General features: G+C 64.1%; 36 protein-coding genes and 1 tRNA gene (1 of these 37 running past the window's edge). 16 read left to right on the forward strand and 21 right to left on the reverse strand.

The genetic code is table 11. The features are described 5' to 3' along the window. Both scpA and LB565_RS23145 read left to right on the forward strand, forming a co-directional pair. On the forward strand, positions 1 to 208 hold the final stretch of the coding sequence (gene scpA, locus LB565_RS23140; protein WP_224588145.1) for a methylmalonyl-CoA mutase. Its footprint begins 1,913 nt before the window's first position; 208 of the gene's 2,121 nt are visible here — the last part of the coding sequence; its start codon lies off the left edge, out of view; the stop codon is at positions 206 to 208. A 64-nt stretch (positions 209 to 272) separates the two neighbouring features. Further along, positions 273 to 515: an AbrB/MazE/SpoVT family DNA-binding domain-containing protein gene (locus LB565_RS23145; RefSeq protein WP_224588147.1), complete on the forward strand. Its 243-nt coding sequence runs from the start codon at positions 273 to 275 to the stop codon at positions 513 to 515. Here LB565_RS23145 and greA read toward each other — a convergent pair. Further along, positions 512 to 994: a transcription elongation factor GreA gene (gene greA, locus LB565_RS23150; protein WP_224588149.1), complete on the reverse strand. Its 483-nt coding sequence runs from the start codon at positions 992 to 994 to the stop codon at positions 512 to 514. The two genes, LB565_RS23145 and greA, sit on opposite strands and share 4 nt — an antisense overlap. Positions 995 to 1,100: 106 nt before the next feature. Between greA and LB565_RS23155 the strand changes: the two genes are divergently transcribed. Further along, on the forward strand, positions 1,101 to 2,477 hold the full coding sequence (locus LB565_RS23155) for a TIGR03808 family TAT-translocated repetitive protein (protein WP_224588150.1): 1,377 nt from the start codon (positions 1,101 to 1,103) through the stop codon (positions 2,475 to 2,477). Here the strand turns inward: LB565_RS23155 and LB565_RS23160 are convergent. The 3 genes from LB565_RS23160 to LB565_RS23170 all read right to left on the reverse strand — a co-directional run bounded on the left by LB565_RS23160 (position 2,474) and on the right by LB565_RS23170 (position 5,613). Next, on the reverse strand, positions 2,474 to 3,289 hold the full coding sequence (locus LB565_RS23160) for a class I SAM-dependent methyltransferase (RefSeq protein ID WP_224588152.1): 816 nt from the start codon (positions 3,287 to 3,289) through the stop codon (positions 2,474 to 2,476). The genes LB565_RS23155 and LB565_RS23160 overlap by 4 nt on opposite strands. 100 nt (positions 3,290 to 3,389) lie before the next feature. Further along, complete coding sequence (locus LB565_RS23165) at positions 3,390 to 4,394, reverse strand: asparaginase (protein ID WP_224588154.1); 1,005 nt, start codon at positions 4,392 to 4,394, stop codon at positions 3,390 to 3,392. Positions 4,395 to 4,446: 52 nt separating this feature from the next. After that, positions 4,447 to 5,613 (reverse strand): acetyl-CoA acetyltransferase, encoded by a 1,167-nt coding sequence (locus LB565_RS23170; protein ID WP_224588155.1) that lies wholly within the window; start codon positions 5,611 to 5,613, stop codon positions 4,447 to 4,449. Positions 5,614 to 5,800: 187 nt separating this feature from the next. On the opposite strand from LB565_RS23170, the gene betI reads away from it, so the two are divergent. Genes betI through betB form a run of 5 tightly spaced genes read left to right on the forward strand, consistent with a single transcriptional unit; the run spans position 5,801 to position 12,076 of the window. Next, complete coding sequence (betI, locus tag LB565_RS23175; RefSeq protein WP_095766850.1) at positions 5,801 to 6,391, forward strand: transcriptional regulator BetI; 591 nt, start codon at positions 5,801 to 5,803, stop codon at positions 6,389 to 6,391. Then, a complete protein-coding gene (betC, locus tag LB565_RS23180; RefSeq protein WP_224588158.1) occupies positions 6,388 to 7,917 on the forward strand; it encodes a choline-sulfatase in 1,530 nt (509 codons plus the stop codon). The genes betI and betC overlap by 4 nt, the downstream gene beginning before the upstream one ends. Next, complete coding sequence (locus LB565_RS23185; RefSeq protein WP_224588160.1) at positions 7,914 to 8,918, forward strand: threonine/serine dehydratase; 1,005 nt, start codon at positions 7,914 to 7,916, stop codon at positions 8,916 to 8,918. Before betC ends, LB565_RS23185 begins: the two co-directional genes overlap by 4 nt. Continuing rightward, positions 8,911 to 10,563 (forward strand): choline dehydrogenase, encoded by a 1,653-nt coding sequence (gene betA, locus LB565_RS23190; protein ID WP_224588171.1) that lies wholly within the window; start codon positions 8,911 to 8,913, stop codon positions 10,561 to 10,563. Before LB565_RS23185 ends, betA begins: the two co-directional genes overlap by 8 nt. A 49-nt stretch (positions 10,564 to 10,612) precedes the next feature. After that, positions 10,613 to 12,076 carry a betaine-aldehyde dehydrogenase gene (gene betB / locus LB565_RS23195; protein WP_224588173.1) on the forward strand — a complete coding sequence of 488 codons (1,464 nt, stop codon included), beginning with the start codon at positions 10,613 to 10,615 and terminating at the stop codon, positions 12,074 to 12,076. Here the strand turns inward: betB and LB565_RS23200 are convergent. Next, entirely contained in the window at positions 12,070 to 14,310 is a 2,241-nt protein-coding gene (locus LB565_RS23200) for an AGE family epimerase/isomerase (RefSeq protein WP_224588175.1), read from the reverse strand. The two genes, betB and LB565_RS23200, sit on opposite strands and share 7 nt — an antisense overlap. 191 nt (positions 14,311 to 14,501) lie before the next feature. Here LB565_RS23200 and LB565_RS23205 point away from each other — a divergent pair. Next, positions 14,502 to 14,578 (forward strand) — tRNA-Pro (locus LB565_RS23205). Positions 14,579 to 14,638: 60 nt separating this feature from the next. On the opposite strand, the gene LB565_RS23210 is transcribed toward LB565_RS23205, so the two are convergent. Further along, the gene (locus tag LB565_RS23210) at positions 14,639 to 15,058 is read right to left on the reverse strand and encodes a type II toxin-antitoxin system RelE/ParE family toxin (protein ID WP_318012188.1); all 420 of its coding nucleotides are present in this window, start codon (positions 15,056 to 15,058) and stop codon (positions 14,639 to 14,641) included. Further along, complete coding sequence (locus LB565_RS23215; RefSeq protein WP_224588178.1) at positions 15,009 to 15,302, reverse strand: type II toxin-antitoxin system ParD family antitoxin; 294 nt, start codon at positions 15,300 to 15,302, stop codon at positions 15,009 to 15,011. Before LB565_RS23215 ends, LB565_RS23210 begins: the two co-directional genes overlap by 50 nt. A 212-nt stretch (positions 15,303 to 15,514) precedes the next feature. Between LB565_RS23215 and LB565_RS23220 the strand changes: the two genes are divergently transcribed. Next, a complete protein-coding gene (locus LB565_RS23220; RefSeq protein WP_224588180.1) occupies positions 15,515 to 15,850 on the forward strand; it encodes a hypothetical protein in 336 nt (111 codons plus the stop codon). Positions 15,851 to 15,878: 28 nt separating this feature from the next. Here LB565_RS23220 and LB565_RS23225 read toward each other — a convergent pair whose 3' ends face one another. The 4 genes from LB565_RS23225 to LB565_RS23240 form a co-directional block, all read right to left on the reverse strand. Next, entirely contained in the window at positions 15,879 to 17,495 is a 1,617-nt protein-coding gene (locus tag LB565_RS23225) for an ABC transporter ATP-binding protein (RefSeq protein WP_224588181.1), read from the reverse strand. A 1-nt stretch (position 17,496) separates the two neighbouring features. Then, on the reverse strand, positions 17,497 to 18,621 hold the full coding sequence (locus tag LB565_RS23230; RefSeq protein ID WP_224588183.1) for an ABC transporter permease: 1,125 nt from the start codon (positions 18,619 to 18,621) through the stop codon (positions 17,497 to 17,499). Further along, the gene (locus LB565_RS23235) at positions 18,614 to 19,537 is read right to left on the reverse strand and encodes an ABC transporter permease subunit (protein WP_224515579.1); all 924 of its coding nucleotides are present in this window, start codon (positions 19,535 to 19,537) and stop codon (positions 18,614 to 18,616) included. Before LB565_RS23235 ends, LB565_RS23230 begins: the two co-directional genes overlap by 8 nt. Before the next feature lie 177 nt (positions 19,538 to 19,714). Beyond that, positions 19,715 to 21,307: a peptide ABC transporter substrate-binding protein gene (locus LB565_RS23240; RefSeq protein ID WP_224588185.1), complete on the reverse strand. Its 1,593-nt coding sequence runs from the start codon at positions 21,305 to 21,307 to the stop codon at positions 19,715 to 19,717. 171 nt (positions 21,308 to 21,478) lie between these two features. On the opposite strand from LB565_RS23240, the gene LB565_RS29960 reads away from it, so the two are divergent. Next, entirely contained in the window at positions 21,479 to 22,048 is a 570-nt protein-coding gene (locus LB565_RS29960) for a TadE/TadG family type IV pilus assembly protein (protein ID WP_224588187.1), read from the forward strand. Then, entirely contained in the window at positions 22,045 to 23,799 is a 1,755-nt protein-coding gene (locus tag LB565_RS23250) for a TadG family pilus assembly protein (protein ID WP_224588189.1), read from the forward strand. Before LB565_RS29960 ends, LB565_RS23250 begins: the two co-directional genes overlap by 4 nt. An 8-nt stretch (positions 23,800 to 23,807) precedes the next feature. Here LB565_RS23250 and LB565_RS23255 read toward each other — a convergent pair whose 3' ends face one another. From LB565_RS23255 to LB565_RS23300, 10 genes are all read right to left on the reverse strand, one after another. Continuing rightward, positions 23,808 to 25,463: an alpha-glucosidase family protein gene (locus LB565_RS23255; RefSeq protein WP_224588192.1), complete on the reverse strand. Its 1,656-nt coding sequence runs from the start codon at positions 25,461 to 25,463 to the stop codon at positions 23,808 to 23,810. Next, complete coding sequence (gene glgX / locus LB565_RS23260; protein WP_224588194.1) at positions 25,463 to 27,460, reverse strand: glycogen debranching protein GlgX; 1,998 nt, start codon at positions 27,458 to 27,460, stop codon at positions 25,463 to 25,465. Before glgX ends, LB565_RS23255 begins: the two co-directional genes overlap by 1 nt. Before the next feature lie 172 nt (positions 27,461 to 27,632). Further along, positions 27,633 to 29,261 (reverse strand): alpha-D-glucose phosphate-specific phosphoglucomutase, encoded by a 1,629-nt coding sequence (locus LB565_RS23265; protein WP_224588196.1) that lies wholly within the window; start codon positions 29,259 to 29,261, stop codon positions 27,633 to 27,635. Between the two features lie 3 nt (positions 29,262 to 29,264). Continuing rightward, the gene (gene glgA / locus LB565_RS23270) at positions 29,265 to 30,710 is read right to left on the reverse strand and encodes a glycogen synthase GlgA (protein WP_224588198.1); all 1,446 of its coding nucleotides are present in this window, start codon (positions 30,708 to 30,710) and stop codon (positions 29,265 to 29,267) included. 170 nt (positions 30,711 to 30,880) lie between these two features. Continuing rightward, positions 30,881 to 32,149, reverse strand: a complete 1,269-nt coding sequence (gene glgC, locus LB565_RS23275; protein WP_224588200.1) for a glucose-1-phosphate adenylyltransferase — start codon at positions 32,147 to 32,149, stop codon at positions 30,881 to 30,883. 63 nt (positions 32,150 to 32,212) lie between these two features. Next, entirely contained in the window at positions 32,213 to 34,426 is a 2,214-nt protein-coding gene (glgB, locus tag LB565_RS23280; RefSeq protein WP_224588232.1) for a 1,4-alpha-glucan branching protein GlgB, read from the reverse strand. Between the two features lie 154 nt (positions 34,427 to 34,580). Beyond that, positions 34,581 to 37,043 carry a glycogen/starch/alpha-glucan phosphorylase gene (locus LB565_RS23285; RefSeq protein WP_224588202.1) on the reverse strand — a complete coding sequence of 821 codons (2,463 nt, stop codon included), beginning with the start codon at positions 37,041 to 37,043 and terminating at the stop codon, positions 34,581 to 34,583. Between the two features lie 134 nt (positions 37,044 to 37,177). Further along, positions 37,178 to 37,975, reverse strand: coding sequence for an ATP-binding cassette domain-containing protein (locus tag LB565_RS23290; protein WP_224588204.1), 798 nt, complete (start codon positions 37,973 to 37,975; stop codon positions 37,178 to 37,180). Continuing rightward, positions 37,972 to 39,048, reverse strand: a complete 1,077-nt coding sequence (locus LB565_RS23295; RefSeq protein WP_224588205.1) for an ABC transporter permease — start codon at positions 39,046 to 39,048, stop codon at positions 37,972 to 37,974. The genes LB565_RS23290 and LB565_RS23295 overlap by 4 nt, the downstream gene beginning before the upstream one ends. Positions 39,049 to 39,241: 193 nt before the next feature. Next, positions 39,242 to 40,270 (reverse strand): sugar ABC transporter substrate-binding protein, encoded by a 1,029-nt coding sequence (locus LB565_RS23300; RefSeq protein WP_224588217.1) that lies wholly within the window; start codon positions 40,268 to 40,270, stop codon positions 39,242 to 39,244. A gap of 210 nt (positions 40,271 to 40,480) precedes the next feature. On the opposite strand from LB565_RS23300, the gene LB565_RS23305 reads away from it, so the two are divergent. From LB565_RS23305 to LB565_RS23320, 4 genes are all read left to right on the forward strand, one after another. Then, a complete protein-coding gene (locus tag LB565_RS23305; RefSeq protein ID WP_224588219.1) occupies positions 40,481 to 41,704 on the forward strand; it encodes an ROK family protein in 1,224 nt (407 codons plus the stop codon). Position 41,705: 1 nt separating this feature from the next. Beyond that, positions 41,706 to 42,152 (forward strand): RbsD/FucU family protein, encoded by a 447-nt coding sequence (locus LB565_RS23310; protein ID WP_224588221.1) that lies wholly within the window; start codon positions 41,706 to 41,708, stop codon positions 42,150 to 42,152. Beyond that, entirely contained in the window at positions 42,149 to 43,072 is a 924-nt protein-coding gene (locus LB565_RS23315) for a carbohydrate kinase family protein (protein WP_224588224.1), read from the forward strand. The genes LB565_RS23310 and LB565_RS23315 overlap by 4 nt, the downstream gene beginning before the upstream one ends. A gap of 255 nt (positions 43,073 to 43,327) precedes the next feature. Further along, positions 43,328 to 44,497, forward strand: a complete 1,170-nt coding sequence (locus LB565_RS23320; RefSeq protein ID WP_224588226.1) for a DegT/DnrJ/EryC1/StrS family aminotransferase — start codon at positions 43,328 to 43,330, stop codon at positions 44,495 to 44,497. Positions 44,498 to 44,692 lie beyond the last annotated feature (195 nt).

The raw sequence follows: 44,692 nt of genomic DNA on the forward strand, positions 1-44,692 counted from the left end.
AGCCGCCGGGCACCTGACCCTGATACCCGAGCTCAAGGAAGCGCTGAAGAAACTCGGCCATGGCGACATGCTGATCGTCGCCGGCGGCGTCATCCCGCCGCAGGATTATGACGCGGTGCTGGCGGCAGGCGCGGCGGAGATCTTCCCGCCGGGAACCGTCATCCCGGAAGCGGCCAACCGGCTGATGGATCAGTTGCTGGCTGATTGAGCAAGGGCTTGCCGATTTGGCCAAAAGGTTGTTCTATGGAAGTAGATACAACCATGGCGCGACGATGTTCAAGACAACCATCCACAGGCTTGAGGACGGATCTGGGGCCTTGCTACTGCCACGCGAAATGCTTGACAGCTTGAACCTTCAGGTCGGCGATGAGCTCCAGATCGTCGAGACCGACGACGGCGTCATTCTAAGGCCAATCCGCCACGACAACTACAAACGGCAAATGAACGCTGCTCGCGATGTCATGGACAAATACGAAGCTGGGTTACAGCAGCTGGCAAGTAGGCTTGGCTGCTAATTCTCGGACTTGTCCGAGAGCTTGACGATTTCCCATTCCTTGCCGTTCACGCTGACGACCTCGCCGACCTTCTTGCCGAACAGCGCCACGGCCATCGGCGAGACATGGGAAATGCTGCCCTTCGATGGATCGGCCTCGTCCTCTCCGACGATGCGCCAATGCACCTTCTTGCCGTCGTCGCTTTCCAGGGTAACTCCCATGCCGAAGCGCACCACGTCGCTGCCCGGCTCCGGCACGGAAAGCTCCGCGCTTTCGCGCCGCGCGGTCCAGTAGCGCAAATCGCGCGACACGACAGCGAGGCGTTCGCGGTCGCCGCGCCTTTCAGCCTTGGCCATCAGGTCGCGCAACTCGGCGAGATTGTCCTCGATCATCGCCAGGCCGCGCTCCGTCACAAGGTTGCGGTGCGCGCTGACCGGCCGCTCGCCGACGCCGGCAATGGCGTTTTCGCTGTCTTCTTCGCGTGTGAAAGCTCTGCTCATCCGGTGAACTTAGGCTTGGCGAGGCAACTGCACAAGCGGTTTGGCGGCGGGCGGGCGTTGGCACGATTCCTGCGACAGACAGGGCGAAACGCCAGGACCTGTGCCGATGTTGAACAGACGAACGCTGCTTGCCCGGACCGCGGGCTTCGCCGTTGCCGGCGTCCTTGCCGGCAAGGCATCGGCGAAGTCGCTGCCGGGCATCGAGATGGCCGCGATGCGCGGCTCGATCAACGCCACGGAGATCGGCGTGCAGCCGGGCGCGGTCGACGACCAGAGCAAGGTTTTTGCCAGGATGCTGGCCGAGGCCAGCGACCGCGACCAGCCGGTATTCCTGCCGCCGGGCAGCTATCTCGTCTCAAACCTGAAGCTGCCGGCCCGCGTGCGCCTGTCGGGCGTGCCCGGCGCGACGCGCATCGTCTATGGCGGCAACGGCCATCTGATGATGGCCGAACAAGCCGAGCATATCGAGCTCAGCGGGCTGGTGCTCGACGGCGCCAACCGCTGGCTAGCCGACTACACGCAGGGGCTGCTCGACCTGCGCCGTGTTGCCCATCTCGTCATCGACAATTGCCAGGTGACCGGCAGCGGCAAGAACGGGCTGGCGCTCGAGCATGCCGTCGGTCGCGTCGGCCGCTCGGATATTTCGGGTGCTGCAGATGCCGGCATCTATTCGGTCGAGGCCGACGGGCTGGAGATTTCGGGCAACACCGTTTCGGACTGCGCCAATGGCGGCATACTGGTGCATCGCTGGCAGGCTGCGGAAGACGGCACCATCGTCAGCGGCAACCGCGTCCAGAGGATCGGCGCGCGCAGCGGCGGCACCGGCCAGAACGGCAACGGCATCAACGCCTTCCGTGCCGGCAATGTCATCATCTCCGGCAATGTCGTCTCCGACTGCGCCTTCACCGCGATCCGCGCCAACAGTTCGAGCAATCTGCAGATCACCGGCAACACCTGCTCGCGCTCGGGAGAGACCGGGATCTATTCGGAATTCTCCTTCGAAGGCGCGATCCTCAGCAACAATCTGGTCGACGGCGCCGCCAACGGCATCTCGATCGTCAACTTCAACGAAGGCGGGCGCATGGCGGTCTGCTCGAACAACATCGTGCGCAACCTCTCCACCACCGGTCCCTACACCGCCGATCCGCCAGGCTTCGGCGTCGGCATCAGCGCCGAGGCCGACACGACGGTTTCCGGCAATGTCGTCGAGAACGCGCCGCTTTACGGCATGCAGCTCGGCTGGGGCCCCTATCTGCGCAATGTCGTGGCGACAGGCAACATCATCCGCAAGGCGGGCACCGGCATCGTCGTTTCGGTCGTCGAAGGCTCCGGCAGCGCAGTCATCTCGGACAACGTCATCGACGGCGCGAAAAACGGCGCCATCATCGGCCAGCGCTGGGCCGACCCGGTGACCGGGGACCTCACCCAGTCGATCGATACCGGCTACGCGCATCTCACCGTGGAGCGCAACAAGGTCAGTTAGACCGAGGCCACGATGATGTGCGCCTGGATCTTGGCGGCAATTTCGCCGCGGCCGTGTCTGTCGGCGATCACGGATTCGGCGTAGTCGGTCGCGGATGCCAATCGTCCGGCCTCCCTGGCCTCGATCTCGTTGCGAAGCAGGGTGCCCTGGCAATAGGCGACGGCGGGAACGCGCGGCGAGGATGCGCGGCTCTGCTCGGCTCTGGTGTCGATCGTCACATCGGAAAATCCTGCGGCTTCGAGGTCGCGGCGGATCAGGTCCTTGTCGTGATAGCCATGCGGCGTGCGCGCCAGGAAACGCGGCGGATCGTGCGGAAAGATCGTTGCCAGAGCCTTCGTCACGTCGTCGGCGAATATATTCTCCTCGATGCGATCCCAGACGCTGAACAGGAAACGTCCGCCGGGCTTCAGCACCCGCTTCGCCTCGCGATAGGCAATGGCGCGGTCGGGAAAGAACATCGCGCCGAACTGACAACAGACGAGGTCGAAGGCCGCATCATCGAAAGGCAGCTTCAGGGCATCCGCCTGGCGCCATGTAATGCGGCTGTCGGGCCGCCCCTGGCGCGAAGCCGCGTAGTCGAGCATCGGTTGGTTGAGGTCGGTTACAATGTAGCTGGCACCGGGAGAGAGTTTTGGCGCCAGCGCGCGGGTGACGGCCCCGGTGCCCGCGGCGGTTTCCAAAACGGCCAAGGGTGAGAAGGACGCCGCCCGCTGCGCGGTCTCCGCTGCATAGGCCTCGAAAATCAGCGGCACCATATGGCGATCGTAATTTTCCGGGATCGACCCGGCAAACACCTTGTCCGCTTCCAGCATGGCCAGCACCCAGCGCCCGTTTGATCGTGGAGGAAACTAGCACATAATTTTCTCTCTTGGGTTCACGCGCGCGGCAGATGCGCGTCAACAAGCCGATGCGTCAGTTGAGCGCCGCTGTCGGCCGCAGCAAGCCGACCTTGGCGCCGACGCGGCTTTCGGCCGGAGGACGGGCAAGCTCGGTGAGCCTCGCCGCAACCGCATCATCGCCGTTCAGCAGCTTTGTCAGCACGGCAGCGATCATCACCTCCGCCCCCCTGCCTGCGCCATCATCGCATTTCAAGGCGATGCCGAAGCCAAGTTCTGGCAATGCCGCGCAATAAACGCCTTCGGCGCCGGTCTTGACGAAGATGCGACCGGGTGCTGCCTGCATCAGCGCGACATCCGCCTTGCCCGTGCCGGCGACCAGCACCGGCTCCGCCATGCAAGCGGCGAGCAGCCGCTTCGCCGCCTTGGCGCGCTCCGGCGCAAAGCCCCTGCCCGTCGCCATGCGGGCAAAGCCCAGCGCAAAACTCTTCAACGGCACGGCATAGGTCGGGATCGAGCAGCCATCGATGCCGCAATGATCGACGTCATGCGCCGCGCCCGTCACGGCTTGCATGGCGTCGCGCACCATCTCCTGCAGCGCATGACCGGCCTTGACATAGCCAGCGTGCGCAATGCCGGCATGCACGCAGGTGCAGAGGAAGCCGGAATGCTTGCCGGAGCAGTTGTTATGCAAGGCATTCGGTATGTTGCCGGCGCGGGCGAGCGCGATGGTGGCACCGTGGCTCAACGGCCAATGCACGCCGCATTCCAGCGCTTTTCTGTCGAGGCCCGCCTTGGCGAGCATCGCCGTTGCCAGTTCGACATGGGCGGGCTCGCCCGAATGCGAGGCGCAGGCCAGCGCCAGTTCGCGGTCGCCGAAGCCATAGGCGTCGGCAGCACCCGATTCGACCAGCGGCAATGCCTGAATCGCCTTCACCGCGGAGCGCGGAAACACCGGACGGTCCGTGTCGCCGATCTCCCAGACGGGCTTGCCGTCGGCGTCGAACACCGAAACCGCGCCGCGGTGCCTGCTTTCGACCACCTCGCCGCGCGTGACTTCGACCAGAACCGGATTTGTCATGTCGCCTCCCGCACGCGCGCCCAGCGGCGCGCCACTTCAATGCGGGCCGCTTCTACCTGATCCGGTCGAGGATGGAAACGTAGTTGGCCACCGCTGCGCCACCCATGTTGAAGATGCCGCCGAGCTTCGCGCCCGGCACCTGGATGCCGCCGGCTTCGCCGGTCAGTTGCATGGCGGTCAGCACATGCATCGACACACCAGTGGCGCCGATCGGGTGACCCTTGGCCTTCAGGCCGCCGGAGGGATTGACCGGCAGGCGGCCGTCCTTGGCCGTCGTGCCATCCAGCGCCAGCCTGGCGCCCTCGCCTGGCTTGGCCAAGCCCATCGCCTCATATTCGATCAACTCGGCGATGGTGAAGCAGTCATGCGTCTCGACGAAGGAGAGGTCGTCGAGCGTGACGCCGGCCTTCTTCAACGCCTGCTCCCAGGCGCGCTCGCAGCCCTCGAAGGAGAGAATGTCGCGCTTCGACATCGGCAGGAAGTCCTGCACGTGCTCGTTGGCGCGGAAGGTCACGGCGCGGCGCATCTTGAGCGCCGTTGCGGTGTCGGTGAGCACAAGCGCGGCGGCGCCGTCCGAGACCAGCGAGCAGTCGGTGCGCTTCAGCGGACCGGCGACAAACGGGTTCTTCTCGCTTTCCTGGCGACAGAACTCATAGCCGAAATCCTTGCGCATCTGGGCGTAGGGATTGTCGACGCCGTTTTTGTGGTTTTTGGCCGCTATCGTGGCCAGCGCATCCGACTGGTCGCCATAGTGCTGGAAATAGGCCTGCGCGATCTTGCCGAAGACGCCGGCAAAGCCTGCCGGCGTGCCGCCCTCTTCCGGCAGATAGGATGCCTTGAGCAGGTTCTTGCCGATCTCGGGAGCAGGCGTCGTCGTCATCTGCTCGGCGCCGACCACCAGCACGATGCGGGCGGCGTTGGAATCGATGGCGCGGATGCCTTGACGGACGGCGGCCGAGCCGGTGGCGCAGGCGTTCTCGACGCGGGTGGCCGGCTTGAAGCGCAGCCGGTCGTCGGCCTGCAGCACGAGGCTCGCGGTAAAATCCTGCGGCGAGAAGCCGGCGTTGAAATGGCCAAGCACGATCTCGTCGACATCGTCCGGGCCGATGCCGGCGTGGTCGAGCGCCTCGACGGCAACCTTGGTGATCAGGCCCTCCAGCGTCTCGCCCTCGAGCTTGCCGAAGCGCGAATGCGCCCAGCCGACGATGCATGCGGTCATGGCAACCTCCATCTGCGCCGCAGCCTAGCACGATCCTTCGCGGCACGTGATTCAATACTGTTCAACAGTGAACCGTTTTCCAGCCCTCATCCATGGGCCAGCACGACACGATCGGTTGATCCCCGCGCCGATTTTTATTGATTGACGCGTCAATAAAAAATAATCTTGGCTCGAACCGGGCGCAAAAATGCCGAAAATCGGAATGGAGCCAGTGCGCCGCAAGGCGCTGATCGACGCGACGATCTCGGCGATCGGCGAGCGCGGATCGCTGGACGTGACGATGTCGGAGATCGCCGGACGCGCCGGCGTGTCGTCGGCGCTGGCGCATCACTATTTCGGCGCCAAGGACGAGTTGCTGTTCGCGACGATGCGGCACATCCTCGCCGAGCTCAACACCGACACAAGACGCGCGTTCGGCCTCGCCGCCACGCCGCGCCAGCGCGTCTCGGCGGTCGTCGCCGTCAGCTTTTCCGACGACCAGTTCCAGCCTCAGATCATCGCCGCCTGGCTCGCCTTCTATGTCGAGGCGCAGAAATCGACTGAGCTGCGGCGGCTGTTGCGCATCTATGCGCGGCGGCTCAATTCGAACCTGATGAGCGGACTGACCGGAATCCTGCCTCGGACCGAGGCCGACCGCGTGGCGGAAGCGACCGCGGCGCTGATCGACGGGCTCTACATCCGCCGCGCGCTGAAAGACGGCGTGCCCGACGCGCAGACCGCGATCGCGCTCGTGGAAGACTATCTCGAAACCAAGCTCAACGGACGGAGCCTGCCTTGACCACCCGGCGACCCAATTTCCTGATCGTCATGGTCGATCAGCTCAACGGCACGTTCTTTCCGGACGGCCCGGCGGACTTCCTCCACGCGCCGCACCTGAAGGCGCTTGCGGCGCGCTCGGCGCGTTTCGCCAACAACTACACCGCCTCGCCGCTATGCGCGCCGGGCCGCGCCTCGTTCATGAGCGGGCAATTGCCGTCGCGCACGCAGGTCTATGACAACGCAGCCGAGTTCACGTCTTCCATTCCGACCTTCGCCCACCATCTGCGCGCCGCCGGCTACTACACCTGCCTGTCCGGCAAGATGCATTTCGTCGGGCCTGACCAGTTGCACGGTTTCGAGGAGCGGCTGACCACCGACATCTATCCAGCCGATTTCGGCTGGACACCGGATTACCGCAAGCCCGGCGAGCGCATCGACTGGTGGTATCACAATCTGGGTTCGGTCACCGGCGCCGGCGTCGCCGAGATCACCAACCAGATGGAGTACGACGACGAGGTCGTGTTCCTTGCCACGCAAAAGCTTTACCAGCTATCGCGCGAGCAGGACGATGCGGGTCACCGTCCATGGTGCCTTACCGTTTCGCTGTCGCATCCGCACGACCCCTATGTGGCGCGCAAGCAGTATTGGGATCTCTACGAGAACTGCCAGGCGCTCGATCCTGAAACCCCGTTCATTCCGCATAACGAGCAGGATACGCATTCGCAACGGCTCTACCGTGCCAGCGACTATCAAGCCTTCGAGATCACGCCGGAACAGGTGCGCCGTTCGCGGCGCGGCTACTTCGCCAACATTTCCTATGTCGACGACAAGCTCGGCGAGATTCTGGACGTCCTAAAGCGTACCCGCATGATGGACGACACCACCGTCCTGTTCTGCTCGGATCACGGCGACATGCTGGGCGAGCGCGGCCTGTGGTTCAAGATGAGCTTTTTCGAGGGATCTGCCCGCGTGCCGCTGATGATCGCCGGCAAGGGCGTGCCCGCCGGGCTGATCGCGGCGCCGGTTTCCAATCTCGACGTGACGCCGACGCTCTGCGATCTCGCCGGCATCGACATTGCCGCGATCGAACCGTGGACGGACGGCCAGTCGCTGCTGCCGCTGCTCGACGGCAAGGCGCGCAGCGGGCCGGTGCTGATGGAGTATGCGGCCGAAGGCTCCTATGCGCCGCTGGTCGCGATGCGCGAGGGCAAATACAAATTCGTCCATTGCGAGCTCGACGCGCCGCAGCTGTTCGATCTCGATACCGATCCGCTCGAGCGTGACAACCTCGCCGACGATCCGGCGAACGCAGCCCTGGTGGCGGCGTTCATGGACAAGGTCAGGGCCCGCTGGGACATGGCCGCCTTCGACGCCGCCGTGCGCGAAAGCCAGGCGCGCCGCTGGGTCGTCTATCCGGCGCTGCGCAACGGCGCCTACTACCCTTGGGATTTCCAGCCGCTGCAGAAGGCGTCGGAACGCTACATGCGCAACCACATGAATCTCGACAATCTCGAAGAGAGCAAACGGTATCCGAGAGGCGAATGATGGCAGACATTCTCATCCCTACCCTCGACCACCTTAAGCAGGCCTATGCCGTCACCTCGACGGCCACGCAGGTGACGCCGCTCTTGGAGTCGGCGGCTTTAGCCAAGGAGACTGGCGCCGCGCGCGTCTTCGTCAAGCCGGAGTCGCTGCAATGGGCCGGCTCCTTCAAGGTGCGCGGCGCCTATTGGCGCTTGAAGCGATTGTCGCCGGATGAGGCGAAGAAGGGAGTCGTCGCCTATTCCTCCGGCAATTTCGCGCAGGGGCTGGCGGCGGCCGGACAGGCGCTCGGCATTCCCGTCACCATCGTCATGCCGATCGACGCGCCCGCCGCCAAGCGCGACGCGACGGCCGGTTATGGCGCGCGCGTGGTGCTGACCGATCATGGCAACCGCGCGCGTGAGGAGGTTGCGGCCTCAAAGGCGCGCGAGATCGCCGAGACCGAGCACCTCACCTTGCTGCATCCCTTCGACGATCCGGAGATCGTCGCCGGCCAGGCCGGCGCCGGGCTGGAAGCGCTCGACCAGTTGGCCATGAAGAAGGCGCATGCCGATCTGGTGTTCTGCTCGGTCGGCGGCGGCGGACTGATCGGCGGTGTTTCCCTAGCCTTCCACTATCTGTCGCCGGAGACCGAGATCATCGCCGTCGAGCCGGAGGGTTTCAACGGCATGGGCTCGTCTCTGGCGCATGGCGCGATCGAAACCATGCCGATCGGGCCGAAATCGATCTGCGACGGGCTGATGGCGCGCAAGCCCGGCGACGCGCCCTTCGCGGCGGTGACTGCCGCCGGCGTGCGCGGCGTCACCGTCGACGACGCATCGGTGCGGCGGGCGATGAAGATCGCCTTCGAGCGGATGAAGCTGGTGCTGGAGCCGTCCGGCGCGGCGTCGCTCGCGGCGCTGCTCGGCGGCAAGGTGGATGTGAAGAACAAGACGGTCCTTGTGGTCGCAACCGGCGGCAATGTCTCGCTCGCCGATTTTATGGCGCATATGAACAATGCTTGAAGCGGATTTCGTCATCATCGGCTCCGGCTCCGCCGGCTCGGCCATGGCCTACCGGCTGTCGGAAGACGGCAAGCACTCGGTGATCGTCATCGAGTTCGGCGGGACCGATATGGGTCCGCTGATCCAGATGCCTTCGGCGCTATCGATCCCGCTCAACATGAGCCTCTACGACTGGGGTTTTGCGAGTGAGCCCGAGCCGCATCTTGGCGGGCGCGTGCTCGCCACCCCGCGCGGCAAGGTGATCGGCGGCTCGTCCTCGATCAACGGCATGGTCTATGTGCGCGGGCATGCGCGCGACTTCGACCACTGGGCCGAACAGGGTGCCGCCGGCTGGGCGTTCGCCGACGTGCTCCCCTATTTCAAGCGCATGGAGGATTCCAACGGCGGCGAGGACGGCTGGCGAGGCAAAGGCGGCCCGCTGCATGTGCAGCGCGGCACACGCAAGAACCCGCTCTATGGTGCGTTCATGGAGGCAGGCCGCCAGGCCGGTTTCGAGCTGACCGACGACTATAACGGCTCGAAGCAGGAAGGTTTCGGGCCGATGGAGCAGACCATTCTTGGCGGTCGCCGCTGGTCGGCGGCGAACGCCTATCTGAAGCCGGCTCTCAGACGCAAAAACGTTAGCCTGCTCAAGGGCTTCGCCCGGCGCGTGGTGATCGAGAATCAACGCGCGATCGGCGTCGAGATCGAAGCCAACAAAAAGATTCAGGTCGTTAAGGCGCGGCGCGAGGTGATCGTCGCGGCGTCGTCGATCAATTCGCCGAAGATTCTCATGCTGTCCGGCATCGGCCCGGGCGCGCATCTCCAAGAAAACGGCGTTCGGGTGGTTGCCGACCGGCCGGGCGTCGGCGCTAATTTGCAGGATCATCTGGAGCTTTATATCCAGCAAGAATCCACCAGGCCGATCACGCTGAACTCGGTGCTCAATCCTTTCTCCAAGGCGTTGATCGGCGCGCAATGGCTGTTCTTCAAGAGCGGGCTCGGCGCCACCAACCATTTCGAGGCGGCGGCCTTCGTGCGTTCACAGGCCGGCGTCGACTACCCCGATATCCAGTACCACTTCATCCCGGCGGCCGTGCGCTATGACGGCAAGTCGGCGGCGAAGTCGCACGGCTTCCAGGCGCATGTCGGCCCGATGCGCTCGAAGTCCCGCGGCTCGGTGATGCTGCGCTCGCCCGACCCGAAAACGAAGCCGGTGATCCGCTTCAACTACATGTCGCATCCGGACGACTGGAGCGAGTTCCGCCACTGCATCCGGCTGACGCGCGAGATCTTCGGCCAGAAAGCCTTCGACGGCTTTCGCGGCAAGGAGATTTCGCCGGGCAGCCAAGTGCAGACCGACGACGAGCTCGACGCTTTCATTCGCGACCACGCCGAAAGCGCCTACCATCCCTGCGGCACCTGCAGGATGGGCCGCGCCGACGACCTGACCGCCGTCGTCGATCCCGAATGCCGGGTAATCGGCGTCGAGGGCCTGCGCGTCGCCGACTCCTCGATCTTCCCGCGGGTGACCAACGGCAATCTCAACGCGCCTTCGATCATGACCGGCGAAAAGGCGTCCGATCACATCCTTGGCCGAACGCCGCTGGCGCCATCCAATCAGGAACCGTGGATCAATCCGCGCTGGCAGGTGGCGGACCGATAGGGCATTGTCGGGCAGACCGCCCGATCGGCCAACAGTTCTGGAGAAAGCCATGCGCGCCCAACCGACGGCATCGCACTACGTCAACGGCCGCTACATCGAGGACGAAGGCGGTGCGCCGCTGCCAGTGATCTATCCGGCGACGGGCGAGACCATCGCGACACTGCATTCAGCGACGCCGAACGTTCTGGAGTTGGCGATCGAGGCCGCGCGCGCCGCGCAGCCGGCCTGGGCGCGGCTGAAGCCGGTCGAGCGCGGTCGCATCCTGCGCCGCGCCGCCGACATCCTGCGCGCGCGTAACGCCGACCTCGCCCGCATCGAAACACTGGACACCGGCAAGGCGATCCAGGAGACGCTGGTGGCGGACGCGCCTTCGGCCGCCGACTGCCTGGAGTATTTCGCCGGCGCGGTCGCCGCCTTCAATGGCGAGATGATCGATCTCGGCGGACCCTTCGCCTACACGCGGCGGGAGCCGCTCGGCGTTTGCGTCGGCATCGGCGCCTGGAACTATCCGATCCAGATCGCGGGCTGGAAGTCGGCGCCGGCTTTGGCCATGGGCAATGGCATGGTGTTCAAGCCATCGGAGAACACGCCGCTATCGGCGCTGGCGCTGGCCGAGATCTATTCAGAGGCCGGCCTGCCCGACGGGTTGTTCAACGTCGTGCAGGGTTATGGCGATGTCGGCGCCGGTCTCGTCGGCCATGATGTCGTGGCAAAAGTTTCGGTGACCGGCTCGGTGCCGACTGGCCGCAAGGTGCTGTCGCTTGCCGGCTCGAAGATGAAGCACGCGACGATGGAGCTCGGCGGCAAGTCGCCGCTGATCGTCTTCGACGACGCCGATGTCGAGAATGCCATCGGCGGCGCCATGCTCGGCAATTTTTACTCCACCGGCCAGATCTGCTCGAACGGCACGCGCGTCTTCGTGCAGAAGGGCATTCATGACCGCTTCGTCGAGCGGCTTGTCGAGCGCACCAAGAAGATCCGCATCGGCGATCCGCTCGATCCGGAAACGCAGATGGGTCCGCTGGTCAACAAGGCGCAGCAGGACAAGGTCGTTTCCTATATCGAAGCCGGCAAGCAGGATGGCGCCAGCCTGGCCTGCGGCGGCAATTTGCCGTCGCTGCAGGGTTTCGAAGGCGGTTTTTTCGTCGAGCCGACGGTGTTCACCAATGTCGCCGACACCATGCGGATCGCGCGCGAGGAGATTTTCGGACCGGTGATGAGCGTGCTCAAATTCGACAGCGAGGACGAGGTGATCGAGCGCGCCAACGACACCGAATTCGGGCTCGCGGCAGGCGTGTTCACCCGCGACCTGGCGCGCGCGCATCGCGTCATAGCCGAGCTGCAGGCCGGCACCTGCTGGATCAACGCCTACAATCTAACGCCGGTGGAAATGCCCTTCGGCGGGGTCAAGCAGTCCGGCATCGGCCGTGAGAATTCGCTTGCCGCGCTGGCGCATTACTCGCAGCTGAAGGCGGTTTATGTCGAGACGGGAGACGTGGCGGCGCCCTACTGAGATTTCTCCGTCGTCCCGTCCAGATATTGCGTCAGCGCACAGACCAGATGGTAGAAGATGCTGGCGGGCACCTCGGTCGCCAGTGAGCGGCCGCGCTCGTCGATGCGGTCGATCCACAGACCGAGCGGCGCCGGATCGATGTGCCAGCGGAACAGGCGGCCGACGCGCGCTTCGATTTCGGGCTTGAGGTCGGGCCCGCCCGAACCGTCGAGCGCGATCGCCGCCTTGATCGCTTCGGCCTGCGGCCAGCTGCGCGAGACCGTGTCGAGCGGCAGGCCTTGGCGCGAGACGGCGCCATAGGCGAGGCCGGTGGCGCGGTTGAGGCCGTTGGCAATGGCCGAGGCATAAAGCTTGCGGGCGAAGGCGGTGAGTTCGCCCTGGCCGCTGCGGACGGCGAAATCGACCAGCAGCGAGGCCCATTCGAAATGATGGCCGGGCTCGGTCCAGCTCCGCCTCTCATCCGCCGCCGGCTTCCAGCCCTCGTCGAAATATTCGCCCAGCGTCCAGCTTTCGGGATCGAAGAAATGGCTGCGGAAAAGGTCGATGATGCGCGCGGCGCGACGCAGATAGGCGCGCTCGCCCGTCGCCTTATGCCAGGCAAGGAAGGCCTCGAGCAGATGCATGTGCGGATTGGAACGCCGTTCTTCCGCACCGTCGGAGGTTTCCAGAAAGCCGGTCATGCGGGCGTCTTCCAGATGCGCATCGAGGAAGGAAAACGTCTCCTCGCCGAGCCGCAAGGCGTCGGGATGGCCTGACATATGGGCGTGGGCGAGCGCCAGAAGCACGCAGGAATGGTCGTAGGCATCCTCCACCGGATCGGCGACCGAGCCGTCGATGTTGAACGTGCGCACCCAGCCGCCGCGGTCGGTGCGGCCCTGCCCCGCCATGAAGTCGATGCCGTGCGCGATCAGCCTGTCCGCCGGCCCGTCCCAGCCGCGCTCCTTGGCGACCGCGAAGGCATAGACCTGACGAGCCTGCGTGCGCATGCGCTTCGGCTTCGTCAGCGGCGAGGCATCTAAGCCCAGCGCCTCATGGAAGCCGCCATGGCGTTCATCGACGCCGACAGTCGACCAGAGCGGCAGCGTCTCCTCGAACAGCCAGTGGCGCACGCGGCGCCGCCAGGCGCCGCTCTCGATGACGCGGTCATGCGCCGGCGTGAACCTTGTTTCGAGCCGGCCGGATTTCTCCAGTTGCTCGACGATCTTCTTGACGTGCTGGCTGTGGCTGACCGGCGCGACGAACGTGGCATCGGCCGTGGAGACGATCGCCACGTCCTTCATGCCGATGGCCGACAGCAGGCGCCCGTCGCTGCGGATATAGGAGTTCTCGCAATCGATGGCGACGACGTCTCCGGCGATGATGTTGCCCTGTCCATCGGACGGGCCGACATCGAGCAGAGACTGCCAGGAGCCGAGATCGTTCCAGCGGAAGCCGGCCGGCACCATGGCGATATCTTTCGCGCGCTCCATGATGGCGTAGTCGATCGAGGTCGACGGGATGGCCGAATAGAGGTCGAGCGGCATATAAAGGCCGGACAGGTCGCTGGTCGCAGTCTTGTAGGCGGCTTCCGTCGCCTGCCAGATTTTCGGCTCATGGGCCGCGAAGGCGTCGCGCATGGCGGCGGCGCGGAACAGGAAGATGCCGGTGTTCCAGTAGAAGCTGCCGGCGTCGAGATAGGCCTGCGCGGTGGCGAGATCTGGCTTCTCGACAAAACGCGAGACGTCGAAGACGCCGTCCTTGTCAGCCCCGACCTCGATATAGCCATAGCCCGTCTCGGGCTGGGTCGGCTTTAGGCCGAACACCACGAGCCGCCCAGCATTTGCCGCGGCCGCGCCGGCCTCGATGCTTTGCCAGAACTGGCGAGGCGTCGATATCTCGTGATCGGACGGCACCACCAGCACCAGCTCATCGCCATATTCGGAGAGCGTGCGCAGGCTGGCCAGCGCCACGGCGGCGGCCGTGTTGCGGCCCGTCGGCTCGAACAGTGGTCCGCCACCAGCAAGATCAATGCCTGCAAGGTCGGCATGGACGCGCCCGGCATGACGCTCCGCGGCGATCAGGAAAATCGGCGTCTCGCCCTGCGGCCGCGCTGCCAAGCGCCGCAAGGTTTTTGCCAGCATCGAGCCATCGCCCGAAAAGTCGTGGAATTGCTTGGGATTGTCCTCGCGCGACAGCGGCCACAGCCGCGAGCCGACGCCGCCGCTCATGACGAAACTGACGATGCGCTGGCTCATGAACGACCCTGTCAAAAGTCCGGCTCCCATCGGTCGGACTTACGACAAAAGCCTTTAAGCCCACCTTTACCCGACAGCCAAATCCTATGCCATTCGGGCAAGCTCCGTGAAAGAAAGGAAATGCGACAGAAGGACTGCCATTGCCGCTTGCAGGATCGGAAAGCGGCAGCTATAAGCCCGCGGTCTGGTCACGGAGTGTAGCGCAGTCTGGTAGCGCACCTCGTTCGGGACGAGGGGGTCGCAGGTTCAAATCCTGCCACTCCGACCAGAAAAAACAAGCGCTTGGCTCTTCCCGAAAATTGCTATCCGTCTGAAATCCGGACTGCCGTCAATCGTCGCCGTAGCTCTCCGGCAGATGACGCCGTAGTTCCATTGCGTCGTGGAGAACGCGGCCAATTCCGATGACTTCGAGCGTCATCCGGTAGAGCAGGAAATGGCGCGGTCGCAGAACAATGCCGTATTCTGTCCGTGCTCGGTCCCGACTATAGCGCAAGTGATAGCTGCGGATATTGTTTCCCAGATCCGCGCGGGCGATGCTGCCCGCCCGTTCGGGGTCGGCAGCAATGTCGCGCAGGGCCGCGACCAGCAACCCTTCATAACGGACACGCGCGATCTCGCCGAAATTGGCTTCCGTGTAGGCGAGTATTTGAACGATGTCTTCCTTCGCGGCTGCTGAAAGCCGGTACAGGACCATGGCGTTACAAGCCTGGTTTTTTCGCGCGTAGGCTTGCCTGCCGCCCCAGGCCATTCATAAATTTTTCGAGACTGTCTTCAGCAATATCCTCGAAACGGCCTTGCTCGATGTCGTGGAAACCGATGTTGGCGGCCTCCCTGAGCGCAGCCAGCTTTGCCGTCTCCCTCGCCTCGCGTTGCTCGATCAGCCGCAAGCCGTCACGCAACACCTCGCTGGCGTTTTGATAACGCCCGGTTTTCACCAGCCGGTCGATCACCTCTTCGAGGTGTTCAGTCAGGACAACATTGCGTGTCGGCATGGCGGTATCAGCTCCAATTCAACGGGCATGATATAGGGACATGGCATATTATGCCAATACCTGGGTGAGCACCGTCGCTCGAAACATGGCCTGCTCTTAGAAAACTGAATCGCGCGACAACGCTCGACAACGGTTCCTCACTTTGGCCTAATGGCAACCCGCCATGCTCCGGGATGCGCAGGACCGCAGGACGGCGAACCAGGGTTGAGAGTATGAAGTTCACGCCGACGGCCAGGCTACCGACATTCGCATTCCTCCTGTTCGCGGCAGGCTGCTCGTCGACCACCGCGTCGATCAGCCCGGCGAAATACGACAAAATGAACTGCCCCGAGCTCAACAATGCGGTCGGCGAAACCGCGACCGATATCTCACGCACCGCAATCGCTCGCGGCAAGGTCGCCAACACCAGCGTGCCGACATGGCTGCTCGGCGGCGAGCGCGTGAAGACGGCGGTCGCCAACCGCGAAACCGCCCGGATCGAACGGCTGCAGCAACAGCAGCAGGTGATCATCGCGACGCGGAGCCAGAGGTGCCGGTCCTCGCCATGAGGCGGGCGAGGCTAAGCTTCCCCCGGCTTCAAGCACTCATCCTGAATCGTGCCGTATCGATCGCCGCGTTCATCAGCGTCTGGGTGTAGGCTTCGCGCGGATTGTCGAAGATCTCCTGCGTCGGCCCCTCCTCGACGATCTTTCCCTGCTTCATGACGATGATGTAGTCGGCCATGGCGCGCACCACCGCGAGGTCATGGCTGATGAAGAGGTAGGACAACTCGTGGTCGGCCTGCAGTTTGCGCAACAGCTCGACGATCTGCTTCTGCACCGAGCGGTCGAGCGCCGAGGTCGGCTCGTCCAGCACCACTACTTTCGGCTTCAGGATCATGGCCCGGGCAATGGCGATGCGCTGGCGCTGGCCGCCGGAGAATTCATGCGGGTAGCGGTTGCGCGCATTGGGATCGAGGCCGACTTCGCGCAGCGCCTCGACGGCGCGCTGGTCGCGCTGCATGCCGGTCAGCGACGGCTCGTGCACCAGAAGCCCTTCGGTGATGACCTGACCGACGGTCATGCGTGGCGACAGCGAGCCGAACGGATCCTGGAAGACCAATTGCAATTCGCGCCTGAGCGGGCGCATCGCCCGGCGGTCGGCTTCTGAGATGTCGCGGTCGCCGAAGCGGATGACACCATCGCTCGGAAGGAGCCTGAGCAGCGCGCGGCCAAGCGTCGACTTGCCTGAGCCCGACTCGCCGACGATGCCGATCGTCTGGTTGCGCTTCAGTCGGATCGAGATCTTGTCCACCGCCCGCAGCATCAGCGGCTCGCCGCCGAAGAAGCCGCCGCCGATCTTGAAGACGACCTCAACGTTGCGGCCTTCGAGCAGCACCGAGGAACTGGCGGGCGGCGCTGCTTTGGTGCCGGTCGGCTCGGCCGCGAGCAGCATTTTGGTGTAGGCATGCTGCGGGTTGGCGAAGAGCGCTTCCGCCTCGCCCTCCTCCACCACCTCGCCTTGGCGCATGACATAGACCCGGTCGGCGAAGCGGCGCACGATGCCGAGATCATGAGTGATGAAGACGATCGCCATGCCGAGCTTGCGCTGCAATTCGGCGAGCAGCATCAGGATCTGCGCCTGGATGGTGACGTCGAGCGCGGTGGTCGGCTCGTCGGCGATCAGGATGTCGGGATCATTGGCCAGAGCCATGGCAATCATGACGCGCTGCCGCTGGCCGCCCGACATCTCGTGCGGATAGGATCTCATCCGCCGCTCGGGATCGGGGATGTGCACCAGCCGCAAAAGCTTCAGCGCTTCTTCCCGCGCCGCCGCCCCAGATAGCCCCCGGTGCCGACGGATCGGCTCCATCAGCTGGTTGCCGATGGTGTAGAGCGGGTCGAGCGAGGTCATAGGCTCCTGGAAGATCATGCTGATCTTGCGGCCGCGGACCTGGTTCAGCTCGCTCTTGGTCATCTCCAGAAGATTGCGGCCGCGATAATCGACCTGGCCGGTGGCCTCGCCGTTGGAGGAAAGCAGGCTCATCGCCGCCATCATCGTCTGGCTCTTGCCGGAGCCGGATTCGCCGACGACGGCGACCGTCTCGCCGGCATTGACCTTGATGTTGATGCCCTTGACGGCCTCGACCGTGCCGTCGAGGGTCCGGAAGCGGACGCGCAGGTCCTTGACGCTGAGGATCGTTTCGGCGGCCATGTCAGCGATCCTTCGGGTCGAGCGCGTCGCGCAGGCCGTCGCCGACGAAATTCAGCGCGAACAGCGTCGAGACGAGGAAGAAGGCCGGGAACAGGAGCAGCCAGTTGGCATAGCCGATGTTCTTGGCGCCGACCGAGATCAGCACGCCCCAGCTGGTCATCGGCTCCTGCACGCCGAGACCGAGGAAGGAGAGGAAGCTCTCCAGGATGATGACCTGCGGCACCAGGAGCGTCATGTAGATGACCACCGGCCCGAGGAGGTTCGGAATGACATGGCGCAGCAGGATGCCGCGCTGGCCGACTCCCATGGCTTCCGCCGCCTGGACATATTCCTGCCTGCGGATCGACAGCGCCTGGCCGCGCACGATGCGCGCCATGTCGAGCCACAGCACAGCGCCGACGGCCAGGAACATCAGCACGAAGTTGCGGCCGAAGAACACCACCAGCATGATGACGAAGAAGATGAAGGGCAGCGAATAGAGCACGTCGACGATGCGCATCATCACCTCGTCGACCCGGCCGCCGGCAAAGCCAGCCGCCGCGCCATAGATGACGCCGATGACGCCGGCGACGACGCCGGCAAGCAGGCCGATGGCCAAGGATATGCGCCCGGCCATCAGCGTGCGCGAGAGCAAATCTCGGCCGGTGTTGTCGGTGCCGAAGAAGAAATATTGCTGCTTCACGGCCGAGCTCATGGTCACTTCCAGGCCGTCGGGCGACTTGTTCTCGATCCTGGTGTCGTCGAAGGCGTCGGAGCGGTCGAGATAACGGATGTTGCGGTCGTCGATCGGCTTGGTCGAGGTGATGGTCACGATGACGCGATTGCCGTCCTGGTGCCATTCCCTGATGTCCGCGCGCATGCGCTTGATGGCATCGCCCAGCGCACCCTGGATCATGTCGGGTTTCGGATAAGCCGAAAGGCTCGGCGGCATGCGCACATAGTCGCCATAGATGGTGGTGTATTGATGCGGCACGACCCACGGACCGCAAATGCTGATGACGGCGATAAAAGCCAGGTAATAGAGGCTGAGCATCGCGGCGCGGTTGCGTTTGAGCCGGGCCCAGGCATTGCCCCAGAGCGAGCGGCCGACGATCGGCTCGGGAACGGCGACGGCGAGCTCAGTCATAGCGCACCCTCGGGTCGACGACCGCGTAGAGCAGGTCGACGATCAGGTTGAAGACGATGGTGAAGAGCGCGATCACCACCACGGTTCCCATGACCAGCGTGTAGTCGCGGTTGAGCGCCGCATCGACGAAGTAGCGGCCGACCCCAGGGATGGAGAAGATCGTCTCGACGATGATCGAGCCGGTCAACAGCGCGGCTGCGGCCGGGCCGGTGAAGGAGACGATCGGCAGCACGGCGCCGCGCAGCGCGTGCTTGACCACCACCGACCAGTCGGAGAGGCCGAGCGCGCGGGCGGTGCGGATATGGTGCGAACGCAGGCTCTCGATCATAGAGCCGCGCATCAGGCGGGCGACAATGGCGATCTGCGGCAAGGCCAGCGTCAGCACCGGACCGACCTTGTTGATCAAGGCGCCGTCACCCCAGCCGCCAATCGGCAGCAGCTTCCAGGAAAGCCCGAAGACGAGCTGGATCACCGGCGCGGTGACGAAGGTGGGGATGGTGCTGCCGGCGGTGGCTAAAGCGATCACCGAATAATCGCCTATTTTGTTCTGGTTGAGAGCCGCGATCGTGCCGAGGATCGAGCCCAGCACCAGCGCCAGCACCAGTGCCGAGGTACCGATCTGCACCGAGATCGGCAGGCCCTTGGCGAAGAGTTCGGTGACGGTGAAATCCGGCAAATTGTAGCTCGGGCCGAAACTGCCGCGCAAAAGATTGCCGAGATAGTGGACATATTGCAGCCAGAGCGGATCGTTGAGGCCGAACTGGGCTTCGAGATTGGCTCTGATCTCGGGGCTCAAGCCCCGCTCCTGGTTGAACGGGCCGCCTGGCGCGACGCGGATCAGGAAAAACGCCACTGTCACAATGACGAACAGCGTCGGAATGGCGGTCAACAGCCGCCGGAAGACATAACGCAGCATCGGCGCCCCGCTTCAGCCAGGGCGACAGGCTCTCCAATCGAAGATCCGTGGCGCGCCGGCATCTCTGATCTTCGCACCGGGCAGCCCGAAAATCCAATCCGACTTTCGGCCCGGCACGACGACAGACCGCGACCGCCGCTCCCAAAAAGAGAGCGGCGGCACGGCCAAGGTTTCTTGTCAGTCCTTGGAGATGAAGCGGGACGGATGAATGTCCATCACATTGTCTTCGAAGCCATGCACCTTCGAGGAAACGATGTCGTGGTAGCTGTAGTAGAGAAGCGGAATCTCGCCGACGTCGTCGACGAGGATGCGCTCGGCTGCGGCGAGGTCCTTCATGCGCTCCTCAGGCTTGCCCCCGGCGGCAGCTGCCTTGTCCATCGCAGCTTCATAGGCAGGGCTGTTGTAGTTCGAGTAGTTGTTGCCGCTCGCCTTGCGCGAGATGCCGAGGAAGGTCTCCGGATCCTTGTAGTCGGCGATCCAGGCGGCGCGGGCGACGTCGTAGTTACCCTTCTGCTCGAGGAAGCTATAGTGGGTCTTGGTGTCGGTATTGAGCAGCGTCACCTCGACGCCGAGCGGCTTCAGCTGTTCCTGGATGGCGACCGCCGTGTTCTTGTGGTTCTCCGAGGTGTTGTAGCGGATCTCCATCTTCAACGGATGCTCGGGCGTGTAGCCGAGCTTTTCCAGGATCTTCTTGGCCGCATCCTCGCGGTCGATCTGCGGCATGTCGGCGTATTTGGCCAGTGCCGGCGTGTAGCCTTCGATGCCCGGAGGCACCATCGAATATCCAGGCAGCATCGAGTTCTGCCAAACCTTCTCGGCCAGGAAGTCACGGTCGATCGCCATCGAGATGGCGTTGCGCAGCTCGACATTGTCCCAAGGCGCCTTGTCGGTCTTGATCGCATAATAATAAGTGCCGAGATACGGCCCGACACGGACCTGGTCACCGAATTTGGTTTTGAGATCGGCGAGCTGTTCAGTCGGCAGATCGCCATAGCTGTCGAGTTCGCCTGCCTCGAAACGCTTCATCGCCGACGAGCGATCCTCGGTCGGGATGTAGTTGACCACGTCGAGCTTGACGCTCGCGGCGTCCCAGAACTTCGGGTTCTTGACCAATTTCATATGATCGTTGGGAACCCACTCCGCCAGCGTGTAGGCGCCGTTGGAGACCAGCTTGCCCGGCTTGATCCAGTCGGCGCCGAGCTTGTCCATGGAAGCCTTGTTGACCGGATAGGTCGCCTGATGGGTCAGCATCTCCAGGAAGTAGGGCGTCGGAGCCTTCAGCGTGACTTCAAGCGTGTTGGCGTCGATCGCCTTCACGCCCATATCCTCGGCCTTGCCTTTCTTGGTGTTGAAGTCCTCGGCGCCCTTCACCGGATAGAGCATCGAGGCGTATTCTGCAGCGGTGGCCGGATCTTCCAGTCGATGGAACGAATAGACGAAGTCGTCCGCCGTCACCGGGGTGCCGTCCGACCAGAGGCCGTCCTTGCGCAGCTTGAAGGTGTAGACGGTGCCGTCATCCGACACCGTCCAGCTTTCGGCGGCGCCCGGAATGAGGTTCGTCTTCTGGTCATGCATGACGAGGCCCTGGAACAGGTCGCGTATAATATCGGCCTCGTAGACCGTCGACGTCTTGTGCGGATCAACCGTCTCCGCCTCGGCGGCGGCGCCGCGGTTGTAGACGGTCTCGGCGAAGGCCGGCGTGTAGAACGTGCCGGCGGCCAAGGCCAATGTGGTGGCGAACACCGTCGCCTTCAGCAGGTCTTTCAGCATGAAGTTTCTCCCTGTCGGCGCAGCCCCTCAGCCGCGCCTTCTTAAGTTTTGACACCCCGGAACCGTTGAAACGGCCCCGTTTCAGGCGTGCCGCCGGACCTTTCCGGCGGCTGGTGGCAGGAGACTAGACAGAGCGAAATCTTATTTCAACCATTGCCTGCTTGACGCAAAGTGAGCGTCATCACGCTAAAAAAGCGAAAACTAAAGCTTAGAGCTTGCCTTCAACTTGGCACACCTGCCGGTTGTTCGACGCGTTTTCTCTTTTTGCAGGCAGGTTTTGGCATTCTGCGCATCATGCTAAAAAACCGAAAATTCCGCGTTTTGTGGTGTCGTTTCCGGGCTGACGCCACGGGCACGTCGGCAATCGAATTCGCCATGCTGGCGCCGATCTTCATCCTGCTTCTGCTCGGCATGGTTGCATATGGGATTTATTTCGGCGCCAGCCATTCGGTGCAGCAGATCGCCGCCGATGCGGCACGCACGGCGATTGCCGGCCTCAACCAGACCGAGCGGCAGGCGCTTGTTACCGATTTCGTCGCTCACGACGTCTCGGGCTATCCCTTCGTCGATCCCAACAAGCTGACCGTCAATGCGCAGGACAGCGCCGCCGACGGCAGCCAATTCGTCGTCTCGGTCACCTACGATGCGCGCAACCTGCCGATCTGGAACCTGTTCCGGACGCTGCCGTTACCGGGCACGACGATCCAGAGTCAATCGACGATCCGCGTCGGAGGGATATGATGCGGGCCAAGGGGGGATTGATTGCGGCGACGCGTAGGCTGCTCGCCGACCGGAGCGCGAACTTCGCCGTCATGACGGCGCTGTGCACGCCGGTGGCGCTGGCGCTGACCGCCTTCGCGATCGACGAAGGCTCGCTTTACAACGAGCGCCGCGCCGCGCAGTCGATCGTCGACCTAGCCGCCATCACCGCGGCCTCGAACATCACCAATGCCCAGCAGGCGGTGCTGACGACGCTCGCCGACAACGGCATCACCTCGGTCGCCGTACAGCAACAGGGCACCACCGTAGCGCCAACCGCCAGCAAGGCGGTCGTCCAGATCGCGCCGGGACGCTACACGGGCGTCAGCACCATTGCCGCCGGCAGCCGGTTCGAGCCGGGCAAGCTGCCCTACAATGCCGTGCAGGTGTCGCTGAAGAAGCAGGGCACGCTCTATTTCGCCGGCTCGATCATGGCGCCGCCTACTCTCGGCACGACGGCAATCGCCAGCGCGCAGCCGCAAGCTGCTTTTTCGGTCGGCTCGCGGCTCGCCAGTCTCAATGGCGGCATTCTCAACGCGCTTCTCGGCGGCCTTCTCGGCGGCAACATCTCGCTCAGCGTGATGGATTATAATTCACTGGCGTCGGCCGATGTCGACGTTCTTTCGTTCACCGATGTGCTGGCGACGCAATTGCATCTGACCGGTGTGAGCTATTCCGATGTGCTTGCCTCCAAGGCAACGATCGGCCAGATCGCCACCGCCATGGCCAATGTGCCGGGGCTGGACCGCACGGCCAAGCTCGCCCTGCAGACCATGGCCTCCAGCGCCACCAACACCGTCAAGATTCCGCTCAGCACCCTCATCGATCTCGGCTCCGTCGGTGATCTCGGCATCGGGCAAAAGCCGGCCGGGCTCAATGTGACAGCCAGCGCGCTCAGCATGATCACCGCGGCGGCCGCTCTGGCCAACGGCACGAACCAGGTCGCGGTCGATCTCGGCGCCACCATACCGGGGCTGGCATCGACGACGCTTGCGATCGCCATCGGCGAGCCGATGCAGAACTCGGCCTGGCTGGCGGTGGGAGAAGCCGGCACCGTGGTGCGCACGGCGCAGACGCGCATCAAGCTCAACGCCGACGTCACCGTCGGCAATTCCAATCTCGGCGGCGGCACGAGTCTTGTCGCCGTCCACCTGCCGCTCAATCTCGAAGTGGCCTATGCCGAAGCCAAGCTGACCGACATAACCTGCCCGACCGGGCCGTCGAGCATCAATGTCTCGATCGCCGCGCAGCCCGGCGTCGTCTCGGCGCATCTCGCAAACAGCAATGCCAGCGGCTTTGCCGACTTCGCCCAGCCGCAGTCCTTCTCCAACGCCGATATCGCGGACCTGAGGCTGTTGCTCGTCCCGTTGCTGCAGGTGACAGGCTCGTCGGCCTTCTCGGTCACCAATATGGCGCCGACGAACCTGACCTTCAGCGCCACCGATATCGCCAACAAGGCGATCAAGACGGTGTCGACGAAGAACCTGACGCAGTCGCTCACGACATCGCTGGTCAACAACCTGTCGCTTTCGATCAATGCGCTGGGGCTAGGCCTCAATGTGACCGCCCTGCTCGGCACGGTGAAACCGGCGGTAACGACGCTGCTCGACGGCGTGACCGCGCCGGTCGACAGCCTGGTCTACAACGTTCTCGGGGCGCTCGGCGTGCGCGTCGGGGAGGCCGACGTCCGGGTGACCGGCGCGACGTGCGGGCGTTCGGTGCTGGTTCAGTAAGCTGCCCGTCAGCCAATCCTGCCGACGAAACTGCCCAGAGGCGGCAGCGCCAGCGCACTGTCCTCGACAACACCGGTCAGAACGCCGGCGGCGTCAACGTCAAATGCCGTTATCTCGGCCTCGCCGATCTCGGTGGGCAGCGCCCAGCCCGTAGCCTCGGCCGAGAAATTGAAAACGCAAAGCAGCCTTTCGCCGTCGCGCTCGCGGAGGAAAGCGAGCACATCGCCTTCGGCATCGAGAAAGCGGATTGCGCCTTGGATCAGTGCCGGATGGCTCTTGCGCAAGGTAAGGATCGACCGATAGGCGGCTAGCACCGACCGCTCCTCGCCATTCTGGACGTCGACCGCCCGGGCGCGATGCGCCTGCGGCACCGGCAGCCAGGGCTTGGCCGTCGAAAAACCGGCGTTCTCGGCCTCCGCTTCCCAGACCATCGGCGTGCGGCAGCCGTCCCTGCCCTTCACGCCCGGCCAGAAGCGGATGCCGACGGGATCGCGCAGATCCTCATAGGCCAGCTCGGCTTCCTTCAGCCCCAGTTCCTCGCCCTGATAGAGGCAGATCGACCCACGCAGGCATGACAGCAGCGCGATCGAGAACTTGGCCACCGCGTCCGGGTTCTCGCCGGGTCTGATCCAGCGGCTGACATGGCGCACGACATCATGGTTGGAGAAGGCCCAGCAGACCCAGCCGTCCGGGGCGGTCGTCTCGAACGCCTCCACGCAGCCGCGCACATGGGCGGCGGAAAATTGCGGGCCAAGCAGGTCGAACGTGTAGCACATCTGCAATTTGTCGCCGCCGGACACATAGGCGGCGAGCGTCTGCAAGGAACGCTCCTCGTCACCCACCTCTCCGACCGCGGCGCGGTCCGGATATTCCTCGAGCAACGCGCGGAAGCGTTTCAGGAAGTCGAGGTTTTCGGGCCGCGTCTTGTCGAAAAGATGCTCCTGGAAGCCATAGGTGCTGGTCGCACCGTTGGTTCCGGCGACGCTTGACGCCAAGGGCGGATTGTCGCGCAGCCAGCGGTCGTGGACATAGTAGTTGACGGTGTCCAGCCGAAAGCCGTCGACGCCGCGCTCCAGCCAGAAGCGCACGGTGTCGAGGACGGCGTCCTGCACTTCCGGATTGTGGAAATTCAGGTCCGGCTGCGCAGCGAGAAAATTGTGCATGTAGTATTGCCGGCGTGTGGCGTCCCATTCCCAGGCCGGCCCGCCGAACAGCGATTGCCAATTGTTGGGCGCGCTGCCATCCGGCTTAGCGTCGGCCCAGATGTACCAGTCCGCCTTGGCGTTGTCGCGGCTGGCGCGGCTTTCGACGAACCATTCATGCTTGTCCGACGAGTGCGAGATCACCTGGTCGATGATGAGCTTGAGGCCGAGCCGGTGCGCCTCGGCGACCAGCGCGTCGAAATCCTCGATCGTGCCGAACGTCGGATCGACGTCGCGGTAGTCCGACACATCGTAGCCCATGTCGGCCATCGGCGACTTGAAGAAGGGCGAGAGCCAGACGGCGTCGACGCCGAGGGAAGCAATATGCGTGAGCCGCGCGGTGATGCCCTTGAGGTCGCCGCTGCCGTCGCCGGTCGTGTCCTGGAAGGAGCGCGGATAGACCTGGTAGATCACGCAGCCGCGCCACCATTCGCTCCCTTGCTCGGAATTGTCGCCAGCCATCAGGAGCCCTTCCCGTTGCGCGATTTAGCGGCACGCCGCTCGATCATGAAACTGACGCTTCGACCGGGTAGCGGCCGCGCCAGATCGACCTGCTCCGTCTCGACCGCCGGGCGCCATTCAAATCCATCGCGTGCCGGCAAGGTGAAGACGCATTGCCGGCGATCGCCATTGATCATCACGGCAAGGCGGCCGCCCTCGTTATCGGCGAGCAGCATGACGAGGCGATGTCGCCCGGGATCGTTCCAGTCGGCCTCGCCGAACGGCGCGCCGGTCTCGGTCAGCCAGGCCACGTCGGGGATTTCCGATCCGTCGGCGGGCTCGCCGGTCAGGAAGCGTGGATCCGCCAGCGCAGGAAAGGCCCGACGCAGTGCAGCCAGCGACGATGCGTATTGCTCAAGCGCCCGATCGCGGCCGGCCCAGTCCAGCCAGGTGATGGCGTTGTCCTGCGCATAGGCGTTGTTGTTGCCCTTCTGCGTGCGGCCGAACTCGTCACCGGCGGTCAGCATGATGGTGCCGCGCGAGGCGAAAAGCGTGGCGAGCAGCGCGCGCTGGTCGTCGAAGCGCGCCTTGGCAATCGCCTCGTCGTCCGTCTCGCCCTCGGCACCATTGTTCCATGACAAATTGTCGTTATGGCCGTCGCGATTGTGCTCGCCATTGGCCTCATTGTGCTTGCGCTCATAGGCTACGATGTCGGCCAGGGTCATGCCGTCATGCGCGGCGATGAAATTGACCGTGCGGCTCGCCGGTTGGCCTTCCCTGCCGAAGACATCGGAGGAACCTGCAAGCCGTGTGGCCAAGGCGCCAATTGCGCCCGTATCGCCATGCCAGAAGCGCCTGACATCGTCACGGTAACGGTCGTTCCATTCGAGGTATGGCGGGCGGAAATTGCCGAGCTGGTAGCCGTTCGGACCGATGTCCCAAGGCTCGGCGATCAGCACGCGATCGGCGAGTCCGGGATCGCCGGCAACGGCCTGAAGCAGCGACGCTTCCGGATCGAAGCCGCCGTCGACGCGGCCGAGCACCGGCGCCAGATCGAAGCGGAAGCCGCCGACGCCGGCGCAGCGGACGAAGTGGCGAAGCGTGTCGAGCACCATTTCCCGGACAATCGGATGGTCGCAGGCGACGGTGTTGCCGGTGCCGGTGTCGTTGACCAGCCGGCCGTCCGGCTGATGCCGGTAGTAGGCCAGCGCATCGAGCCCGCGCAGCGACAGCGTTGGCCCGAGCCGGTCGGTCTCGCCGGTGTGGTTGAAGACGAGGTCGAGGATGGTGCCGATGCCTGCCTTGCGCAGCGCGGCGACGGTATCGCGCAGTTCCTTGAGGCCGCCGGGGGCAAGGCGCGGATCGAGCGCCATGAAGGTGACGGGATTGTAGCCCCAGGCGTTGCTCAGCCCCAGCGGCGGCAGGTGCCGCTCGTCAATCGATGCGGTGATCGGCATCAGTTCGACGGCGGACACGCCGAGACGTTTCAGGTGCTCGATGATGGCCGGATGGGCGAGCGCCGCGATGGTGCCCCGCTGCGCTTCCGGGACATCCGGATGCAGCTTGGTGAAGGACCGAACGTTGAGTTCGTAGATCAAGCCGCCGGGCCGGAACAGCGGCGGCTGGGGCGGCATCGGCTTGGGCAGGAACCGCGCTACCGCCTTCGGCACCAGCGAGGCCGTGTCGGCGCCTTCGTTGCGTTTGGCGGCAAGCCGCCAATGATATTGGTATGGACGATCGAGCTCGACGGCATAAGGATCGGTGAGAAGCTTGTTCGGGTCGAACCACAGACCGCGCTCCGGCGCATAGTCGCCATCGGCACGAAAGCCGTAGCGGGTGCCGTCGCCAAGGCCGGGGACAAGGAGCGCATGCACGCCCTCGCCTTCCGGACTGAGTTCCAGCCGGTCGATCTCGCGCGCGCCGCTGTCGTCGAAAACCGAGACCCACAGGCATCTCGCCGATGCCGACCAGACGGCAAAGCGGATGCCTTCGGGGGTGATGGTGGCGCCGAGGGTCATGCGGGCTCCCCCTTCTCCCCTTGTGGGAGAAGGTGTCGCCGAAGGCGACGGATGGGGGGTGCTCCAGGTTGGCGACGACAGCGATCCGGCCAACACCCCTCATCCGTCTCGGCGCTGCGCGCCGATCCACCTTCCCCCACAAGGGGGGAAGCAAAGACGCGCGCACCCACCCTCAAGTAATCACGCTCGGCTTGCTGCGGCCGGTGTGGCTCTTGATGCCGGCGATGTCGTCGGCGGCGGCGATGAGATCGGCGAGCGCTTCCTGCGTGTCGAGGTCGTGCCTTGCCTTGTCCGGCTCGTAGCGCTCGATATAGACGCGCAGCGTCGCACCCGACGTGCCGGTGCCGGAGAGGCGCAGCACGACGCGCGAGCCACCCTCGAACAGTATCCGGATGCCCTGATGCTCACTCACCGAGCCGTCAACCGGATCGCGATAGGCAAAATCGTCGGCCTTGGCGATCTTCAGGCCGCGCACGGTCGTGCCGGGCAGCGAGCCGAGCTTGGCGCGCAGCTCGTCGACCAGCGCGTTGGCGCGATCGCTCTCGACCTCCTCGTAGTCGTGGCGCGAATAGTAGTTGCGGCCGTAGGTCGCCCAATGCTTGGTGACGATGTCCTTGCAGCTCTCGCCGCGCATAGCGAGGATGTTGAGCCACAAAAGCACGGCCCAGAGCCCATCCTTCTCGCGCACATGGTTGGAGCCGGTGCCTGCGCTTTCCTCGCCGCAGATGGTCGCCATGCCGGCGTCGAGCAGGTTGCCGAAGAATTTCCAGCCGGTCGGCGTCTCGTAGATGCCGATGCCGAGCTTTTCGGCGACGCGGTCGGCGGCGCCGCTGGTCGGCATGGAGCGGGCGATGCCCTTCAGGCCGTCCTTGTAGCCCGGCGCCAGTTTGGCGTTGGCGGCAAGCATCGCCACCGAGTCCGACGGCGTGACGAAGATGCCTTTACCGATGATCAGATTTCGGTCGCCGTCGCCGTCGGAAGCCGCGCCGAAATCCGGCGCGTCGGGCCCCATCATCTCGTCGTAGAGATGCTTTGCGTGGACAAGGTTGGGATCGGGATGGTGGCCGCCGAAATCCGGCAGCGGCTTGAAATTGCGGCAGGTGCCGTCCGGCGCGCCGAGCCGATGCTCGAGGATCTCCTTGGCATAGGGGCCGGTCACCGCATGCATGGCGTCGAAGCGCATGCGGAAGCCCGATTTGAAGAGCTTCCTCAGCGCATCGAAATCGAACAGGCTTTCCATCAGCTCGGCATAGTCCTTGACCGGGTCGAAGATCTCGACGGTCATATCGCCCGCCTTGACGGTGCCGATCGTGTCGATATCGACGCTGCCGATATCGGCGATCTTGAAGCTCTTGATCTGCTTCGACTTGGCGAAGATCGCGTCGGTGATCTTTTCCGGCGCCGGGCCGCCATTGCCGGCATTGTATTTGATGCCGAAATCCTCGTGCGGGCCGCCAGGATTGTGGCTGGCCGACAGGATGATGCCGCCGAAGGTTTTGTATTTGCGGATGATGTTCGAGGCGGCGGGCGTCGACAGGATCCCGCCCTGCCCGACCATCACCTTGCCGAAGCCATTGCCGGCGGCAATCGCGATGGCCTTCTGGATGACCTCGCGGTTGTAGAAGCGGCCGTCGCCGCCGATCACCAGCGTCTTGCCCTGAAATCCGGCCAGCGCATCGAAGATCGACTGGATGAAGTTCTCGGCATAGTGCTCCTGCTGGAACACCGGCACCTTCTTGCGCAAACCGGAGGTGCCAGGCTTCTGGTCGGTATAGGGTTTGGTGGGGACGGTTTTGATCATGCCTCAGGCAGCCCTTTTCGAAAGCAGCAAGCGATAGAGTTCGACGTATTTTTCGGCGCTCTTGTCCCAGGAGACATCGGCCTTCATACACTGGCGCTGAATGGAGGCCCAGGTCGCCGGCCGCGCATGCTGCTCGACCAGCCGCTGGATGGCATGGAGCATCGCGGCGCCATTGTTGGGCGCGAACTGGAAGCCGGTGGCGACACCGGCCGACAAGGCAGCCTCGTTGGCGTCGATGATGGTGTCGGCCAGACCGCCCGTGCGGGCGACGACCGGCACGCAGCCATAGCGCAGGCCGTAAAGCTGGGTCAGCCCGCAGGGCTCGAACCGGGACGGGATGACGATGGCGTCGCAGCCGCCTTGCATGACATGCGAAAGGCCTTCGTCATAGCCGACGACGACGCCGACGCGGCCGCGATGGCGGGCGGCGGCGGCAAGCAGCGTGCCTTCGAGGCCGGCGTCGCCCGAGCCCAGGATGGCGAGGCGCGCGCCGGCGGCAACGATGCCATCGACGACCGCGGCCAGGATATCCATGCCCTTCTGCCAGGTCAGCCGGCTGACGACGCAGACGATCGGGCTGCTGTCCGCCTCGAGGCCGAACCGCTCTTCGACCGCCTTGCGGTTCTTGGCGCGCGCGGCAAGCGTTTCGGCCGAATAATTGGCGACCAGATGCTTGTCGTTCCGGGGGTTCCAGATGTCGACATCGATGCCGTTGACGATGCCGTAGAGGTCGCTGGCGCGCATGTTGATCAGGCCGTCGAGGCCCATGCCGAATTCCGGCGAGCGGATCTCCTGCGCATAGGTCGGGCTCACCGTGGTGATCGCCCAGGCGGCCTGGAGACCGGCCTTCAGGAAGCCGACGCCGCCGTAATATTCGACGCCGTCGAGTTGCATCGCCACGCTCGGCAGGCCGAGCTCGCCGAAGATGCCAGCGCCGAACTGGCCCTGGAAAGCAAGGTTGTGCACGGTGATCAGCGACGGCACGCCGACGGCCTTGCCATAGCGCATGTAGGCAAGCGTCATCGCCGACTGCCAGTCATGGGCATGCACGATATCGGGCTGGTAACCGGAGATCGCGCCGCCGGCAATGTCGCCGCCCGCTTGGCTCAAAGCCGCGAAGCGGCGCCAGTTGTCGGGCCAGTCGGCGCCGGAAGCGGTGCCGTAAGGGCCGCCCTGGCGATCGAAGAGATGCGGAGCGTCGAGCACGAAAAGATCGAGGTCGCCGATCTTGACGGCATGGATCGAAGCCTTGCCGCCCTGCAGCAGCGGATACTGGTAGACGGGTTTCTTCTTGGCGAAGGCCGCCATCACCACCGGATAGCCGGGAACCAGCGTGCGCATTGCAACGCCCTTGCCGGCGAGCGCGATCGGCAAGGCGCCGGTTACGTCGGCAAGCCCGCCGGTCTTGATCAGCGGAAAGATTTCGGGCGTGACCGACAGAACCTGCATGCGCTCCACATTCCGATCTCAACGTGACAGGTCAAAGTGACAATCTGTTGATCCAGTCGTCAGCTTGCTGATCGACCCGTCAGCTTGCTGATCGACCCCTCAGCTTGCTGATCAAGCCTAGCAGGTTACAGCTGATCAACCCTATCAGGTCGACAACTTATTGATCGACCCTACTGGGTCGACAACTTGTTGATCATGTCCTGCGTGATCAGGCAGATGCCCTTCTCCGATACGCGAAAACGCTTGGCGTCGAGCGCCGGGTCCTCTCCGACCACCAGCCCCTCCGGAATATGCACGCCGTGATCGATGACGACGCGCTTGAGGCTTGCGTTGCGACCGACCTGGACGTCGGGCAGCATCACCACTTCCTCGAGCTTGGAATAGGAATTGATGCGCGCGCCGGTGAAAATCAGGCTGCGGCGCAGCGAAGCGCCGGAGACGATGCAGTCGCCGGACACCAGCGAGGAGATCGCCTCGCCGCGGCGGCCGTCCTCGTCATGCACGAACTTTGCCGGCGGCTTCAATTCGGCATAGGTCCAGATCGGCCAGTCGCGGTCGTAGAGGTCGAGCTCGGGCGTGATGTCGGTCAGGTCGATATTGGCTTCCCAATAGGCGTCCACGGTTCCGACGTCGCGCCAGTATGGTTCGGCTTCATGCGAGGAACGCACGCAGGACTTGGCGAAGCGGTGGGCGATCGCCTTGCCGTGCTGCACGATATAAGGGATGATGTCCTTGCCGAAGTCGCGGCTGGAGCCGGGCTCGGCCGCGTCGCGTCGCAACTGTTCCATCAGGAACCTGGTCTTGAAGACATAGATGCCCATCGAGGCCAGGGCGAATTCCGGCTTGTCCGGGATGCCCGGCGGATCGGCCGGCTTTTCGACGAAGGCGATGATGTTGTCCTTGGCATCGACATGCATGACGCCGAAGCCTGTCGCCTCCATGCGCGGCACTTCCAGGCAGCCGACGGTGACGTCGGCGCCGGCGTCGACATGCTGGCGCAGCATCAGCTCGTAGTCCATCTTGTAGATGTGGTCGCCGGCCAGGATGACCATGTATTCGGGTCCATAGGCCTCGATGATGTCGATGTTCTGGTAGACGGCGTCGGCCGTGCCTTCATACCACTGCGTTTCCGAGACGCGCTGCGATGCCGGCAGGATGTCGAAGCTTTCGTTTCGCTCGGGCCGCAGGAAGTTCCAGCCGCGCTGCAGATGGCGGATCAGCGAATGCGCCTTGTACTGGGTGGCGACGCCGAGGCGGCGGATGCCGGAGTTCAAGGCATTGGAGAGGGCAAAGTCGATGATGCGTGTCTTGCCGCCGAAATAGACGGCAGGCTTGGCGCGCCGGTCGGTCAGCTCCTTGAGGCGGCTGCCGCGGCCGCCGGCCAGCACATAGGCCATGGCATCGCGCGCCAGCGGCTGGGTTCTTTTGATCTCTGCCATTTTGTTACCCTCCCAAACAAGCTGCCCGGACCGTTGCAAGAGCAGGATGAGACATCATCTGCTTCAATCCGTGACGAATTCCAGCATGATCGTCGACAGCGGCGGCAGAAGCATCGTCGCCGATGTGCCGCCCCCGTCCCCGCTCGCCTCGACCATGCCGCCATTGCCCATGCCGGAGCCGCCATAGTCGGCGGCATCCGTATTGATGATTTCGCGCCACTTTCCCGCTTTCGGCAGCGGCACGCGATAGTTCTCGCGCGGCACCGGCGTGAAATTGGAGATGACGGCGATCGGGTTGCCGTCCGGCGCGCTGCGCAGCCAGGCGAAGACCGAATTGTCGCGGTCGTCGACGATCAGCCAGGAAAACCCCTCCGGCTCGCAGTCGCGCGCGTGCAGCGCCGGGCGCGAACGGTAGAGATAGTTCAGGTCGCGCACCGTCTGCCAGACGCCGCGGTGCGGCGCGAATTCCAGCAGGTTCCAATCCAGCGCGCGTTCTTCGCTCCACTCGCGGCGCTGGGCGAATTCCTGGCCCATGAACAAGAGCTTCTTGCCGGGATAGCCCCACATGAAGGCGTAATAGGCGCGCAGCGTGGCGAATTTCTGCCAGTCGTCGCCGGCAATCTTGTGGAGCAGCGTGCCTTTGCCGTGCACGACCTCGTCATGCGACAGCGGCAGGACGAAATTTTCCGAGAAAGCGTAGACCAGGCCGAAGGTAATCTCGTTGTGGTGGTGCTTGCGATAGATCGGCTCCTTGGAGAGATACTCCAGCGTGTCGTGCATGAAGCCCATGTTCCACTTGAAGCCGAAGCCGAGGCCGCCTTCATGCACGGGATGCGACACTTTCGGCCATGAGGTCGACTCCTCGGCGATCGTCATCACGCCGGGATGATGGCCATAGAGCTCCTTGTTCATCTTCTGTAGGAAGCTGACGGCCTGCAGGTTCTCGCGCCCGCCCTTCTCGTTGGGGATCCATTCGCCGGCCTTGCGCGAATAATCGAGGTAGAGCATCGAGGCGACCGCGTCGACGCGCAGGCCGTCGACGTGGTATTTCTCGGCCCAGAACAGCGCATTGTTGACGAGGAACGACACCACCTCGCGACGACCGAAATTGTAGATGGCGGTGTTCCAGTCCGGGTGGAAACCCTGGCGCGGATCGGCATGCTCGTAGAGCGAGGTGCCGTCGAATTTCACCAGCCCGTGCTCGTCGACCGGGAAATGCGCCGGCACCCAGTCGAGGATGACGCCGACGCCGGCGCGATGCGCGCCGTCGACGAAACGGGCAAAGCCGTCCGGATCGCCGAAGCGGGCCGTCGGCGCATAAAGCCCGGTGGTCTGGTAGCCCCAGGATGGATCGTAGGGGTGCTCCGAGATCGGCAGGAACTCGATATGGGTGAAGCCGGCGTCGGCCACATAGGGGATCAGCCGTGCGGCGAGCTCGTCCCAGGAGAGGAACGTGCCGTCGTCGCGGCGTTGCCACGAGCCGGCATGGACCTCGTAGATCGAGATTGCCTCGCGCCGGGGATCGGCTTTCTGCCAATAGCTGCGATGCGCCTCGTCGCCCCATTGATGCGCTATGGGCGGCGCCGTCACCGAAGCGGTCGCCGGGCGCAATTCCGATTCGAAGGCGAACGGGTCGGCCTTCAGCGGCAGGCGCACGCCGTCGGGCCCGATGATCTCGAACTTGTAGGGCTTGCCAGCGCCGATGTCGGGAATGAACAGCTCCCAGATGCCCGTGTCCTTGCGGTCGCGCATCGTGTGGCGGCGGCCGTCCCAGTCGTTGAAGGCGCCGACCACGGAGACGCGCCGCGCATTGGGCGCCCAGACGGCGAAATGGACGCCGGTGGCGCCCTCATGATCGATGATGTGGGCGCCGAGCTTGTCGAACAGCCGTAAGTGCGAGCCCTCGGCCATATAATAATCGTCCATCGGGCCGAGCACCGGACCGAAGGAATAGGGGTCGGTCAGCCACCAGTCGCCGCCGGCATTCCTGGCGTGATAGCGCAGCGGCTGGCGCTTGCGGATCGAGACCTTGCCCTCGAAGAAGCCGGCATCGGCGCTGCGGGAAAGCTCGCCGACCTCTTTGCCGGTCAGCGTGTAGGCCGTGACGAATTCGGCATTGGGCACGAAGCAGCGGGCGATGAAGCCCTTGCCGGCTTCATGCACGCCCAGGACCGCGAAAGGATTGCCATGCGTTCCGGCGACAATCGCCGCGACATCGCCGGCTGGCGCCAGTCCGTCCGGCCCGCTTGTCGCAGCGGTCGCGCGCGGCTTCCTCATCAAACGGTCGCCCTCCCCGGGCACCTTGTTCTGGCGCATGCCTCGCTCCAGCATGCGCCGTTCTTTGTCTTGGTGCATGTCATGGCCCCAAAACCGCTACGCACTTTTGGGCGACATGCATCTGGCCACATTCTTTGCGGCTCATGCAATCATATCAGACCGGCACGTTCCAGATGTCTTTCGCATATTGACGGATCGTGCGGTCGGACGAGAACCAGCCGACGCGGGCGACGTTGCGGATGGCGCGTGCGTACCAGTCGGGGCTGTTGCGCCACACGGCGTCGACCTCGCGCTGGCAGGCGGCGTAGGAATCGAAGTCGGCCGCCACCATGAACCAGTCGCTCTGGTAGAGGCCGTTCATCAGGTCGCGATACCGGTCGGGATCGTCGGGCGAGAAGACGCCGGAGGAGATGGCCGATACCGCCTGCGACAGCTCGGACGAGGCCTCGATCACGCCGCGCGGATTGTAGCCATTGTTGCGCCGCTCCGCGACTTCGGCCGTGGTGAGGCCGAAGATGAAGATGTTGTCGTCGCCGACATGTTCCTTGATCTCGACATTGGCGCCGTCGAGCGTGCCGATGGTGAGCGCGCCATTCAGCGCAAACTTCATGTTGCCGGTGCCCGACGCCTCCATGCCGGCGGTCGAAATCTGCTCGGAGAGGTCGGCGGCCGGCATCATCACCTCGGCCAGGCTGACATTGTAGTTCGGCACGAACACGACTTTCAGCAGGCCGCGCACCGATGGATCGCCGTTGATGACTTTCGCGACGTCATTGGCCAGTTTGATGATCAGCTTGGCGTTGTGGTAGCTCGGCGCCGCCTTGCCGCCGAAGAATTTCACGCGCGGCATCCAGTCCCGCTCGGGATGCGAGCGGATCTGGTCGTAGAGCGCGATAGCCTCCAGGATGTTGAGCAGCTGACGCTTGTATTCGTGGATGCGCTTGACCTGGATGTCGAACAGCGCCGACGGGTCGACCCTGATGCCGAGACGGTCGACGACGAGGTTGGCGAGCCGCGCCTTGTTCTGCCGCTTCACAGCGGCGAACTTTTCGCGGAAAGCCGCATCGTCGGCGAGCGGATCGAGATCCTTGATCGCCTCGATATCGTCCATGAAGCGGTCGCCGATCGCCTCGCGGGCGAGCGAGGTCAGGCCCGGATTGCACTGGATCAGCCAACGCCTCGGCGTGATGCCGTTGGTCTTGTTGTTGATGCGGTCGGGATAGAGCTTGTGGAGATCGGCGAATACCGTCTCCTTCATCAGCTCGGTGTGGAGCGCCGAGACGCCGTTGATCGAATGCGAGCCAACGAAGGCCAGGTTGCCCATGCGCACGCGACGGTCGCCATTTTCCTGGATCAGCGAGATCCGGGCGATCTGATCGCCCGAGAACTGGTCGGTAGCGCGGGCCTCGAGCAGCACCTGCGCGTTGATGGCGTAGACGATCTGCATGTGGCGCGGCAAAAGCCGCTCGAAGAGCGGCACCGGCCAGCTTTCCAGCGCCTCGGGCAACAGCGTGTGGTTGGTGTAGCCAAAGGTGCGCTTGGTGATGTCCCAGGCCTGGTCGAAGTCCATGCCGTGGACATCCATCAGGAGCCGCATCAGCTCCGCCACGGCGACCGCGGGATGGGTGTCGTTCAAGTGGATCGCCGCCTTGTCGGGCAGCGATTTCAGGTCGCCATACTGGCTCAAATGACGCTGGACGATGTCCTGCAGCGAGGCGGTGGAGAAGAAATATTCCTGCCGCAGCCTCAGTTCCTGGCCGGCCATGTGGGAATCGGCAGGATAAAGCACGCGCGACAGCGCGTCGGCCTTGTTGCTCTCGGCCAGCGCGCCGATGTGGTCGCCGGCGTTGAACTTGTCGAGCAGGATCGGGTCGATCGGCATGCCGGACCAGAGTCTCAGCGTGTTGACGCGCCTGGCGCGCCAGCCGGCCACCGGCGTGTCATAGGCGACGGCCAGCACATGCTCGGTCGGCTTCCAGACGTGGCGTTCGAGCCGGCCGTCCTTCGAGGTGATCGATTCCACCGAGCCGCCGAAGCCGACCTCGAAGGAGCGCTCGCGCCGTTCGAACTCCCAGGGATTGCCGTGATCGAGCCAGGTTTCCGGCAGCTCGACCTGCCAGCCGCCGTGGATTTCCTGGCGGAACATGCCGTTGGCGTAGCGGATGCCGTAGCCGTGGGCGGGGATGTCGACGGTCGCCATGCTTTCCATGAAGCAGGCGGCGAGACGGCCGAGGCCGCCATTGCCGAGTGCCGCGTCCGGTTCGAGGCCAGCGATCAGGTCAAGGTCGACGCCGAGGGAGGACAGCGCCTCGCGCATGTTCTCCATCAGGCCGAGATTGGAGAAGGCGTCACGCATCAGGCGCCCGATCAGGAACTCGAGCGAAAGGTAATAGACGCGTTTTTCCTGCTGGTCGTAGGCTTCCCTGGTTGCCTGCATCCAGTGATCGACGATGCGATCGCGGACGACCTTGATCGAAGCGGTCAGCCAGTCATAGGGCGTCGCGACGGTTGTGTCCTTGCCGACCCGGTATTTGAGCGACATCAAGACTTCCTCAGCGAGGGTCTTGGGATCCGGATTGTCGAGAACAGGGGCTTCGATCGTCATGGCGGATGTCATTTCGCCTCTCGTTCAACTGGTGTGATCATAGCGGCTTGTATCGATCCTCCCAGTCCCATCCTAGTGCATTGCAACATATACTCAATCGATTTAGCCGGCTGACCGGTCGCCGTGTGCCGTAGCAGACGGCCTGATCAGGCCGTCTCCAAAACTTCCGGCGGAGCCTTGGCGCCGGTCATGAAAGCGACGGCGTCGGACATCGTATATTGCTTCGGATCGATGACGGCGAGGCGACGGCCCAGGCGATGGATATGGATGCGATCGGCCACCTCGAAGACATGCGGCATGTTGTGCGAGATGAGCACGATCGGCAGGCCGCGCTTTTTGACGTCGAGCATCAGTTCCAGCACGCGGCGGCTTTCCTTGACGCCGAGCGCCGCCGTCGGCTCGTCCATGATGACGACGCGGCTGCCGAAAGCCGCGGCGCGCGCCACCGCGACACCTTGGCGCTGGCCGCCAGACAGCGTTTCGACCGACTGGTTGATGTTCTGGATCGTCATCAGCCCGAGCTCGGACAATTTCTCGCGGGCGATGCGCGCCATGGCCGAGCGGTCGAGGCGGCGCAGCCATTGTCCGGCAAAGCCGGGTTTGCGCAGCTCGCGGCCGAGGAACATGTTGTCGGCGATCGATAGCGCCGGCGACAAGGCCAGGTTCTGGTAGACGGTCTCGATGCCGGCCATGCGCGCCTCGATCGGCGAGCGGAAATGCACCGGGCTACCGTTGAGCTCGATCGTGCCGGAGTCCGGGATGACCGCGCCGCAGAGCGCCTTGACCAGCGTCGACTTTCCGGCGCCGTTGTCGCCGATGACGGCAAGGATCTCGCCCGGCATCAGGTCGAAATCGGCATTGTCGAGCGCCACCACCCGACCGTAGCGCTTGTTGAGGCCTTTGGCCTGAAGAATGGGGATCTGATGAATGGACTGGGTGCTCATGCCGAAATCTTCCTGATCCACTGATCGATGGTGACGGCGAGGATGATGAGGATGCCGACGGTGAACTCCTGCCAGAGCGAGTCGACGCCTGCGAGCGCGAGACCATTGCGGAAGACGCCGACGATGAGCGCGCCGAACAATGTCCCGACGATCGAGCCGCGCCCGCCGAACAGCGAGGTGCCGCCGATCACCACGGCGGTGATGGCATCGAGGTTGGCGGTCTGGTTGCCGAGCGGGCTGGCCGCGCCGATGCGGCCGATGAGCGCCCAGGCGGCGACGGCGCAGATAAAGCCGGCCAGCGTGTAGACGGCAATGAACACGCCGCGGGTGTTGATGCCGGCGAGGCGTGCGGCTTCGTCGTCGTCACCGGTCGCGTAGACATGGCGGCCAAAGGCGGTGCGGTTCAACACATACCAGATGATCAGAGCGGTCAGAATCATGGCGATGGCGCCGTAGGTCAGCACCGCGCCCCCGCCAAGCCGTATCGTGTGGCCCAGCCATTGCAGCAGCGGTCCCGCCGCCTCGATGTCCTGGGCGCGCACGGTCTCGGAATGCGAGACGTAGATGACCATCGCGCCGTAGACGCTCCAGGAGCCGAGCGTGACGATGAAGGGCGGCAGCTTGATCACCGCCACCAGCACGCCGTTGATCAGGCCGCACACAAGACCCGTGAGCAGGCCCAGCACAAAGCTCAGTTCGACCGGCACGCCGTAGGTGACGGTCAGCCTGCCCATGACGATGGACGACAGCACCATCATCGCGCCGACCGAAAGATCGATGCCGGCGGTCAGGATGACCAGCGTCTGGGCGATGCCCAGAAAGGCGATGATGGTGACCTGTTGCAGGACAAGCGAAAGATTGAACGGCGCAAAGAACCGTCCGCCCGCCGCGACCGAAAAGATCAGAACACCGATGACCAGTACGATGAACGGGATGGCCGTAGGGTATTCGTGCAGGAAGCGCTGGATGCTCTTCAGCACCGAGCCCCGATCTTCGTCGAAGCTCGCCACGGACTGGTCGCTGCCGTGAAGGCCGCGCTCGGCAGAGACCGAGCCGGTTGCGTCGTCACTCATTTCTGTCCCCTCCCAAGGGTCCCGTTTCGGGAAAGGGCGGCCGGAGCCGCCCTTTCGTTGAGTTTAGTCCGTTACCGCGGATTAGATCAGGACGAAATTTGGTTGAATTGTCATCCCGATCTAAATCTTTGTTGGAGCATGATCTTTTCCGAAAACCGGTTCCCACTTTTCGGGATCATGCTCTAGGAAGGCATCAGCCCCAGCAAAGTTCCGCGCCCTTCTTGCTGTCGATCGATTCGACCCCCTTGACGGGCTTGTCGGTGATCAGCGTGGCGCCGGTGTCGAAGAACTCCTTGCCGGGGGTCGGCTTCGGCTTCTCACCGGTCTTGGCGAATTTCTCGATCGCTTCCATGGCCATGGCGGCCATCTTCAGCGGATATTGCTGCGAGGTCGCGCCGATGACGCCGGCCGCGACGTTCTTCACGCCCGGGCAACCGCCGTCGATCGAAACCACCAGAACCGAGCCGTCATCCTTGCCCGCCGCCTTGAGCGCCTGGTAGCCGCCAGCCGCCGCCGGCTCGTTGATCGTGTACATCACGCTGACGTCGGGGCATTTCTGCAGCAGCGTTTCCATGGCGGTGCGGCCGCCATCCTCGGCGCCGCCGGTCATCTCGTGGCCGCAGATGCGCGCATCATTCTCGTCGCCGTATTTCTTCGGATCCTTGATGTCGATGCCGAAGCCCTTCATGAAGCCCTGGTCGCGCAGATAGTCGACGGTCGGCTGGTTGGTGGCGAGATCGAGGAAGGCGATCTTGGCGCTCGAGGCCTTGTCGCCCAGCGTGCCCTTGGCCCATTGTCCGATCAACTCACCGGCCTTGAAATTGTCGGTTGCGAAAGTGGCATCCGCGGCACCGATCGGATCGAGCGGCGTGTCGAGCACGATGACCAGAAGGCCGGCATCGCGCGCCTTCTTGATGGTCGGCACGATGGCGCTGGAATCGCTCGGCACGATGGCGAAGCCCTTGGCGCCGGCCGAGATCAGGTTCTCGATGGCCGCGACCTGGCTGTCATTGTCACCGTCGAACTTGCCGGCAAAGGTCTGCAGGGTCAGGCCAAGCTCCTTGGCCTTGGCTTGCGCGCCTTCGCGCATCTTGACGAAGAACGGGTTGCCCTCGGTCTTGGTGATCAGGCCGACGATGTCGGCGGCATACGAGGCCGTGGCCATCGCGCCGTAAAAGGCGAGGCCGGCAACGGCCGCCTTCAGAATAGTCCATTTACGCATGATTTCCTCCCAGTGAACCACTCCGGCGCCGGCCAACCGGCGCCTGCGGAGCGCCCACCGAAGTTCTCCCAGTGTGGGCGCAATGTCAAAAAGACACCAGTCCGCAACGGCTGTCAATAAATAAATCACTCTTATTTATTATTGACACCCTTGCGCTGTTCACCCATTCTGAACGAAAAGCACCAAGGGGAAACAGACGGGAGGAACAGGGTGGAGACCGGCATTGCGAGGCACGGTTCGCCCGAGGCTTTGGAGAGCCGGCTGCGTCGCGGCACCAACCAGAGCGGAATGCGCGACCACAATGAACGGCTCGTGCTGTCCTTAGTGCGCCAGCATGGCAGCCTGGCCAAATCCGACATCGCGCGCATGACAGGCCTGTCGGCCCAGACGGTGTCGGTGATCATGCGCGAGCTCGAGGAAGACAAGCTGCTCGTGCGCCAGGCGCCGCTGCGCGGCAAGATCGGCCAGCCTTCGATCCCGATGGCACTCAACCCGGAAGGCGCCTTCTTCATCGGCCTCAAGATCGGCCGTCGCTCGGCCGAGCTGGTGCTGATAGACTTTCTCGGCAATGTGCGCGCCATGCTGCAGCATTCCTATCGCTATCCCGCACCGCGCGAGACCGTCGAGTTCGTCACCGCCGGCATCAAGACGATGCGCGGCGAGCTGACGCCGACGCAGGACAAGCGCATTGCCGGGCTCGGCATCGCCATGCCGTTCGAGCTATGGAACTGGGCAGACACGGCCGGCGCGCCGCGCGAAATCATGGACGAATGGCGCCATCGCGACATCCGCGCCGACATCCAGGGACAATGCGACTTTCCGGTCTATCTGCAGAACGACGCGACCTCGGCCTGCGGAGCCGAGCTCGTCTTCGGCCAGGCGGGCGCAGCGCGCGACTTCGTCTATTTCTATATCGGCGCGTTCGCCGGCGGCGGCATCGTGCTCAATGGCCGCCTTTATAGCGGACCCAACGGCAATGCCGGCGCGCTGGGCTCGATGCCGGTACCGGGGCCGGACGGCAAGCCGACGCAGCTCATCGACGTGGCCTCGATCGCCATGCTGGAGAAGGCGCTCTCGGCCAAGGGCATCGACGGCTCCTACTTGTGGACCTCGCCGCAGGAATGGGGCGATATCGGCGCGGAGCTCGATGACTGGATCGCCAGCGCCTCGCAGGCGCTTGCCTATGCCATTGTCGCGGCCTCGTCGGTCATTGATTTCGAAGCGGCGGTCATCGATGGCTGGATGCCGCTCGATGTGCGGCGCCGGCTGGTCGATGCCGTGACGGAAGCGATTGCCAGCGTCGACGCCGAAGGGCTGAAGCTGCCCATCGTTCGCGAGGGGACGGTCGGCATCCACGCACGCGCCATGGGCGGCGCCAGCCTGCCGCTCTCCGAGCGCTTCCTGATCGGACCGAACACGTCCGGGGGCGCCTGACATGCTGATCGGCATCCCGTCGCTGCTCGGGCCCCAGTTCCTGGCGACGCTCAGGGCAATGGGTCATGGCGACGAGATCGCGATCGTCGATGGCAATTATCCGGCCGAGGAACAGGCGCGACGGCTGATCCGCGCGGACGGTCACCACGTCATAGCCGTCCTCGACGCCGTGCTCAGCGTGCTGCCGGTGGACGAGGCGGTGCCGGAGGCGTTGTTCCGTGCTTCGGTGAAGGGCGACCCGGCGCTGGCCGACCCCGTGCATCGCGAGATGGAAGCGGTTTGCGCCAGGCGTGCGCCGGGTCATAAGGTGGTTGCGCTGGCCGGGGCCGACTTCTATGCACGCGTCAAGGCCGCGCACGCCATTGTCGCGACCAGCGAACCCAGGCTGTTTGCCAACATCATCATCCGCAAGGGCGTGATCCATCCGCCGGAGACGAAGACGACATGATCCTTTGCTGTGGCGAAGCGCTGATCGACATGCTGCCGCGTATCACGACGGAAGGCGAAGCGGCCTTCGCGCCCTATGTCGGCGGCGCAGTGTTCAACTCGGCGATCGCGCTTGGCCGGCTCGGCGCTCCGGCCGGCTTTTTCTCCGGCCTCTCCTCGGACCTGTTCGGCGGGCAGTTCCGCGAGGCGCTCGGCGCCAGTAAGGTGAGCTCCACCTATGCGCACACGTCCCCTCGCCCGACGACGCTCGCCTTCGTGCGGCTCACTAACGGCCAGGCGACCTACACCTTCTATGACGAGAACACCGCCGGGCGGATGCTGACCATCGAGGACCTGCCGAAGCTCGGCGCCGAGATCGAGGCGATGCTGTTCGGCGCCATCAGCCTGATCTCCGAGCCGGCTGGATCGGCCTATGAGGAGTTCATGCGGCGCGAGCACGGGAGCCGGGTGATGATGCTCGATCCCAACATCCGGCCGAACTTCATCCCGGACAAGGCCAAACATCTGAGGCGTATCCGCGAGATGATGGCGATGGCCGACATCGTCAAATTGTCGGACGAGGACCTCAACTGGTTCGACGAGGCCGGCTCACATGAGGACGCGGTGCGCAACTGGCTGGATCGCGGGCCGAAATTTATCGTCGTTACCCATGGCAGTGAAGGCGCGGTCGGCTACAGCAAGGACCACAAGGTCACGGTCTTGCCGCAGAAGGTGAAGGTGGTCGATACGGTCGGCGCCGGCGACACCTTCAACGCCGGCATCTTGGCCTCGCTGCATGAACAGGGCCTGCTCACCAAGGCAGCGATCGACAGCCTCTCCGAGGACGCCATCCGCAAGGCGCTGGAGCTCGGCGCCAAGGCGGCGGCTGTGACGGTGTCGCGGGCCGGCGCCAACCCGCCATGGCGGCACGAAATCGCCTGAGCGGGCGTGGGGACGGACCTGAACCCGCCCTTCATGGCCGATCACTTTATGTTTCCCATCGGTGGATCGACGCGATAAGGGGGGCCGAAAAACGCCTCTCAAAGCTCGGATTTCCGGCTTTTTCAGGCATTGCGCTGGCAAAATCTGTAACAGGCTGCGACACCTGAGCAATTTGCGCTGACCGCCACCGGCTTTCTCAGCCGGTTCAAGTCTGTTACCAGCGGGCCCGGTTTTACAGGCAGTTTCGAGGGCGACATGCAGTTCATCGATCTTGGCGCGCAGCGCGAACGTATCCGCGACCGGCTGAAGGCCGCGATCGACAAGGTGGTCGAAGATGGCCGCTACATCCTCGGCCCCCAGGTCACCGAATTCGAAAACAAGCTCGCGGCCTATAGCGGCGTCAAGCATGTGGTCGCCTGCGCCAACGGCACCGATGCGCTGCTCCTGCCGCTGTTTGCCGCCGGCATCGGCCCGGGCGATGCGGTGTTCGTGCCGAGCTTCACCTTCGCAGCCACCGCCGAGGTCGTGGCACTCGCCAAGGCCGAGCCGGTCTTCGTCGACGTCGACCGCGACACCTACAATATCGATATCGCCAGCCTCGAGGCGGCGATCGAGATGATCAAGAAGGAAGGAAGGCTGAAGCCGAAGGCGATCATCCCGGTCGACCTGTTCGGCCTTGCCGCCGACTATGAGGCGATCATGGCGATCGCCAAGCGCGAGAACCTCCTGGTGATTGAGGACGCCGCGCAGTCGATGGGCGGTTCCGCCGAGGGCACGACGATCGGCGGTTCCGGCGAGGCCAAGATGTGCGGCGCCTTCGGCCATGTCGGCTCGACCAGCTTTTATCCGGCGAAGCCGCTTGGCTGCTACGGCGACGGCGGCGCAATGTTCACCAATGATGCTGCGCTGGCCGACAAGCTTCGTTCCTTCGCCTTCCACGGCAAGGGTGAGACGCAATATGACAATGTCCGCGTCGGCATCAATTCGCGCCTCGACACGCTGCAGGCGGCGATCCTGATCGAAAAGCTCGCCATCCTCGAAGAGGAGATGGTGGCCAGGCAGGTGGTCGCGGACCGCTATGCCAAGGGCCTCGGCGATATCGTCAAGGCCTCGCGCAATCTCGGCCACGGCCGCTCGGCCTGGGCGCAGTATGCAATCGAGACGCCGAAGCGCGACGGGCTGAAGGCCCATCTCGGCGAGAAGGGGATTCCGTCGGTGATCTATTACGTGAAGCCGCTGCACGAACAGGTCGCGTATAAGCATTATCCGCGCACGCCGACCGGCCTTGCCGTCTCGGAAGAACTGCCGAAGCAGATCCTCTGCCTGCCGATGCATGCCTATTTGAGCGAGTCCGATCAGGACCGCATCATCGAGACGATCCGCAATTACATCGGGTCGAACTCGGCGCACGTCGCGGCGGCCTGATCTCCCCCCTTGAGGGGGTCGTCGCGCGTGAAGCGCCGACGCCCCTCGGTGAAGAGAAATGACGCTGGTGCTCTACGCGCGGCGACCCCCGCTGTCGCCTTCGGCGACATCTCCCCCCCAAGGGCATAGGCGCTAAGATAGGGTATTGCGGCGCGGAATCGGTTGTGATTCTACGCTGGGGATGAGACACGAATC

Origin of the sequence: Mesorhizobium sp. CA14 (assembly GCF_020165195.1) — a bacterium.
Lineage (GTDB): Bacteria > Pseudomonadota > Alphaproteobacteria > Rhizobiales > Rhizobiaceae > Mesorhizobium.

Bases quoted from the DNA above. Each gene is read 5' to 3' on its own strand.
- LB565_RS23155 (WP_224588150.1), top strand. From the start codon at position 1,101: ATGTTGAACAGACGAACGCTGCTTGCCCGGACCGCGGGCTTCGCCGTT.
- glgB (WP_224588232.1), bottom strand. From the start codon at position 34,426: ATGAGGAAGCCGCGCGCGACCGCTGCGACAAGCGGGCCGGACGGACTG.
- LB565_RS23225 (WP_224588181.1), bottom strand. From the start codon at position 17,495: ATGGCCGCCGAAACGATCCTCAGCGTCAAGGACCTGCGCGTCCGCTTC.
- LB565_RS23315 (WP_224588224.1), top strand. From the start codon at position 42,149: ATGATCCTTTGCTGTGGCGAAGCGCTGATCGACATGCTGCCGCGTATC.
- glgA (WP_224588198.1), bottom strand. From the start codon at position 30,710: ATGCAGGTTCTGTCGGTCACGCCCGAAATCTTTCCGCTGATCAAGACC.
- LB565_RS23200 (WP_224588175.1), bottom strand. From the start codon at position 14,310: ATGAGCCAGCGCATCGTCAGTTTCGTCATGAGCGGCGGCGTCGGCTCG.
- glgC (WP_224588200.1), bottom strand. From the start codon at position 32,149: ATGGCAGAGATCAAAAGAACCCAGCCGCTGGCGCGCGATGCCATGGCC.
- LB565_RS23285 (WP_224588202.1), bottom strand. From the start codon at position 37,043: ATGACATCCGCCATGACGATCGAAGCCCCTGTTCTCGACAATCCGGAT.
- LB565_RS23295 (WP_224588205.1), bottom strand. From the start codon at position 39,048: ATGAGTGACGACGCAACCGGCTCGGTCTCTGCCGAGCGCGGCCTTCAC.
- LB565_RS23310 (WP_224588221.1), top strand. From the start codon at position 41,706: ATGCTGATCGGCATCCCGTCGCTGCTCGGGCCCCAGTTCCTGGCGACG.
- LB565_RS23220 (WP_224588180.1), top strand. From the start codon at position 15,515: ATGAAGTTCACGCCGACGGCCAGGCTACCGACATTCGCATTCCTCCTG.
- LB565_RS23255 (WP_224588192.1), bottom strand. From the start codon at position 25,463: ATGGCTGGCGACAATTCCGAGCAAGGGAGCGAATGGTGGCGCGGCTGC.
- LB565_RS23300 (WP_224588217.1), bottom strand. From the start codon at position 40,270: ATGCGTAAATGGACTATTCTGAAGGCGGCCGTTGCCGGCCTCGCCTTT.
- LB565_RS23215 (WP_224588178.1), bottom strand. From the start codon at position 15,302: ATGCCGACACGCAATGTTGTCCTGACTGAACACCTCGAAGAGGTGATC.
- greA (WP_224588149.1), bottom strand. From the start codon at position 994: ATGAGCAGAGCTTTCACACGCGAAGAAGACAGCGAAAACGCCATTGCC.
- LB565_RS23160 (WP_224588152.1), bottom strand. From the start codon at position 3,289: ATGCTGGAAGCGGACAAGGTGTTTGCCGGGTCGATCCCGGAAAATTAC.
- LB565_RS23165 (WP_224588154.1), bottom strand. From the start codon at position 4,394: ATGACAAATCCGGTTCTGGTCGAAGTCACGCGCGGCGAGGTGGTCGAA.
- betI (WP_095766850.1), top strand. From the start codon at position 5,801: ATGCCGAAAATCGGAATGGAGCCAGTGCGCCGCAAGGCGCTGATCGAC.
- LB565_RS23145 (WP_224588147.1), top strand. From the start codon at position 273: ATGTTCAAGACAACCATCCACAGGCTTGAGGACGGATCTGGGGCCTTG.
- LB565_RS23265 (WP_224588196.1), bottom strand. From the start codon at position 29,261: ATGATCAAAACCGTCCCCACCAAACCCTATACCGACCAGAAGCCTGGC.
- LB565_RS23320 (WP_224588226.1), top strand. From the start codon at position 43,328: ATGCAGTTCATCGATCTTGGCGCGCAGCGCGAACGTATCCGCGACCGG.
- LB565_RS23235 (WP_224515579.1), bottom strand. From the start codon at position 19,537: ATGCTGCGTTATGTCTTCCGGCGGCTGTTGACCGCCATTCCGACGCTG.
- LB565_RS23240 (WP_224588185.1), bottom strand. From the start codon at position 21,307: ATGCTGAAAGACCTGCTGAAGGCGACGGTGTTCGCCACCACATTGGCC.
- LB565_RS23210 (WP_318012188.1), bottom strand. From the start codon at position 15,058: ATGGCCTGGGGCGGCAGGCAAGCCTACGCGCGAAAAAACCAGGCTTGT.
- LB565_RS23185 (WP_224588160.1), top strand. From the start codon at position 7,914: ATGATGGCAGACATTCTCATCCCTACCCTCGACCACCTTAAGCAGGCC.
- LB565_RS23290 (WP_224588204.1), bottom strand. From the start codon at position 37,975: ATGAGCACCCAGTCCATTCATCAGATCCCCATTCTTCAGGCCAAAGGC.
- betA (WP_224588171.1), top strand. From the start codon at position 8,911: ATGCTTGAAGCGGATTTCGTCATCATCGGCTCCGGCTCCGCCGGCTCG.
- betB (WP_224588173.1), top strand. From the start codon at position 10,613: ATGCGCGCCCAACCGACGGCATCGCACTACGTCAACGGCCGCTACATC.
- LB565_RS23250 (WP_224588189.1), top strand. From the start codon at position 22,045: ATGATGCGGGCCAAGGGGGGATTGATTGCGGCGACGCGTAGGCTGCTC.
- glgX (WP_224588194.1), bottom strand. From the start codon at position 27,460: ATGACCCTCGGCGCCACCATCACCCCCGAAGGCATCCGCTTTGCCGTC.
- LB565_RS23170 (WP_224588155.1), bottom strand. From the start codon at position 5,613: ATGACCGCATGCATCGTCGGCTGGGCGCATTCGCGCTTCGGCAAGCTC.
- LB565_RS23230 (WP_224588183.1), bottom strand. From the start codon at position 18,621: ATGACTGAGCTCGCCGTCGCCGTTCCCGAGCCGATCGTCGGCCGCTCG.